The following is a 55,505-nucleotide window of genomic DNA, read 5'->3' on the forward strand; positions in this document are numbered from 1 at the left end:
GACCGCCGCCGCCGCTCTCGCGCTTGCCGAACAGGCGGTTCAGGCGGGCGTTGAAGTCGCGCCAGAGCTGGTCGAGGTCGGGCGGGCCTTCCTCGTCGTTCTTGTTGCCGGGGCGGCGCCCTTCCTGGGCCTTGCGGTTGTCTTCCAGGCGGTGGCCCCACCTGGGGTCGTTTACGGAAAGCGCCGCGCCGGCGCGACCGCCATCCTGCGTCCGCCTGGCGCCAACACGTTTGAGAAGTGAAACGAGCATAGGCCTCTAGTGATGTGGTCCGGTTGTTTGAATATTCTCAGCCGGTCCCGGTTGCACATCGGGCGCGAAACCGGATTCTTCCCCGTCCTGCTCGCCGTCCTGCTCGAAAGCGTGCGCCGGGGTGTGCGTCAGGACGGGCTCGGACCGGGCTGCCTCGACGATGGCTTCGCGCAGGAGGTCCAGGCCGGCGCCGCTGTGGGCGCTGATAAAGACGCGGCTGATTTTATCATATTCATCACGTTCCACTCCCGGCTCGAGGCCGGCCGCATCGATCTTGTTCCATACCAGGATCTGCGGAATGTGGTCTGCGCCGATCTCGCGCAGCACCTCGTTGACCTGCTCGATCTGCTCCATGCGCACCGGCGAGGAGCCGTCGACCACGTGCAGCAGCAGGTCGGCATGGATGGTCTCTTCCAGCGTGGCGCGGAAGGCGGCCACCAGCTGGTGCGGCAGTTCGCGCACGAAACCGACCGTGTCGGACATCACCACGTTGCCGGTTTCCTCGCCCAGGTACAGGCGGCGGCTGGTGGTGTCCAGGGTCGCGAACAGCTGGTTCGCGACGTACACCCCGGCCTTGGTCAGGGTGTTGAACAGCGTCGACTTGCCGGCGTTGGTATAGCCGACCAGCGACACCGAGAATGTCTTGTTGCGCCCGCGCGCACGGCGCTGGGTTTCGTGCTGCTTGCGCAGCTTGGATAAGCGTGCGCGCAGCATCTTGACGCGCTCGCCGATCAGCCGGCGGTCGGTCTCGAGCTGGGTTTCGCCGGGACCGCGCAGGCCGATACCGCCCTTCTGGCGTTCCAAGTGGGTCCAGCCGCGGATCAGGCGCGTGGCCAGGTGCTGCAGCTGGGCGAGTTCCACCTGCAGCTTGCCCTCGTGGCTCTGGGCGCGCTGGGCGAAGATGTCGAGGATCAGGCTGGTGCGGTCGACCACGCGCACCTCGAGGCGGCGCTCGAGGTTACGCTGCTGCGCCGGCGACAGTGCATGATTGAAGATGACGATCTCGATCTTGTCGGCCAGGCAGGCCTCGCGGATTTCGTCGGCCTTGCCGCTGCCGACGAAGTGCGCGGGATCGGGACTGCTGCGCTTTGCGGTGATCGTGGTGACCGGATCGGCTCCGGCCGAGCGCGCCAGCAGCGCCAGTTCTTCCAGGCTGGCCTTGAAATCGCCAGTGCCGAAGTCGATACCGACCAGTGCCGCGCGCATGGTGTTGCCGGAAACGTCAGCCATCGACCTCACTCAGCGTCTTGTTCAAGATTGAGGTTGACCGCGCGCGCCGGGACGACGGTGGAGATTGCATGCTTGTAGACCATCTGGGTGACGGTGTTGCGGAGCAGAACCACGTATTGGTCGAAGGATTCGATGTGTCCCTGAAGCTTGATCCCGTTGACCAGATAGATCGAGACAGGGACATGTTCCTTGCGCAAGGCGTTGAGGAATGGGTCTTGTAACAGTTGCCCTTTGTTGCTCATAACAGCTCCGTAATGTTGTTGTCGTTTGAAGGTTGAGGCGCGATTCCGCTTTTCAAGTGTACTTGGACGGCATTCTCAAAATAGGAATGGCGTCCCGAGGCCTACTGTAACCTGTTTTGCCATTTTTTGTCGTCCCGGTATGGTTAGACCTGGCTTAAACGGCATCCCCGCGGGCGCGGGGATCGAGGTTACTCCTGCCCTTTGGCGAACGGGTTCTTACCGCTGCGCAGTTCGATGCGCAGGGGGGTGCCGATCAGGTCGAAAGTGTCGCGGAAATGCTTCTCGAGGTAGCGCTTGTACGGATCGGTGATGCCTTCCAGCGCGTTGCCGTGGATGACGATGATCGGCGGGTTCTGGCCGCCCTGGTGGGCGTAGCGCATCTTCGGACGGGTGCTGCCCTTGCGCTTCGGCTCCTGTTTCTCGACCGCTTCCTGCAGCGCGCGCGTCAGCTTCGGAGTAGTCAGCTTGGCCGTGGCCGAGGCATAGGCCTTGTCGACCGCCTTCATCAGGTGCACGATGCCGCTGCCCTTGAGCGCGGAGATGAACTTCATTTCGGCAAAGCCGAGGAAGTCGAGCTTGCGGTCGATGTCGTTCTTGATCTGGTCGCGCTGGTCGCTCTGCAGGCCGTCCCACTTGTTGACCGCGACCACCAGCGCCCGGCCCGATTCCAGGATGAAGCCGGCGATGTGCGCGTCCTGCTCCGAGATGTCCTGCTGGGCATCGAGCATGAGCACGACCACGTTGGCTTCCGAGATCGATTGCAGGGTCTTGACCACCGAGAACTTCTCGATCGCCTCGAACACCTTGCCGCGGCGGCGGATACCGGCGGTGTCGATCAGGGTGTAGTGCTTGCCGCCCTTCTCGAACGGGACTTCGATCGAATCGCGGGTGGTGCCCGGCATGTCGAAGGCGATCACGCGCTGCTCGCCGACCAGGGTGTTGATCAGGGTCGACTTGCCGACGTTCGGACGGCCGACCAGCGCGATCTTGACGCCGTGGTCGGCCGGCTCGAGTTCTTCCTCTTCCTGCGGACGCTGCTGCATGGCCTGGTCGATGCCTTCGTTGACCAGGTCGAGCACGCCGTCGCCGTGGGCGGCCGAGATCACGTACGGGTCGCCCAGTCCGAGCTCATAGAATTCGGCGGTGACCGAGGTGTACTTCATGCCCTCGGACTTGTTCACCACCAGCATCACGGCGCGGCCGGACTTGCGCAGGAAGTCGGTAATCGTCTTGTCGTGCGGGGTCAGGCCCTGGCGGCCGTCGACGATGAACATCACCACGTCGGCCTCGGCCACCGCCTGGCGCGTCTGCAGCGCCATCTCGTGCATGATGCCTTCCTTGGCGACCGGCTCGAAACCGCCGGTGTCGATCACCAGGAACGGACGTTCGCCGACCCGGCCTTCGCCGTAGTGGCGGTCGCGCGTCAGGCCAGGGAGATCGGCCACCAGCGCGTCGCGCGAACGGGTCAGGCGGTTGAAAAGGGTCGACTTCCCGACGTTGGGACGTCCTACGAGTGCAATTACCGGCTTCATTTATTTTTATTCGACCGCGATGGCGGTCAGGGTTCCATTTTGTGTTTGAAAAATCAGGTTCGAGCCCGACACCAGCGGGTTCGAGGTGATCGCACTGCCGTCGGTCTGGGCGCGCGCCAGGAAACTGCCGTCCTCGCGCGACAGGAAATGCACATAGCCCTGGTAGTCGCCGACCGCCACTGCGCGGCCGTAGGACACCGGGGTCGACAGGCGGCGGTAGGCCAGCTTGTCGTTCTTCCAGGCGCTGGTGCCGGCGTCACGGCTGAAGGCGAACATCGAGCCCTTGTCGTCCGGGACGAAGACGAAACGCTGGTCGACCGCCACCCCGACTTCGGTCGAGATGTCGTGGGTCCAGCGGATGCTGCCGGAACTCATGTCGAAGCAGCCTACGCGCCCCTGGTAGGTCGCGGCGCACACCTCGTTGTCGGCGATGACAGGATAGCCGCCGATGTCGGTGACGCGCTCGAGTTCGGTCGCGCCGCGCGCCACGCCGACTTCGATGTCCAGGTGCGGCGCGCCGGTCGCCAGGATCAGCGACAGCAGGCGGCCGCCCGGCAGCGCGATCATGACTTCCTTGTCGTGCACCACCATGCCCGGCGCCATGCGCAGGGTCAGCGGCGGCACGGTGCGCTGCACGGTCCACTTCTTCTGGCCGGTCTTGGCGTCGAAGCCGACGATGCGGTTGTCGATGCTGCGCGCCACCACCACGCCCTCGCCGACCACCGGGGCCGACAGGATCTCGCTGGAGAGCTGGGCTTTCCACAGCGGCTTGCCGTCCATGTCGAAGGCCATCAGCATGCCCTTGGCGGCGCCGACCACGATCACGCTGCCGTCGCTGCCCGGACCGGTGGTCAGGTCGGCGCCGGCCTTGGCGCGCCAGATCTGGCGACCGTTCTCGGCCTCGGCGCGCACCATGGTGCCGTCGGCGCTCACTGCGATCACGGTATTGCCGGCCAGGACAGGGCTCAGCTCATAGCCTTGCGACTTGCCGACTTCCAGCTTCCAGGCGGTGCGCACGGCCATCGAGCCCTTCAGCTCGACCAGCGGCGCGGGCGGGTTGGCCTTGGATTTGGAAGCGAACGGATTGAGCGAATGCAGGGTCGAGCAACCGGTCATCAGGGCGAGGACACCGACACCGACAAGCTTGCTGGTAATACGCATGTTTTTTTACCTTGTTCTTGAATGAGCAGTCGTCCCGGCGCTGGCGGCGGCCATGCCTGGGCACGCGCGCGGCCTGCGCCGGGACGACGGTGACTGATTAAGCGGCTTTCGCACCCGCCGCGGCGCCGCCGATGGCATCCAGCTTGAGCTGGACCAGCTGGCGGCCAGGGTGGCTCTTGCTCATCTGGGCGAGCGCGGCCTCGTAGGCGGCGCGCGCTTCCGGCAGCTTGTTCTGCGCGGTCAGGATGTCGCCTTTGCGGTCGGCCACCTGGGCGGCGAACTGCGGCAGGAAATCGCCGTTCAGCAGCGCCAGCGCCTGATCGTAGGCTTTTTCGTCCAGCAGCACGCCGGCCAGGCGCAGGCGCGCCACCGACTTGTACTCGTCGTTGCCATGGTCGATCGCCCACTGCAGCTGGGCCTTGGCGGTCTTCAGGTCGTTGGCGTCGAAAGCGGCCTTGGCGGCGCTCAGGGCGGCCATCTGCGCATAGGCGGTGCCGCCGAACTTGCTTTCGATGTCGCCGGCGATGCGCTGCACCTTGGCGGCGTCGGCCGGGCTGCCCTGGACCGCATTGACCAGGCTGTCGTACAGCGCCGAGGCCTCGGCGGCCTGGTTGCGCTCGCGCGAGTTCCAGTAGTTATAGCCGGCGAAGCCGAGCAGCCCGATGATCAGCACCCACATGATCAGGTTGCCAAAGCGGTTCCAGAAAGCCTTGAAATTGGCTATCTGTTCCTGTTCTTCGAGATCGTATGCCATGGACGTCCTAGTTGTTATGGTTTATTGACTTGAATTGCGAAACTGCTCACGAATGATAGTGCACGTGATCGTGGTCATGACCGTGATCGTGGTCGTGGCCGCCGACGATCTGGTCGACGATCCAGTCCACCGCTTCGGTAAAGGGCACGCTGCTCTGCTGGCCACCCTCGGCCGCTTCGCGCAGCGACTTGACCGCCACCACGTCGTTCTTGACCTCGTCCTCGCCGATGATCACCGCGAATGCCGCGCCCGAGGCGTCGGCCTTCTTCATCTGGCTCTTGAAGCTGCCGGCGCCTTGTGCGGTCGCGCAGTGCAGCACCACGTCCAGGCCGGCGTCGCGGATGCGCTCGCCCAGGATGAAGGCTTTCATCTGCGCTTCCTCGCCCTGGTGCACCAGGTAGACGTCGCACTGGCTCGGCGCGGCCGGCTCGCCTTGCCCTTTCATCAGCTCGATCAGGCGCTCCATGCCCATCGCGAAACCGATGCCCGGGGTCGGCTTGCCGCCGATCATTTCGATCAGCGGGTCGTAGCGCCCGCCGGCGCAGACGGTGCCCTGCGCGCCCAGCTCGTCGGTGACCCACTCGAACACGGTGCGGTTGTAGTAATCGAGGCCGCGCACCAGGCGCGGGTTGACCGTGTACTGGACGTTGTTGGCGTCGAGGATCTTCTTCAGGCCGTTGAAGTGCGCCAGCGATTCCTCGCCCAGATAGCTCAACAGCTGCGGCGCCGCGTTGACCAGGTCCTGCATGGTCGGGTTCTTGGTGTCGAGGATGCGCAGCGGGTTGGCGTGCAGGCGGCGCTGGGCTTCGGCGTCCAGCTGGTCGAGATTGGCTTCGAAGTAGGCGATCAGGTCGGCGCGGTGGCGCTGGCGCTCTTCCGCGTTGCCGATCGAATTCAGTTCGAGGCGGATGTTGTCCAGGCCGAGGTCGTCCCACACGCGGCGGCACAGCATGATCAGTTCCGCATCGATGTCCGGGCCGGCAAAGCCGATCGCTTCGGCGCCGAACTGGAAGAACTGGCGGTAGCGGCCGCGCTGCGGGCGCTCGTGGCGGAACATCGGGCCCTTGTACCACAGGCGCTTCGGACCGTCGTAGGCCAGGTTGTGCTCGACCACGGCGCGTACCGCGCCGGCGGTGCCTTCCGGACGCAGTGTCAGCTGGTCGCCGTTCATCGAATCCTCGAACGAGTACATCTCTTTCTCGACGATGTCGGTGACGGCGCCGATCGCGCGCGCGAACAGGCCGGTTTCCTCTACGATCGGAGTGACCAGCTTCTGGTAGCCGTAGCTCTTGAGCACGGACTCGACGGTGTTCTCGAACAGTTCCCACAGCGGCGCGTCGGCCGGCAGGATGTCGTTCATGCCTTTGATGGCGACGATTTTCTCTTTTTTATCGGACATGTTTTACTTTCCAGCGCCGTCAAGCGACGCTTTCGACCTGCTTCGAATAATTCTTCTTCACATACTCCAGCACGATCTGCTGGAACTCATCCACGATGCGCTCGCCGCGCAGCGTCGCGAACTTCTGGCCGTCGACGAACACCGGCGCCGCCGGCGATTCGCCGGTGCCCGGCAACGAGATGCCGATGTTGGCGTGCTTCGATTCGCCCGGCCCGTTGACGATGCAGCCCATCACGGCCACGTTCATCGCTTCCACGCCCGGATAGGTCTTCTTCCATTCCGGCATCTGCTCGCGCAGGAAGGTCTGGATGTTGTCGGCCAGTTCCTGGAACACGGTCGAGGTGGTGCGTCCGCAGCCCGGGCAGGCGATCACCATCGGCGTGAACTTGCGCAGGCCCATGGTCTGCAGGATTTCCTGGCCGACCACGACTTCGCGGGTGCGGTCGCCGCCCGGTTCCGGCGTCAGCGAGATGCGGATGGTGTCGCCGATGCCTTCCTGCAGCAGCACCGACAGGGCCGCGGTCGAGGCGACGATGCCCTTGCTGCCCATGCCGGCCTCGGTCAGGCCCAGGTGCAGCGCGTAATCGCAGCGCTTGGCCAGCTCGCGGTAGACGGCGATCAGGTCCTGCACGCCCGACACCTTGCACGACAGGACGATCTTGTCGCGCCCCAGGCCGATTTCCTCGGCGCGCTGGGCGTTTTCGATGGCCGACGTGATCAGCGCTTCGTACATCACGGCCTGCGCCGACCACGGCTGGGCGCGCGCGGCGTTCTCGTCCATGATGCGCGCCAGCAGCGACTGGTCCAGGCTGCCCCAGTTCACGCCGATGCGCACCGGCTTGTCGTGGCGGATCGCGATCTCGATCATCTGGGCGAACTGGCTGTCGCGCTTGGCGCCCTGGCCGACGTTGCCCGGGTTGATGCGGTACTTCGACAGCGCGGCGGCGCAGTCGGGATAATCGCGCAGCAGCAGGTGGCCGTTGTAGTGGAAGTCGCCGACCAGGGGCACGTCCACGTCCATGCGGTCGAGCTGTTCGCGGATGTAGGGGACGGCAGCGGCGGCGGCCGGCGTGTCGACCGTGAGGCGCACGATTTCGGAGCCGGCGCGCGCCAGCTCCTTGATCTGGATCGCGGTGCCGATCGCGTCGGCGGTGTCGGTGTTGGTCATCGACTGCACCACGACCGGTGCGTTGCCGCCGACCCAGACCTTTTTGGCACCGTGCTGGACCAGCACGCCGCGGCTGGAACGGCGCGCCAGCGGACCCGACGGAATCGGGGAATTGGTAGTCGTCATGTTCTGGTTGGTGTCCATGCGCTTGGCCTTTATTGAAGGTTGACCCGCGACAGCGTCTTGCCCGGCACCGGCGGCAGCGCAACCGCGCTGCCGCGCAGGGTCGCGCTGACGCCGGACGGGTTGCCGACGATGACGCGCACCGGCTGCTCGACGTTCACGATTTCCGTGCTGCCGGCCTTGACCAGGCGCGAGAGCAGGGGCGCACCGCCCTTGGCCGGCGTGACTTGGATCCAGGAATCCTCGCGCACGTTCAATACCAATGCGTTGGCGCCGCTTGCGGCGGGTGCTGCAGCCGGCGTGACGGCCGGCGCTGCTGCCGGCACGGTCGCGGTGGCGGCCAGCTGGACCGGCGGCCTGGCGGCGGCGGACGGGGTCGCGGGTGCGGGCGACGGCGCGGCGGCAGCCGGCGCATTCGCGGCGCCGGCGGCCTGGGCGCCGGCGGCCGGTGCGGCGTTCGGACTCGGCACCGAGATCAGCGGGACGGCCGGGTTCTGCAGGGTTTCGACGGCGCTGCCGTTGGACGCGCTCGAAGCACCAGCGGCGCCTGCCGCGGCGTCCGGGGCCGAGGCGACGGCCGGCGCTACCGGCTGCGCCGTGTTGTCGGCGCTTTCGCTGCGATGCGGCACCAGGCCGAAATGCCAGGCCGCGGCGATCGCCACGATCGCGACCGCGCCGCCGGCGATCCAGCCGACCGGCAGGCTGGAGCGCTTGCCATGGCTCGGGAACTTGGAGGCCGAGAACGACGCCGGGCTGGCGCGGCGCGTCACGGCGGCGCTGTTGTCCGGTGTCGGCGGGGTGTCCATCGCGATCTGCGCCACCAGCGGCGCCGGATCCAGCTTCATCAGCTTGGCGTAGGCGCGCACGAAGCCGCGCGTCACGGCGGGGCTCGGCAAATGCCCGTAATCGCCGGCCTCCAGCGCCACCACCTGGCGCACCGCCAGTTTCAACTGATCGGCCACCTGCTCCACCGACCAGCCCATCGCTTCGCGCTGGGCGGCAAGGGTCTTGCCCGGGATGTCGCTCGGATTGTCGGGCGCCGCCGGCTGTTCTGCACGCTCGGAACTCATTGTCGTCTCACTCATTAAAGGCACCGCGCTCGAACGCTGCGTACTCCGGCGAACCGGGGAAGCGTTTGCGCAGCTGGGCCGCCAGCGACGCTTCCATGTCCCGGTTGCCGAGGTTGTGCTCGACGCGCAGGGCCAGCCACAGCGTGTCGGCCGGCAGCGCGTCGAGTTTCGCTGCCTCGGTCAGGCGGCTGATGAAAAACCCGGCGCGCTGGTAGTCGCGCCGCTCGAAATAAACGCGCGCCAGGCCAATGCTCACGGCCGGCAGCGCAGGTTCGTAACGCAGCGCATCGAGCAGGTAGCGCTCGGCGGCGTCGATATTCTTCATCTTCAGGCTGCAATTGCCGGCGTTGACCATGGCCTTGGCCGGCGACGCGTAGTGCGGATCCTTCAGCGCGGTCTCGAAGTAGCCCATCGCCTCGCGCGGCTTGCCGCCGGCGTCGCACAGGAACAGCCCGTAGTTGTTGGACAAGTCCGGATTGCGCGGCGCGAGGCGCAGCGCGTGCCGGTAGTTGTCGTCGGCGAGAAGCGTCTCGCCCATCGCCGTGTAGATCAGGGCGCGCACGCCGTAGGCCTGGGCCGAGTCGGGATCGGCCGCGATCGCCTTCTTGACCTCGTCGAGCGCGACGTCGTACTTGCCGGCCTGGTAGTAGTCGACCGCCAGCAGCAGGCGGATCTGCGAGCGCTTTTCGGCGGCGGTCTGGTCGGACGCGGTCTTGAGTTCCTGGGCGGAGCCGGCCATGCCGCCGCCGCTGCCGGCGCAGGCCGACAGGGAAGCGATCACGGCAGATTGCATGATCACCAGCGTCATCACGCGGACACGGCGTCCGGCCAGGGCGCGCATCAGGAGCTGATCTCCACGATCTTGCCGAAGTTGGGGCCGAACTTCTGCTGGTATTCGGCCATCTTGCTCATCCGTTCGTTGACGCGGGTGCGGTCCTTGACTTCGCCGGCCAGCTGGCCGCAGGCGGCGTCGATGTCGTCGCCGCGCGTCTTGCGCACGGTGGTGACCAGGCCGGCATCCATCAGGATCTGGGCGAACGCCTTGATGCGCGGGTTCTTGGAGCGGACCAGGCCCGACTCTGGGAAAGGGTTGAACGGAATCAGGTTGAACTTGCACGAGACGCCCACCACCGGGTCGTTGACCAGGGCGATCAGCTCGCGCGCGTGCTGGTCGGTGTCGTTGACGCCGTCGAGCATGCAGTATTCGAAAGTGATGAAGTCGCGCGGCGCGAATTCCAGGTAGCGCTTGCAGGCGGCCATCAGTTCGCGCAGCGGGTACTTCTTGTTGAGCGGCACCAGCATGTCGCGCAGCGGGTCGTTCGAGCCGTGCAGCGACACGGCCAGGGCCACCGGGCATTCCTGGCTCAGCTTGTCCATGTTCGGCACCACGCCCGAGGTCGAGACGGTCACGCGGCGGCGCGACAGGCCGTAGGCGTTATCGTCGAGCATCAGCTTGAGCGCGGTGACGGTCGGATCGAAGTTCAGCAGCGGCTCGCCCATGCCCATCATGACCACGTTGGTGATCTGGCGCTCGCCCTTCGGGCCCGGCTCGATGCCCTTGGTGCGGCGCAGTTCGAACTCGGCCATCCACAGCTGGCCGATGATCTCGGCCACGGTCAGGTTGCGGTTGAAGCCCTGCTTGCCGGTCGAGCAGAAGCGGCAGTTGACGGCGCAGCCGGCCTGGGTGCTGATGCACAGCGTGCCGCGCGTCTCTTCCGGGATGAACACGGTCTCGACCGCGTTGCCGTTGCCGACGTCGACCAGCCATTTGCGCGTGCCGTCCGAGGACGTGTGGTCGCTGATGATGGCCGGCGCGGTGACGGTGGCGCGGGTTTTCAGTTTTTCGCGCAGCGACTTGGCCAGGTCGGTCATGTCGTCGAAGTCCGCCACGCCGAACTGGTGGATCCAGCGCTGCAGCTGTTTGGCGCGGAACGGCTTCTCCCCCAACTCGGCGCAGTAAGCGACGAGCTGCGCGGGATCGAAGTCCAGCAAGTTGGTGAGAGTTGCCATGATTGAATCCTGTGTCTTCAAATAAGTCCCGCCCGCCGGGGCCTGCCGGACGAGGCAGGCGGGCACGAGCGAGCGGGGATACTGCGATGTTAAGTCAGCCTTGGCCGACCTACCAAAAAAAATTAACGCGAGTAGACGTTCAGCGCCGGGAAGTAGTAGGCGATTTCCACAGCAGCGGTCTCGGCAGCGTCCGAACCGTGCACGGCGTTGGCGTCGATCGAGTCGGCGAAGTCGGCGCGGATGGTGCCCTTGTCGGCCTTCTTCGGGTCGGTGGCGCCCATCAGTTCGCGGTTCTTGGCAATCGCGCCTTCGCCTTCCAGCACCTGGATCATGACCGGACCCGAGATCATGAAGTTGACCAGGTCCTTGAAGAACGGACGTGCCGAGTGCACAGCGTAGAAGCCTTCGGCTTCGGCTTGCGACAGCTGGGCCATGCGCGCAGCGACGATCTTCAGGCCAGCGCCTTCGAAACGGCTATAGATTTGACCGATGACGTTTTTTGCGACTGCGTCAGGTTTGATGATCGACAGGGTGCGTTCGATTGCCATGTAAAAACTCCAATGAAAAGAAAGGTTTAAATCGAGATTTGGGAACTCAATCAACCTTCTATTTTATCATACATCGGCGCCCTGGCCGATATTGCGAAGCTCGACCCAGGGCCCAGGCGGCGCTCGCTTAGACAAAGCTTAAGATTTTTCGGAACCGGGCTTTTATGCGTGCGTAACAGCCCAATATCGGTCATCATCTGTAGTGACAAGTTCATTTTTTCAACCGGAGGCATTCATGATTCCTAGCATCCAACGTCCTTACGACGCGTCGGCCGTCCGCAGCTCGCGGCACCGCGTCCTGCGCAACACCTATTGGCTGCTGGCCCTGTCGATGATCCCGACCGTGCTCGGCGCCGTCGTCGGCGTGCAATTCGCCCTCCCCGTCCTGCGCGGCGGCATCGGCCTGGTGCTGTTCCTGGCGATCGCATTCGGCTTCATGTTCGCGATCGAAAAGACCAAGAACTCGGCCGCCGGCGTGCCGGTGCTGCTCGGCTTCACCTTCTTCATGGGCCTGATGCTCACGCCCGTGCTGCGCCTGACCCTCGGCTACGCCAACGGCCCGGCCCTGATCATGGGCGCCTTCGGGGGCACCGCCGTCGTGTTCGCAGCGATGGCGACCATCGCCACCGTCTCCAAGCGCGATTTCTCGGGCATGGGCAGCTGGCTGTTCGCGGGCACCATCGTGCTCCTGCTGGCATCGGTCGTCAACATCTGGCTGGCGTTGCCGGCGCTGTACCTGGCCACGCTGGTGCTGTGCGTGGGCATCTTCACGGCCTGGCTGCTGTTCGACGTGCAGCGCATCGTCAACGGCGGCGAGACCAACTACATCACGGCCACGCTGTCGGTCTACCTCGACGTCTACAATATCTTCACGGCCCTGCTGCAACTGCTGGGCATCGGCTTCGGCCAGCGCGACTGAGCGTCACCCGCGCCGCCTCGAACACCCCGGCCCCGCCGGGGTTTTTTTTCGCCGGTGTCCGCTATCGTGCGCCGCCGGCCGGCGCGGCGTTGTACAGTTGTCATCATCGTTTGTCATCAAAGCATTTCATTGCGGATTGTTGCACGGCCCTGCGAACCCAAGTTTCCCAGGCGCCAACTTTCGTGCGCGCCCGGCAAATGAAAATTTTCTTGACGATGCCGCCGGCTTATCCATTTGCGCATAAAATGAAGGCTTTCGGAACTCGAGAGCGATCGCCATGCAGGCTGCAGTGCACGACGTGCAACTCCTCGCTAGCGCCGGCGCCGTGCGCGCGGGCTACCACGTCCATGACTGGTCGGGCTCCTCCGTCGGCCCACCCGAAGCCTGGCCGGCGGCGCTTCGCCATGCAGCCAGCCTGATCCTCGAATCCGAATTCCCCATGTACCTGGCCTGGGGACCGCAGCTCACTTTCCTCTACAACGCCGCATTCGCCCCGCTGCTCGACGGCCGCGCCCCGAGCGCGCTCGGCATGCCGCTGGCCGAGGTCTGGCCCGCGCTGTGGGCCGGCATGAAGCCGCTGGTCGAACGCGCCATGTCCGGCCACGCGATCTACGGCGAAGACGTACCGAGCCCGGTCTACCGCCACGGCAAGACCTCCCCCGGCTGGTTCACGCTGGCCTACTCGCCGGTGCGCGACGACGACGGCGCGGTGCGCGGCGTACTGTGCGTGACCAGCGAAACCACGCCGCGCGTGCAGCTCGAGCGGCGCCACGCGGTGCAGCTGCAGGTGGTCGACAGCCTGCGCCGCCTGCACCACCCGTCCGACATCATCGAATGCGCCTGCACGGTGCTCGGCAAGCACCTCGAGCTCGAGCACGCCTGCTACGTCGAGACCGACGAGCCCGAAGCCGGCTTCACGGTCAAGTACGACTGGGCGCGCGACCAGCGCGTCACCCCGCTGGCCGGCAAGGTCGCGCGCCTGGACGACTTCGGTCCGCAGGCGCTGGCCCTGCTGCGCACCGGCACCCCGCTGGCGGTGCAGGACGTGATGCTCGACCCGCGCCTGCCCAAGCGCGGCGAACGCTATGCGGCGGCCGGCGCACGCGCGATCCTGGTGGTACCGCGCGTGCGCCGCGGCCAGCTGCAGGCGGCGCTGGTCGGCTATGCGCGCCTGCCGCGCGACTGGGACGAGGAAAGCCAGCGCCTGGCGGCCGACATCGCCGAGCGCAGCTGGGAAGCGCTCGACCGGGTGCGCGCCGAGCAGGCGCTGCGCGACGCAGTGGCGCGCCAGACCACGCTGCTCGACATGAACGAATTCCGTCTCGAGCTGGCCGACCTGCTGCGCCGCCTGGACGAGCCGGGCCAGATCTTCCTGCAGACCGGCGCCATGCTGGGCCGCTTCCTGCAGGCCAGCCGCGTGCTGTACGGCGACTACGACGCCGACAAGCACATCGTCACCTTCCACTCGAACTACACGGACGGCATGACGTCCGAGCTGACCGGCACCTTCCCGACCGCGCTGTTCGGCAGCGCCAACTTCGCCGCGCTGGCGCAGGGTACGCTGGTGGTCAACGACATGCAGCAGGATGCGCGCACCGGCGGTCCGGACACCTGGCCCAATTACGCGGCGCTGCAGATCCGCTCGTCGGTGGTGGTGCCGCTGAACCGCAACGGCGCCCTGACCTCCTGCCTGTTCATCAACGACAACCTGCCGCGCATCTGGAACCCGGACATCGTGCGCCTGATCGAGGACGTCGCCGAGCGTGTCTGGACCGCGGTCGAGCGCGTGCGCGCCGAGGACGCGCTGCGCCTGGCCGACCGCCGCAAGGACGAGTTCCTGGCGATGCTGGCGCACGAGCTGCGCAATCCCCTGGCGCCGATTTCCGCCGCGGCCCAGCTGCTCAACATGGGCGTGCCGGACGGCGCGCGGGTGGCGCGCACCAGCGCCATCATCGCGCGCCAGGTGACCCATATGACCGGGCTGATCGACGACCTGCTGGACGTCTCGCGCGTCACGCGCGGGCTGGTGGTGCTGGCGCGCGACGAAGTCGACCTGCGCCGCATCATCAACGACGCCGTCGAGCAGGTGCGCCCGCTGATCGAAGCGCGTCGCCACCAGCTGACGGTTCACCTGTCGGCCGCGCCGATGTTCGTCCAGGGCGACACCAAGCGACTGGTGCAGGTCGTGGCCAACCTGCTCAACAACGCCGCCAAGTACACGCCGGAAGGCGGCCGGCTGGCGGTCTGGCTGGGCGCCACCGCGGAGCAGGTGCTGATCAGCGTCTCCGACAGCGGGATCGGCATCGCCGCCGACCTGCTGCCGACCGTGTTCGACCTGTTCTCGCAGGCCGAGCGCACGCCCGACCGCGCGCAGGGCGGCCTCGGCCTGGGCCTGGCGCTGGTCAAGAGCCTGGTCGAGCTGCACGGCGGCATGGTGACCGCGGCCAGCGAAGGGCGCAACATGGGCAGCGAATTCACGGTGCGCCTGCCGCGCCTGCAGGCTCACACGCACGTGCAGGCGCCCGCAGCGCCCGGCAACGGCGCGGCGCCGAGCCAGGCGCGCGGATTGAACCTGATGCTGGTGGACGACAACGTCGATGCGGCGCAGACCCTGGGCCTGCTGCTCGAATCCGGCGGGCATACGGTGACGGTGACGCACAACCCCTTCGACGCGCTGGCACGCGCCGGGCAGCAGGCGTTCGACGTCTATCTGCTCGACATCGGCCTGCCGGGCATGAACGGTTACGAACTGGCGCGCCGCCTGCGCAAGCTGCCGGGCGGCGACAAGGCGACACTGGTCGCGATCACCGGCTATGGCCAGCAATCGGACCAGGCGCATGCGATGGACGCCGGCTTCGACCGCTACTTCGTCAAGCCGGTCGAGCCGGCGAGCCTGTTCGAGCTGCTGGCGCGGGTGGCGGAGCGGTAATAACTGAGCAGCAATTACTACTCAGTAATTACGCTTCCGGCTGGGAATCGGACTGGACTGCGGCCTGGGTCTGCGGCGTGGCGAACTCGCGCGGTACGAAATCCTCGAGCAGGTCGAACACGCCGATCGATTCCACGTGCGAGGTGTGGGGGAACATGTTGGCGATGCCGGCCTTGCTCATCTTGTAGCCGGCCCGGTGGGTCAGGATGCCGGCGTCGCGCGCCAGCGTCGACGGGCTGCACGACACGTAGACGATGCGCTTGGGCAGCAGTTCCGGATGGCTCAGGCGCAGCTCGGCCAGCGCCACGGCCAGCGCGACGGCGCCGTCGCGCGGCGGGTCGACCAGCAGGCGGTCGAACTTGCCAAGCTGGATCAGGTCGTCCTTCGTCACCTCGAACAGGTTGCGCGTGTAGAACGTGGTCTTGCCGTCCAGGCCGTTGGCGCGGGCGTTTTCCAGCGCGCGCGTGGTGAGTGCGGTGCTGCCTTCGATGCCCACGACCTCGCGCGCCTGCGTCGCCAGCGGCAGCGTGAAGTTGCCCAGGCCGCAGAACAGGTCGGCCACGCGATCGGTTTTCTCGACCTCGAGCAGGCGCAGCGCCTTGGCCACCAGCAGGCGGTTGATCTGGTGGTTGACCTGGGTAAAATCGGTCGGCTTGAACGGCATCCTGATGCCGAACTCGGGCAGCGTGTAGTACAGCTCTTTGCGTTTCGGATAGTACGGGTAAGCGCTGTCCGGGCCTTTCGGCTGCAGCCACCATTCGACGTTCCACTGGTCGGCAAACGCCTTGACCAGCGTCTCGTCGGCCGCGCTCAGCGGGGCCATGATGCGCAGCACCAGCACGGTGCTCTCTTCGCCCACCGCCAGCTCGATCTGCGGCATCTGCTGGTAGATCGACAGGCTGGCGACCAGTTCGCGCAGCGGCACCAGCATCTTGGCCACGTGCGGCGGCACGATGTAGCAGTTGGTCATGTCGGCCACGTAGCTGGAATGGCGCTCGTGGAAGCCGACCAGCATGCCGCCCTTCTTGGCCACGTGGCGCACCGACAGGCGCGCGCGGTAGCGGTAGCCCCAGGTCGGGCCGTACATCGGGCGCATGATGTTTTCGGCGCGGGTCTTGCCGATGTGCCAGAGATTATCTTCCAGCACGCGCTGCTTCATCGCCACCTGGGCCGACGGTTCGAGGTGCTGCATCGAGCAGCCGCCGCAGTGCCAGAAGTGTTCGCACTTCGGCTCGACGCGCATGCTGGACGCCTTTTGCAGCGTGACCATGCGGCCAGATTCCCAGTTCTTTTTCTTGCGCAGGGTTTCGAAGCTGACGCGTTCGCCCGGCAGTGCGCCTTCGACGAAGATCACTTTACCAGGGCTGCCGTCCTCGTTCTCGAGGTGGCCGACGCCGCGCGCGTCCATGTCGAGGGATTTGATGTTGATGAAGGTCTCTTGCATAGCCCGCGATCATAGCAAGGAATCGCGCACGACGCCACGGGCGGCCATGGCCCGCTTCAGCTTGACCAGGGCTTCCTGCTGGATCTGGCGCACGCGCTCTCGCGTCACCCCCATCTCCTCGGCCAGGGTTTCCAGCGTGGCCGGGTCGTCGTTGTCCAGGCCGAAGCGGCGCATGACGACCACGCGCTGTTTGTCCGGCAGCTTTTGCAGCCAGTCGCGCACCAGCACGCTCAGCTCGTGCTGCTCGGCATGCGCGTCCGGGCTGACGTCGCCGTCGTCGGGCAGCATGTCCATCAGGCTGGTCTGGGGATCGTTGTCGAGCGGCGCGTCGAGCGAGGTGGCGTGCTCGGACAGCGCCAGGATGTCCTGCACTTCCTCGACCGGGCGCCCGACCAGGCTGGCGATGTCCTCGGCGCTGGCTTCCTTGCCGTCGTGGTGCTGGGCTTCGAGGTGGTATTTGGCGCGCAGCACCCCGTTCAACTCGCGCACCATGTGCACCGGCAGGCGCACGGTGCGCGCCTGGTTCATGATCGCCCGTTCGATGCTCTGGCGGATCCACCAGGTCGCATAGGTCGAAAAGCGGAAACCGCGCTCCGGCTCGAACTTGTCGATCGCGCGCATCAGGCCGATGTTGCCTTCCTCGATCAGGTCGAGCAGCACCACGCCGCGGTTGATGTAATGTTTTGCAATGGAGACCACGAGCCGCAGATTGTGCTCGATCATCTTCTGGCGCGCGGAAAAATCGCCGGCCTTGGCCCGCGTCGCGTAATGCACTTCCTGCTCGGCCGACAGCAGCGGCTTGGCGCCGATGCGGTTCAGGTAGTGCTGGGTGGCGTCGGTCGAGAGTTCGGCCTGCAGTACGCTCTTGAGCTCTTCGACGCCCTCGGCAGGGGCGCCGTCGGGCAGTTCGGCCCGCTCGTCGCCGCCCTCGCCCGGCTCACCGCCGTCCAGCGCATCGTCAGGTTCATCCTGAGCTTCGTTGTCCAGCGGATCGGGCGGCAGCGTCATCGGGTTTCTCTAACGGCTGGGCAGGAACTTCGACGGATCGACCGGCTTGCCCTGCTGGCGTATTTCGAAATGCAGTTTGACCGTATCGGCATCGGAATCGCCCATTTCCGCAATCGCCTGGCCCTTGGTGACGGTCTGTCCTTCCTTGACCAGGATCGTGCGGTTGTGCGCGTATGCCGACAACAGGTTGTTGCTGTGCTTGACGATCACGAGATTACCATAACCACGGATGCCGCTACCGGCGTACATCACTTTCCCCGATCCGGCCGCCATCACCTGCTGGCCCATCTTGCCGGCGATGTCGATGCCCTTGTTCTTGCCTTCGTCGAAGGTGGCGACGATGCGACCGTCGGACGGCCACATCCAGCTCAGCTTCTCGTCGTCGCTGGCGGTGACTGCGCTGCCGACCGGCAGTGCGCCCGGCGGGGCCGCCTTGATGACGTCCACCGCTTTCGGATTCTCGCCCTTTTCCAGTTCGGCCAGGTTCGATTCGTTGTACGGCTTCTTGTCGCCGCGCGGGGCCGATTTGCGCGCCGGCGCGGCCGGCTTGTCGGCGCCCGGCATGCTGATCGGCGAGGTGACCACGGCGGCGCTGCCGGCGGCGTTGGCCGCATTGGCCACATTGCCATTGGCGGCGCCACGCTCGAGCGGCGCCACGCGCAGCACCTGGCCGACCTTGATGTCGTTCGGGTCGGACAGGTTGTTCCAGGCGATCAGGTCGCGGTAGTTCTGGCCATGGTCGAGGGCGATGCGCAGCAAGGTGTCGCCGCGGCGCACGGTGTAGGTGCCGCGCGCGTCGGGCTTGAGGTCGTCGGCAGCCGGGGTGCTTGGGGTGACCGGGCGGAAACGGGGCGCCGAAGCGGTGGGACGGTCGACGATGGGCGCCTGTCGGGTCTCGGTACTGCAGGCGGACAAGAGTCCGAGACAAAGGGTCAGCAGGGCTAGGCGGGGTGTTGGTTTCATTCTCTCTTATTTATTACGACAACTTGGCACCATCAAACGGTGCCTGGCCGCAGCGGTACGAAATGGCAGCTTTCCAGCGTTTCGCTGGTCCATTCCGAAGTGCCGGTGCGAATAATGCGCTGCAGGTGCTGGACCTGGGCGCCGACGGGCGCCACCAAACGGGCGCCAATGGCCATCTGCTCGAGCAGTGCGCGTGGCACCTCGAGCCCGGCCGCCGCAAGGATGATGCCGTCGAAGGGCGCGACTTGCGATAGGCCAAGCATACCATCTCCGTACTGCAAGCGCAGATTGGCGATGCGCAAGGGGCGCAAATTGGACTTGGCGAGCTCATGCAAAGGCTTGATGCGCTCGATCGAATACACCTCTTGCGCCACGCAGGACAGCACCGCCGCCTGGTAGCCGCAGCCGGTGCCGATCTCGAGCACGCGGCGCAGCGGGCCCCTGCCCTTGAGCAGTTCGATCATGCGGCCCACGATGTAGGGCTGGGAAATCGTCTGGTTGTGGCCGATCGGCAGCGACACGTCGGTGTACGCCTGGGCATACATCGCCTGCTCGATGAACAGGTGGCGCGGCACGGTCTCGAGCGCGGCCAGCACCTGGCCATCCTTGACGCCCTGGCGGGCGACGCGCGCAGCCATGGCGCGGCGCGGCGCTTCGGTGGCCATCTGGTCCGAGCGCGCCAGCGTCTGCTGCGGCTGCGGCTGGGCCGGCGCCTTGCCGGGACCGCCCGGCGCGGCGCCGACGTAGGCCGGACCGCGCGGCGCCGGCGGCTGGCTGTTGGAGCGCGCGTTCTGGGTCGCCGTCTGCGGCGTGGCGACCGGCGCCGGCGCAGCGGGCTTGCGGCCGGCCGGGCCCGTCACCGACGACAGCGGCAGGGGGAAAGTGCTGCGCTTTTCGCTCATTCCAGGCTGCTCCGAAGGGAGGACAATTGCTCGCGATGCGTCAGGTCGACCTGCAGCGGCGTGATCGACACCTCGCCGCGGGCGCTGGCGTGGAAATCGGTGCCCTCGCCGGCATCGCGGCAGGCGCCGGGCGCGCCGATCCAGAAGATCTCGCGCCCGCGCGGATCGTGGCCGCGCACCACCGGCTCGGACTGGTGGCGGCGTCCCAGGCGGGTCGGGGTCAACGGCCCCATCTGCTCGTAAGGCAGGTTCGGAATGTTGACGTTCAATAAAAACGGCGCGTCAAGCGCATCGAAACGGCGCAGCACGATGTCGCGCGCGACACGGGCCGCCGATTCGATTTCGGCCCAGCCGCCGTGCACTTGCGAAAAAGCGATCGCCGGAATGCCGAACAGGAAAGCCTCGGTCGCGGCCGCCACGGTGCCGGAATACAGCGTGTCGTCACCCATGTTCTGGCCATTGTTGATGCCGGAAACGACCAGGTCCGGCAAGGTGTCGAGCATGCCGGTCAGGGCAATGTGTACGCAATCGGTCGGCGTCCCGTTGACAAAATAGAAACCATTCGCCGCCTTCGACACCGAGAGCGGCCGGTCCAGCGACAGCGAATTGGAAGCGCCCGAACGATTGCCTTCGGGCGCGACGACCGTGATGTCAGCGACCGCCGCTAGCGCTTCGGCCAGGGCATTGATGCCGGGGGCGAGGTAGCCGTCGTCGTTACTGATAAGGATACGCATGCGTGCGATTTTACCTGAAGCAACGGCCAGTGCCACCAACCCGCCTGCACATTTATTGCTCACCAGTGCCAGTCAGACAAGCCGCCACTTGTCGCGCCGGCGCGGGCTGGACGCCCACGGACCGTCGGCCGAGGCCGGCCGCCCGCTCAGGTTGCCGTCGGGAAGACGCGGCGGCGCGGGCGTGACTGCGACGGACGGCCGTCGCGGCCGCGCCACACTCGGGCCCGGCGTCAGCGCAGCGCGCACGCATGCACGCAGTATGCGCTGCTGCGCTAGAGCCGCGACACCCGGTCGTCCCGGCCATCGCCGGCCGGCTCGCCGTGGCGCCGCAGCGGCTCCATCGCGTGCAGCCCGGCCTCGATCGCGATCAGGTGCTGTTCGATGCGGCGCGCGGCTTCGAGCTCGCCCTGCTGGCCGAGATAGGCCTGGCCGAGCCGGGCCAGCTCGCGCACCAGCCCCGGCGCATGCGGGTCGCCCGCGCGCGCGCGCAAGGCCTCGACCGCCTCGACCAGGCGCACCTCGGCCAGCGGACGCCAGGGGAAATGGCCCTGCTCCACCCATTCGAGAAGCGCCTCGATGCTGCGCACCGGGCCCAGCCGCTCGCGCTCGCCGGGATGGACGCGCCCGAGCGGCGGCGCCATGCCGACCAGGCCGACCTGGGGCAGCATCACCTCGTCGAGGTAGCTGTCGAGCGACACGCTGCACAGGCCATAGCATTCGCACAGCAGTTTTTCGAGCTGCGGCTGGTAGCCCGCATGGCCGCGCTGCGCATCGCCGAAGCGCCAGCGCAGCCGGGCGTCGGTGCAGGCGTCGACCGGCGCCGGCACCGGATAGACCAGCAGCGGACGCTGCTCGTCCTCGTGGCTGCAACGGTACTCGAGCGCGCGCGCGACCACGCCCTGCAAGCCCTCCAGGCTGCGCGGGTCGGGCGTGAACAGTCCGACCATCTTGTCAGGTAGCAATGCGGTGCAGATGCTGGTGGCGGCGGAGCGGCCGGCGCGGCAATCGATCAGCACGTGGCCGAAGCGCCGCGTCAGGTGCGAGGCGAAGGTGCGGAACAGCGCCGGGCAGGCGCAGAACAGCGCGTCCCAGTCGAGCCGCCCGGCGCGCTCGCCGTAGCTGTCGTCGAGGCGTCCGGCGCGCATCAGGAACAAGGGCCGGCTGTCGTCGATGCGCTCGATGTAGGCGTCCCAGTCGAGCCCGTCCAGGACACGGGCGGCCAGCGCCTCGGCGTCCTCGGCTTGCGGGCGGCTGCTGTCGCGCAGGCGGTCGCGGCAGGCTTCGAACAGCTCCAGCACGCCGGCGCGCGCGCGCCCCTCGTGCGTGCGCGGGAAGTGCTGGTGCAGGCCCGGCGCTTCGAGATCCCAGTCGATCATCAGCACGGGCGTCCTGGCGTCGCGTCCGGCCAGCAGGGCGGCGGCGATCGCCACGGCCAGGCTGCGCGGTCCCGCGCCGTCGAACGAATAGAACGTCGTCACCTGGCCGACCTGCGGCGCCGGCCCAGCGGTGATGCGGTTGGTGTCCATAAGGCTCCTCATTTTTTGGGGAAGATCGGATTCGGTAACTCGCGCCACGCCGGTGGGACATCGGGCAGGATGAATTGGTTGCAATCATGGTCCGGCGGCATGGTTTTCTTCTGGAGCTGGTAGTGCGTGACGATGCGCCTGACCATGCGGTCGATATCGGGCAGGAAGTCGGGGTTCGACTTGAGGTCGGCGGTGGCCATCGTGAAGCGCGAGAAATCGACGTAGAACGTGGATTCGATGATCTGCGGCGGCAGCCGGTCGGGGTGATGGGTCATGATGACCGGGATGATCAGGTGGCTGGGCAAGGCGTACCACTTGCTGCGCTCGGCCTCGATCGCGCGCATGGCCGCGTATTCGCGCCGCGTGTAGGCGTGCGCTTCGTATTTCGGGGTGTAGATCAGGATCATGCAGACGCTCTCGCACATCGCGCGCGCGATCTTGCGGTCGAGGTCGTCGCCACCGCCGAGCTGGTCGGTATCGACGAACAGCTCGTTCTCGTCGTCGAAATACGGTTCGAGATAGCAGCGCAGCGCATCCGCCAGCGTCGCCTTGAATCGCTGCATGAGCTCATGCCGGCCATGGGCATAGCTGAAGAAGCAGCCGTAACGAATCGCCATCGATCCTCCTTGTTTTCCGGCCACTGAGCACCAGCAGCCAAGACCTCAAGACTTTAGCAATTCATTCACCCTGCATTTTGTGGGAGCACAAGCGGCACGCCGACGCGCCCGCATCGCCATCGGCGCGGCAGTTTGCCGCATGATCGATCGGCAAACGTATCGACTTTGCGCAACGGGAGGGTACAAGATGACGAACGCGAACAGCATCGATCGCGAGACGGCGCAACAATTGATGGCGCTGGCAAGGCGCATGGGCGACGCGATGAACGAAGCTGATCCACTGATCCGACCGCTTCCGCAGCCCGTGCGCTCGGAACTGCTGCGTGCGCTCGGTACGCTGATGGGCCACTTGTGGGATTTGCAGCGTCCGGTCGTACGCTGCCATCCCGACCTCGACCCCGACGGCGACCGTTTCCGCAAGCCGCTCACCTAGGCCAGGCCGCGCCGATCAGTCGGCGGCGTTGCCGTCCTGCCCGGCGGCGCTGCCGCTTTTGAAGAACTCGATCACCTCGGCCTGCACGCGCGTGCGCTTGAACGGCGGCAGGCTCTGCCAGATGCGCCGGCCATAGGGCTTGCTGATTACGCGCGGGTCGCACAGCATCAGCACGCCGCGGTCGTCGACGTCGCGGATCAGGCGGCCGGCGCCCTGCTTCAGGTTGATGATCGCTTCCGGCAGCGTGTGGTGCATGAAGCCGTTCATGCCGCGCTTTTCCATCACTTCGATGCGCGCCGCCAGCACCGGGTCGTCCGGCGGGGCGAACGGCAGCTTGTCGATGATGACCAGCGACAGGGCCTCGCCGCGCACGTCGACGCCTTCCCAGAAGCTCTGGCTGCCGACCAGCACGGCGTTGCCGGCCTTGCGGAACGAATCGAGCAGCTCGGTGCGGCCGCGCTCGCCCTGCACGAACAGCGGAAATTCCAGGCCGCGCGCGGCGAATTCCTCGCGCAGGCGCTCGGCCACGCGGTTGACGGCGCGGATCGTCGTGCACAGGAAGAAGCAGCGCCCGCCGGCTGCCTCGATCACCGGCAGCGCCATGTCGACCACGGCGTCGGTGTAGCCCATGGTGTTCGGCTCGGGCAGGCCGGTCGGCACGTACAGGATGCCCTGCTCGCCGTAGTTGAACGGGCTCGGCCAGGTGCGCGCCGGCTCGCCGCTCATGCCCATCTGCGCGGTGAAATGCTTGAAGTCGTTCTTCACCGCCAGCGTGGCCGAGGTGAAGATCCAGCTGCGCGGGACGCCGGCGCGCTGGCCGGCGAAGATCGGCGCGATCGACAGCGGCGTCTTGTGCAGCTGCAGCGACGAGGCGAAGGCCTCGACCCACAGCACCGCGTCGGCGCCGCCGAATTCGCCGTAGTCGCCGTCCGCCTTGGCTTTTTCGCGCTGTTCCCTGGTCTTGGGCGGCTCCGGCTTCCAGGCCTTGAACATCTCCAGGATCTCGACCGCGCGCACGCGGCACTGCTCGAGCGTTTCGGCGCGCTCGGCGTTTTCCTCCAGCACGTCGACCAGGCCTTCGAGTTCTTCCTTCACCTTGTCCAGGGCCGCGAAGAACGGCGACGACGGCGGGATCTGCGGCAACGACATGCGCGTGCCGCCTTCCGGGAAGGTCAGGCGCAGGTCGCGCGTGGCCTTTTCGACCACCATCACGACCTTGGCCCAGTCCGGGCCGCCGCGCGCGTGCGCCAGGCCTTCGGCCAGCACGTCGCGGCACAGCTCCAGCACCTGGCCGGTCGAGACCGAGGTGCCGAAGAACAGGGTGGCCACTTCCGGCAGCTGGTGCGCCTCGTCGAACACGATGGTGTTGGCGGCCGGCAGCAGCTCGGCCATGCCGCCTTCTTTCAGCGCGACGTCGGCGAAGAACAGGTGGTGGTTGACCACGACCACGTCGGCCTGCTGGGCTTCGCGGCGCGCCTTCATCACGAAGCAATCCTGGTAGTACTGGCACTCCTGGCCGACGCAGGTCTCGCGCGTCGAGGTCACCAGGTTCCACACGGACGCGGTTTCGGGTACCTTGGTCAGCTCGGCCTTGTCGCCCGAGCTGGTCATTTTGAGGAAGCGCGAGATTTCGCGCAGGTGGCCGACGTCGTCGCGCGAGGTCAGGCGGCCGTTCTGCAGCGTGCGCTCGAGGTTGAAATGGCAGACGTAGTTGGCGCGGCCTTTCAGCAGCGCGACCGAGACCGGCGCGCGCAGCGCCTGGCGCACGTTCGGGATGTCGCGCAGGAACAGCTGGTCCTGCAAGTTCTTGGTGCCGGTCGAGATGATGGTCTTGCCGCCCCACAGCAGCGCCGGCACCAGGTAGGCGAAGGTCTTGCCGGTGCCGGTGCCGGCCTCGGCGATCAGGGTGCCCTGGGTGCTCATCGCGTGCGCGATCGCCTTGGCCATTTCGGTCTGCGAAGTGCGCGGCTTGAAGCTGCCGACCGCGGGCGCGAGCGGGCCGCCGGCGCCGAAGATGCGCTCGACTTCGTCGTCGTATTTACCGGGTGCGGGCGCGTTGGGGTCGGTAACGTCAGTCGCGGCCGCGTCGGTGGGAATAGGCTCGTCGGCGCGCACGCCGGGCACGGGGAGATGGTCGGTCAAAGCTTATGCAAATTGAAACTGCGAAAGAAACTGCAAAGAAACGCGCACATGGCAAAGCAGCGGCATCAAGCCGGCACGTCCGGCACCAGCTGCATCTTCAGCAGTGTGATGTGGTCTTTCAATTGCAGCTTGCGCTTCTTCAGACGGCGCAGCTGCAATTGGTCGGTGTGACCGTCACGGGTCAGCATGTCTATGACAGCGTCGAGGTCGCGGTGTTCCACGTCGAGTTCAATAATGCGGCGCTGGATCTCCTGGACGTCGATCATATTCGGTATTTGGGGTGAGAGAGGAAGGATGAGCTGTACGGCCTGCAACAGTTACGCCTTGCAAGTCCGGCATAAATCAGTGCATAGTTTAATCTACGCCGACGTTGCCGCCAACAAAGTTCGGCATGCGGGTATCGGAAAGCCACGTTTATGAGTTCATACAAGATTGAAGCGGGAACCGCGCAGCACATCGGCAACCGGCCCCAGCAGAACGACCGCGTCGCCCTGATGACGGGCGCGCGCGCGCCCGGCTACGTGCTGGCGGTGCTGTCCGACGGCGTCGCCGCGAGCGCCGGCGCCGAGCAGGTGCTGCACACTGCCAAGCAGGTGTTCGATGATTTCAAGCCGGGCGACCGGCCCACGCTGCAGCGGCTCGAGCAGGTGCTGCGCGACATCGTCCAGGAAACCCACCTGGTCATCAACATGAACGCCGTGACGACGGACAAGCAGGCCCTGGCCAGTTTCGTCGGCCTGATCCTCAGCCCGCACGGCGAGGCGGTCTGGGCCCACGTCGGCGATTCGCGCCTGTACCACTTCCACGCCGGCGAGTGCAAGGCGCGCACCGGTGACGCGGCCTACGTCGAGCACCTGGTCGCGAGCGACCGCCTGCCGCCGGACGCGGCGCGCAACCACCGCAAATCGAAGCTGCTGGTCAATCTGCTGGGCAATAGTCGCAAGGACCCGTTCGTCACCGTCGGCCACCAGAGCGGCCTGGCGGCCGGCGATGTCTTCCTGTTGTGTTCGGACGGCCTGTGGCATTTCTTCACCGACGCCGAACTCGGCGCCGCCACCTCGCGCGGGACGCCGCGCCAGGCCTCCGAGATGCTGATCAACAAGGCGGCCGAGCGCTCGCAGGGCAAGGGCGGCAACTGCAGCATGGCCGTGATCAAGCTGGCCAGGCCGGCCCAGGATGCGGGCGAGCCGGGCGCGGTCCGACGCATCATCTAGCGTCCGACCCGGCCGGCGGTTCGAACCGCGCGCGGCCGGCTTACTGCTGCGGCTTGGCCGCGGCGTCCTGCGCCGCCTTGGCCTTGTCGGCGGCGTCCTTCGCATCCTTGGCGGCCTTGTCGGCCTTGCGCTGGGCCACGCTGCGCTGGCGCTCGGCCGCATCGGCCTTGCGCGCTTCGAGATCGCGCACGTTCTGGGCGCGCTTGCCGGCGTCCGCCGCTTCCTGCTGTTGCTCGGCCTTCAGGCGCGCGTCGCGCTGGGCGATGCGCGCCGGTGCGATCGGCGTGCGCGCAGGCGGTTCCGGCTTGACGGTCGGCGGCGCCTTGGGCGGCTGGGCGGCGATCTTCGCCTCGTTTTCCCGGTAGCGCTGCTCGGCCTCGGCCATCTGGCGGTCGCGCTCCTCGACGGTGGCCTCGCGCTGGTAGTGCGCGGCCTGTACCTCGAGCGCGCGCTGGGCGGCGAGCGCGGTGCGGTGGTGTTCCTTGGCCTCATCCAGGCAATTGTTGACGAAGAACTTGGTGTAGCACACGCGCTGGCGCTCGACGAAGCGCGCTTCGATCGCCGCGCGCTCGCGCGCGACCTCGGCCAGCTGGCGCTCGGCCTGGGCGCTCGAGGTGATCGGCGGCAGCACCGGGTCCTTGGCCACGACCGGGGCGCTGCCGCAGGCCGCCAGCAGCGCCAGCGCGGCGACGGCGACGGCGCCGGACAGCAGGCGGCACGGAATGGGTTGATTTTTCATAAGGTCCTCTTGATGGGCTTTGCGGGTCGTGCGCATGACGCAAGCCATCAGGCCAGCGAATCGGCGGCGCCGCGGCGCTGGGCCAGCATGTATGCACGCGACTGCATCTCAATGATACGCGAGACGGTACGGTGGAACTCGTTCGACATCGCACCCTGGGTGTAGAGCTGCTCGGGCTCGACCTCGGCCGACATGATCAGCTTGACCTTGTGGTCGTAGAACACGTCGATCAGCCAGGTGAAGCGGCGCGCCTCGGACGACATCGACGCCGACATGCGCGGCACAGCGGACAGGATCACGGTGTGGAACTGGCTGGCCAGCTCGAGATAGTCGTTCTGCGAGCGCGGGCCGCCGCACAGCGTGGCGAAGTCGAACCAGATCACGCCGCCGGCGCGGCGCAGGGCGCGCAGCTCGCGGTGTTCGATGTTCACGCGCGGGTCTTCGTCGGCGGTGTCGGCGACTTTCGCGTAGGCGTCGCGCAGCTCGTGGTCGGCGGCGGCGTTCAGCGGCGTGTAGTAGGCCTGCACCTGCTCCAGCGCGCGGTGGCGGTAGTCGATGCCGGCGTCGACGTTCATGACGTCCAGCTTTTCCTTGATCAGCGCGATGGTCGGCAGCATGCGGTCGCGGTGCAGGCCGTCCGGGTACAGCTTGTCGGGATCGTAGTTCGAGGTCATCACGAACGATACGCCGTGCTCGAACAGGGCGCCCAGCAGGTTGTACATGATCATCGCGTCGGCCACGTCGTTGACGTGGAATTCGTCGAAGCAGATCAGGCGGTACTTCTTGGCGATGCGCTTGGCGACCTCGAGCAGCGGGTCTTCCATGTTTTTCAGCTCGTCGAGCTGGCGGTGCACCGCGCGCATGAATTCGTGGAAGTGCAGGCGCGTCTTGCGCACCACCGGCACCACCGAGTAGAAGCTGTCCATGAGGAAGGACTTGCCGCGCCCCACCCCGCCCCACATGTAGACGCCGCGCGGGACGTCGGGACGGTTGATCAGGCGCTTGAACGCGGACGAGCGCTGCGCCTTGTAGGTGACCCAGTCGTCGTAGGCTTGCTGCAGGCGGTCGACGGCGCGCTGCTGCGCCGCATCCGACTTGAAACCGCGCTCGGTCAGCGCGTGCTGGTAGTACTCTTGGACGTTCATGGCGTGTCTGGGATGTTAACGCAGGATGGGGTGAGCGATGCAAGGCATCGATCACCCCACCCGGCAGGCGCCGCAAGGCGCCTTCGTACTGCTTTTAGAAGTTCAGCGAACGCTTGTCGACGGCGAGCGCGGCTTCCTTGGTGGCTTCCGACAGGGTCGGGTGCGCGTGGCAGATGCGGGCGATGTCTTCGGCGGCGGCCTTGAACTCCATCGCGACCACGGCTTCCGAGATCAGCTCGGAGACGACCGGGCCGACCATGTGCACGCCGAGGATCTCGTCGGTGGTCGCATCGGCGATGACCTTGACCATGCCGGTGGTGTCGCCCAGCGCGCGCGCACGGCCGTTGGCCATGAACGGAAACGAGCCGGCCTTGTAGGCCACGCCCGCGGCTTTGAGCTGCTCTTCGGTCTTGCCGACCCAGGCGATTTCCGGCGAGGTGTAGATCACCCACGGGATGGTGTCGAAGTTGACGTGGCCGTGCTGGCCGGCGATGCGCTCGGCAACCGCGACGCCCTCTTCTTCCGCCTTGTGCGCCAGCATCGGGCCGCGCACCACGTCGCCGACCGCCCACACGCCCGGCAGGTTGGTGCGGCATTCGCCGTCGACGCCGATGAAGCCGCGCTCGTCGAGCTGCAGGCCGACGGTTTCGACGCCCAGGCCATTGGTGTTCGGCACGCGGCCGATCGAGACGATCAGGCGGTCGAACGTCACGGTCTGCGCCGCGCCGGTGGCATCGGCGTATTCGACGGTGACGTCGTTGGCGCCCTTGGTGATCGAACCGATCTTCACGCCCAGGTGGATCGCCAGGCCCTGCTTGACGAAGGCCTTGTGCGCTTCCTTGGCGATCTGCTGGTCGACCGCGCCCAGGAAGGTCGGCAGGCCTTCCAGCACGGTGACCTGCGCGCCCAGGCGGCGCCACACGGAACCCATCTCCAGGCCGATCACGCCGGCGCCGATCACGCCCAGGCGCGCCGGTACGCCGTCGATCGCCAGTGCGCCGGTGTTCGACAGGATCAGCTTCTCGTCGAATTCCGCGCCCGGCAGTTCGCGCGCGTTCGAGCCGGTGGCGACGATCACGTTCTTGGCGGTGATCGAGTCGGTGCTCGGGCCCGAGACGTTGATGGTGTAGCCGCCATCGCCCTCGGCCTTGCCGGCGAAGGTGCCGCGGCCGTGGAAGAAGGTGACCTTGTTCTTCTTGAACAGGTAGACGATGCCGTCGTTGTTGGCCTTGACCACGCCATCCTTACGCTTGAGCATCTGCGCCAGGTCGAGTTCGAGGCCCGACACGTTGATGCCGTGTTCCTTGAACGCGTGGCCGGCGTGCTCGAAGTGCTCGGACGACTGCAGCAGCGCCTTGGACGGGATGCAGCCGACGTTGGTGCAGGTGCCGCCCAGTGCCGGGCCGCCCTTGGTGTTCTGCCACTCGTCGATGCAGGCGGTCTTGAAGCCCAGTTGCGCCGCGCGGATGGCGGCCACGTAGCCGCCGGGACCGCCGCCGATCACGACGACGTCAAATTGTTTTTCGGTGCTCATTTATCGAATTCCTTTTTTTCCGCCGCCCCGGCGCGCGCCGGGGCGGCGGATTCTTATTAATTACAGGTCGAGCAGCAGGCGGGCCGGATCTTCCAGCGCATCCTTCATCGCGACCAGGCCCAGCACGGCTTCGCGGCCGTCGATGATGCGGTGGTCGTACGACATCGCCAGGTAGTTCATCGGGCGGATCACGATCTGGCCGTTCTCGACCACGGCGCGGTCCTTGGTGGCGTGCACGCCCAGGATCGCCGACTGCGGCGGGTTGATGATCGGGGTCGACAGCATCGAGCCGAAGGTGCCGCCGTTCGAGATCGAGAAGGTGCCGCCGGTCAGGTCTTCCAGGGTCAGCTTGCCGTCCTTGGCTTTCTGGCCGAATTCGCCGATCTTCTTCTCGATCTCGGCGATCGACATCTGGTCGGCGTTGCGCAGGATCGGCACCACCAGGCCGCGCGGCGAGCCGACGGCGATACCGATGTCGAAGTAGCCGTGGTAGACGATGTCGTTGCCGTCGACCGAGGCGTTCAGGATCGGGTACTTCTTCAGTGCGGCGACGGCGGCCTTGACGAAGAAGGACATGAAGCCCAGCTTGACGCCGTGCTCTTTCTCGAACTTGTCCTTGTACTTGGCGCGCATCTCCATGACCGGGGCCATGTTGACTTCGTTGAAGGTGGTCAGGATCGCGTTGGTCGACTGCGACTGCAGCAGGCGCTCGGCGATACGGGCGCGCAGGCGGCTCATCGGCACGCGCTCTTCCGGACGGTCACCCAGGTTGACGCTTGGCGCGGCGACTTGCGGCAGCGCGGCTTTCGGGGCTTGCTGCTGCAGCGGGGCCGGAGCGGCGGGCGTCGATGCGGTCGAACCCGGCGCGGCCGGGGCCGGCACGGCGCCCTTGTTGGCCACGGCGGCGATCGCGTCGCCCTTGGTCACGCGGCCGTCGCGGCCGCTGCCGGTGGCGTCCTGCGGCGTCATGTTGTTGTCGGCCAGGATCTTGGCGGCCGACGGCATGGCGATGTCGGCCTTGGCGCCGCCCGAACCCGCGGTCGGGGCTGCGGCGGTGGCCGGGGCGGCTTGCTGCACCGGCGCCGAGGTGATGGCGATCGGGCTGGTCTGGGCCGAGGCTTCGGTATCGATGATCGCGATGGTCTCACCCGAGACGACGGTGCTGCCGTCGTTCTTGATGATCTGGACGATCACGCCGGCCGACGGGGCCGGCAGTTCGAGGACCACCTTGTCGGTCTCGATGTCGATCATGTTTTCGTCGCGCGAGACGGCTTCGCCGACTTTCTTATGCCACGACAGCAGGGTCGCTTCGGCGACCGATTCCGACAACTGGGGGACCTTGACTTCGATTTGTGCCATTTTGAGATTAACTCCGTAATTTTTCTGTGCAAAGGACCCCGCGCGCGCGTTCGCACGCGGGGCCGTCATGGGACTGGTCCGTTACTTGGTCAGGACGAAACCCTTGAGCTTCGAGAACGCGGTATCCAGCAACTCCTTCTGCTGCGCCACGTGCTTGTCGGAGTAACCGACGGCCGGGGCGGCGGAAGCGGGACGGCCGGCGTACGCCAGGCGCTGGCCCGCTTCCATGCTTTCGAAGATGTTGTGCTGGATCTGGAACCACGGACCCTGGTTCTGCGGCTCGTCCTGCGCCCACACCACTTCGGTCGCGTTCGGGAACTTTTTCAGTTCGGCGCCGAAGGCCTTGTGCGGGAACGGATACAGCTGCTCGATACGGATGATGGCCGTGTCGGTCACGCCGCGGGTCTTGCGTGCGTTGACCAGGTCGTAGTAGACCTTGCCCGAGCAGGCGATCACGCGCTTGACCTTGTTGGCGTCGATCTTGTCGTCCAGTTCCGGGATCACGGTCTGGAAGCCGCCCTTGGCCAGGTCGTTCAGCGACGAGCCGGCGTCCTTGTTACGCAGCAGCGACTTCGGCGTGAAGATGATCAGCGGCTTGCGGAACTGGCGCACCATCTGGCGGCGCAGCAGGTGGAAGATCTGCGCGGCCGTGGTCGGCTGCACGACTTGCATGTTGTGGTCGGCCGACAGCTGCAGGAAGCGCTCGATGCGCGCCGACGAGTGCTCCGGACCCTGGCCTTCATAGCCGTGCGGCAGCATCATCACCAGGCCCGAAGCGCGGCCCCACTTGACTTCGCCCGAGGCGATGAACTGGTCGATCACGACCTGGGCGCCGTTGGCGAAGTCGCCGAACTGGCCTTCCCAGATGGTCAGGGTGTTCGGCTCGGCGGTCGAGTAGCCGTATTCGAAGCCCAGCACCGCCTCTTCCGACAGCACGGAGTCGATCACGGTGAAGTGCGCCTGGTTTTCCGACACGTTGGCCAGCGGCAGGTAGATGCCCTGGTCCCAGCGCTCGCGGTTCTGGTCGTGCAGCACGGCGTGGCGGTGCACGAAGGTGCCGCGGCCGGCGTCCTGGCCCGACAGGCGGATCGCATAGCCCGAGGCCAGCAGCGATGCGTAGGCCAAGTGTTCGCCCATGCCCCAGTCGAGGTTCAGCTCGCCCTGGCCCATCTTGGCGCGGTCGGCCAGCACTTTCTCGACCAGCGAGTGCAGCTTGAAGTTTTCCGGCACGGTCGTGATGCGCTGCGACAGGCGTTTCAGCTCGGTCAGCGGGACGGCGGTGTCGGCGGCGTCGGTCCACTTCTTGTTCAGGAACGGCGCCCAGTCGACGGCGTACTTGTTCTTGAAGTCGGTCAGGACCGGATCGGTCGTGGTCTTGCCCTCGTCCATCGCGGCGCGGTAGGCGGCCACCAGCGCGTCGCCGCCGTCGGCCGCGATCGTGCCCTGGGCGGACAGCTTGTCGGCGTACAGCTTGCGGGTGCCCGGGTGCTTGGCGATCTTCTTGTACATCAGCGGCTGGGTCAGGGCCGGGGTGTCCTGCTCGTTGTGGCCCAGCTTGCGGTAGCAGATGACGTCGACGACGATGTCCTTGTGGAACTCGGTGCGGTAGTCCATCGCCAGCTGCGAGGCCAGCACGACCGCTTCCGGATCGTCGGCGTTCACGTGCAGCACCGGCGCTTCGATCATCTTGACCACGTCGGTGCAATACAGCGTCGAACGGGCGTCGCGCGGGTCCGAGGTGGTGAAGCCGATCTGGTTGTTGATGACGATGTGGACGGTGCCGCCGGTGCCGTAGCCGCGCGTCTGGGCCAGGTTCAGGGTCTCCATGACCACGCCCTGGCCGATGAAGGCGGCGTCGCCGTGCACCAGGATCGGCAGCACTTCCTTGCCCTGGCGGTCGCCGCGGCGGTCCATGCGCGCCTTGACCGAGCCTTCGACGACCGGGTTGACGATCTCGAGGTGCGACGGGTTGAAGGCGAGCGACAGGTGCACCGGGCCGCCGGCGGTCGAGATGTCGCTCGAGAAGCCCTGGTGGTATTTCACGTCGCCCGACGGCAGGTCATCGGCGTGCTTGCCTTCGAATTCCTCGAACAGGTCGGCCGGCGACTTGCCCAGGGTGTTGACCAGCACGTTCAGGCGGCCGCGGTGGGCCATGCCGATCACGATTTCCTGCACGCCGTGCTCGCCGGCGCGCTGGATCACTTCGTCGATCGAGGCGATGAACGATTCGCCGCCTTCCAGCGAGAAGCGCTTGGCGCCGACGTACTTGGTATGGAGGTAGCGCTCCAGGCCTTCGGCCGCGGTCAGGCGCTCGAGGATGTGCTTTTTCTTTTCCGCGGTGAAGGTCGGGGTCGAGCGGATCGACTCGAGCTTCTCCTGCAGCCAGCGCTTCTCGGTCGGGTCGCTGACGTACATGAACTCAGCGCCGATCGAACGGCAGTAGGTATCGCGCAACATGTTCAGCAGGTCGCGCAGCGAAGCGGTCTCCTGGCCGAAGTAGGTGTTGCTGATGTTGAATTTGGTGTCCAGGTCGGCTTCGGTGAAGCCGTAGAAGGCCGGATCCAGCTCGGGGATCGGCGGACGCTCCTGGCGCTGCAGCGGGTCAAGGTTGGCCCAGCGCGAGCCGAGGTAGCGGTAGGCGGCGATCAGCTGGGTGACGGCGACGCGCTTGCGGCCGAGTTCGGCGTCCGGCGAGGCGACCACGGTGCGGATCGGGCCTTGCTTGGCGCGCTCGGCGAACGAGGCGATCACGGAATTGTGCGCGACGTCCGGGCGGGCCGAGCCGTCCACGGCCGGCATGTGCTGCATGGCGTCGAAATAGGCGCGCCAGTTGTCCGGGACCGAACCAGGATTGTTCAGGTAGGCTTCATACAACTCTTCCACGTACGGCGCGTTGCCGCCGAACAGATACGAGTTGCCTTCGTATTGCTGCATCATTCTTGCTCACCTTTCTCCGCGTTTCGCGAAATTGGGGCGGGTTAATCTAACCTTCCGCGACACGGCCTGACCGGTTAGCGGATCGCACTACTCTCAAGTTGTGGGGGAAGGACTTAAACAGCTTCATGAACCTACTGCGCGTTGCAGATTCGACCTGCGATGCTCGCTGTACTCGAGTACAGCTGCGCGTCTCGGTCAAATCTGCCGCCGCTCGCTACGGTTCCTGAAGCCGTTTGCAAACCAAGGTGTTCCGTTGCTTGGTTTTTGGCGCAACGTATTGTAACGCAACCCACATAAAGGGGCGGGCGCTACTGAGGCATTTTTGCACATTTCCCATCAGCATTTTTGTAACGAAAATTGTTGAAGCGCTTGCCACTCCGGTTGACCCGCTAAATGATAATGGTTATCATTTGCGAATGAATGCTCATCTGCCCACGGCCCGACCTGCCGCCAACGACGCCGCCACGCCCGTCCCCGCCCTGCCGGGCGCCCGGCGCGCGCTTTGGCTGCGCCAGCTGCACCAGTGGCACTGGATCAGCTCGGCCATGTGCCTGATGGCGATGCTGCTATTTAGTATTACCGGGTTCACGCTCAACCACGCCGCCCAGATCGAGGCCAGGCCGGCCGTCACCCGCCTCAAGGGGCAGCTGCCGGCCGGCCTGCAGCGCCAGCTGGCCGAATTCGCCGCCACGCACGCCGACGCCAACCTGCCGCTGCCGCCCGAGCTGGCCGACTGGGCCGAACACTGCTTCCCGGTCGAGGTGCGCGGCAAGCGCGCCGAATGGAGCGAGGAAGACGCCTACGTCGCCCTGCCGCGTCCGGGCGGCGACGCCTGGCTGCGCATCGGCGTGGACGGCAAGGCCGAATACGAAAAGACCGACCGTGGCTGGATCTCCTGGCTCAACGACATGCACAAGGGCCGCAACGCGGGGCCCGTGTGGAGCTGGTTCATCGACATCTTCGCCGGCGCCTGCCTGGTGTTTTGCATCACCGGTTTCCTGATCCTGAAATACCACGCCGCCAACCGGCGCTCGACCTGGCCGGTGATCGGCTTCGGCATCGTGCTGCCGATCGTGCTGGCCCTGCTGTTCGTGCACTGACCCTTCCGACCATCGACTACCGAAAGCCATCCATGAAACTGACCCACTCGCTTGCCCTGACCCTGCCGCTCGCATCGAGCTGGGCGATGGCCGCCGACCTGACCGTGAAGTTCGACCTGCCGCAGCTGAACGTCGCCGAGTACCACAAGCCCTACGTCGCGATCTGGATCGAGCGCCCGGACCAGAGCGTCGCGTCGACGCTGGCGGTGCTGTATGACGTCAAGAAGCGCGACAACGCCGGCGCCAAATGGGTCAAGGATCTGCGCACCTGGTGGCGCAAGGCCGGTCGCGACATGACCCTGCCGATGGATGGCGTGAGCGGGGCGACGCGCCCGGCCGGCATGCAGACCTTGAGCTTCCCGGCGGCGCGCAACGGCATCGACAAGCTGCCGGCCGGCGATTACAAGCTGGTGCTCGAGGTCGCGCGCGAGGCGGGCGGGCGCGAAGTCGTGCACGTGCCGTTCACGCTGCCGGCCAAGGGCAAGGTCGAGGCCAAGGCTGCGGGCAAGGAAGAAGTCGGCGCGGTGTCGCTGGCGATTCAGTAATTCATTGAATAGGAGACCGTCATGCAGACCAGGTTCATGAAGCAGTTCGCGATCGCCATCGCGCTGGCCGCGGCGGCCTGCGCCGCCCAGGCCCATCGCCAGTGGATGATCCCGAACACCAGCACGATCGAAAGCGAGAACGGGCGCGAAGCCTGGGTGACCATCGACGGTGCGATCTCGGAAAGCCTGTTCGAGGCCGACTTCATGCCGCTGCGCCTGGACGGCCTGACGGTGACCGACCCGGACGGCGCCACCGCGCCGGCCCCTGCCGCCACGCTCGGCAAGCACCGCTCGACGGTCGACATCCGCCTGCCCAAGGACGGCACCTACCGCATCAGCCTGGCCGCGACCAGCGTCATGGGCAGCTATAAATTGAACGGCGAGATGAAGCGCTTCCGCGCCACCGAGCAGACCGTGAAGAACGAGATCCCGGCCGGCGCCACCGAGGTGCGCAGCGTGACCACCATGCAGCGCCAGGACACCTTCGTGACCCTCAATCAGCCCAGCGCCGGCGCCCTGAAAGCCACCGGCACGGGCCTGGAGATGGTGCCCTTGACCAGCCCGACCGAGCTGCGCGCCGGCGAACAGGCGCGGGTGCGCTTCCTGCTCAACGGCCAGCCGCTGCCGAACTTCCCGTTTTCCATGATCCCGGGCGGCGTCAAGTACCGCGGCACGCTGGGCGAAGTGCGCTTCGCCACCGACGCCAAGGGCGAAGCCAGCATCGCCCTGCCACCGGCCAACCAGTACTGGCTGAGCGCCGCCTATCCGGTGCCGACCGCCGACACCCCGCACGGCCCGCCGGAAGGCAAGCGCTACGCCTATTCGGCGACGCTGGAAGTGCTGCCGCAGTAAGCCGGCCGCCGCTACTCGATCGCATGCGCGCCGTCCTCGTCCCGCTCGACATCGACCCCGGCCTGGCGCCCGCCGGCAGCCGCCAGGCCCAGCTGGGCGGGAGCACGATGGGCACCCGCTGGTCGGCGCGCCTCATGCTGCCGCCCGGCGTGGATGCGGACCTGGACGCCGCATTGCAGGCCGAGCTGGACGAAATCAATGCCCAGATGAGCCACTGGGCGCCGGACTCGCTGCTCTCGCGCTACAACACGGCGCCGGCCGGCAGCTGGCATGCGCTGCCGCCGCAGTTCCATGAAGTGATCGATTACGCGCTGCAGGTCGCACGCGACAGCGGCGGCGCCTACGATCCGGCGGCCGGCGACCTCGTCGACCTGTGGGGCTTCGGCCCGGGCGCAGGCGCCAACAAACGGTATGACCAGGCCGGTTTCTATGCGCCCTCGGCGGCCTCGGTCGCCGCCCTGCTCGCGCGCCGCGCCCGCACGCGCGCATGCGCGCACGCCCTGCTCGACGGCGCCAACCGGCGCCTGCTGCAGCCGGGCGGCGTGACGCTCGATTTGTCCGCGGTGGCGAAAGGCTATGCGGTCGACCGCCTGGCGCTGTGCCTGGAACGCCACGGCGTGCGCCACTACCTGGTCGAGATCGGCGGCGAACTGCGCGGCGCCGGCGTCAAGGGCGACGGCCAGCCGTGGTGGGTCGAGGTCGAAGGCGTGCCGGACGCCGACGGCGCTGCCGGCGAGCAGCCGGTGGTGGCCCTGCACGGCCTGGCGATCGCCACCTCGGGCGACTACCGCCGCTACTTCCAGCAAGCCCGGCGGCGCGTGCCGCACACGCTCGACCCGCGCACCGGCCAGCCGGTCGCCCATGGCCTGGCCTCGGTCACGGTGCTGGCCAGCACCTGCATGCAGGCCGATGCGCTGTCCACGGCGATCACCGTGCTCGGCCCCCAAGCCGGCATGGCCTTCGCCGAGCGGCGCGCCGTGGCGGCGCGCTTCCTGCTGCGCCGGCCGGACGGCGGCCTGCTCGAATCGGCCTCGCCGGCCTGGCGCGCGATGCTGCAATGAGGATGCAATGATCCTCACCCTGGACCCGTTGCGCCTGGGCGGCGCCGCGCTGCTGAGCGCCGGCTGGCTGGCCCTGTGCCTGGACGCCTGGCGCCGCCGTCTGCGCGCCGAGATCATCGACAGCATGCCGGCCGACTGGCTGGTCGTGCACGCCAGCCAGACCGGCAACGCCGAATTCCTGGCCGAGCGTACCGCCGCCCTGCTCGCCACCGGCGGCCTGCGCGCGCGCGCCGTCGGCATGTCCACGTTCGATGCCGCCGCCCTCGAGCACGCGACGCGCATACTGTTCGTCGTCTCGACCTACGGCGAAGGCGACGCGCCCGACGCCGCGGCGCGCTTTGCCGGCACCTTGATGACGGGCGGCGCCGATCCACGAAAACTGAGCCATCTGCACTACGCCGTGCTGGCGCTGGGCGACCGCAGCTATGCCAACTTTTGCGGCTTCGGGCGTGCGCTCGACGCCTGGCTGGCGCAGCATGGCGCGACAAGCCTGTTCGAACGCATCGACGTCGACCGCGGCGACCCCGCGGCGCTGGCCGCATGGCAGCAGTACGCCGCGCGCCTGGCCGGCACCTTCGATTCTCCCGACTGGGAAGCGCCCGGCTACGGCGAATGGCGCATCCTCGAGCGCACGCTGCTCAATCCCGGCAGCGCCGGCGCGCCCTTGTTTCGTATCGCGCTGGCCCCGCTCGACGGCGCCCTGCCCGCCTGGGAGGCCGGCGACCTGGCCCAGGTCAGCGCGCCGGGCGACCCCGAGCACCCGCGCGAATACTCGGTCGCCTCCACGCCGATGGAAGGCCGGCTCGAGCTGCTGGTGCGCCTGCAGCGGCACGCCGACGGCACGCCCGGCGCCGCTTCCGGCTGGCTGTGCGCAGGCGCCGACGCGCACGCGCGCGTACGCCTGCGCCTGCGCGCGCACGGGCGCTTCCGCCTGGGCGAGAATGCCGAGCGGCCGCTGATCGCGATCGGCAACGGCAGCGGCCTGGCCGGCCTGCGCGGCCTGATCCGCGCGCGCATCGAACGCGGCGTGATCGAGAACTGGCTGCTGTTCGGCGAGCGCAACGCCGCCCACGACTTCCTGCTGCGCGACGAACTCGAAGGCTGGCGCGCCCAAGGCAGCCTGCAGCGCCTGGACCTGGCGTTCTCGCGCGACGGCGCGGCGCCCGACGAACGGCGCTACGTCCAGCACCTGCTGCGCGAACAGGCCGCCACCCTGCGCGACTGGATCGAGCGCGGGGCCGCCATCTACGTCTGCGGCAGCCTGCAGGGCATGGCCGGCGGCGTGCACGCGGCGCTCGTGGACATCCTCGGTCACGAGCGGCTCGACGCACTGGACGCGCAAGGCCGCTACCGCCGCGACGTGTACTGAGGCCGTCGACCGCCAGCGCGTCCAGCTTGCCTGTCCCGCGCACGCGCGCCTGCCTTCCCCGACAGCGCCGTCCACGCAGTCCATCGCGCACCGGGCGACTACCCGGCGGGCAAGCAGGGCGACGTGCTGGCGGTGACGTTTACCGTCGCCGGCATTGCCTGCATCGGCATGAACGGCGGCCCGGCCTGCCGCCACAGCGATGCGTTTTCCTCCCAGATCGCGACCGACGACCAGGAAGAAACCGATCGCCTGTGGCACGCCATCGTCGACAACGGCGGCCAGGAAAGCGCCTGCGGCTGGTGCAAGGACCGCTGGGGCCTGTCCTGGCAGATCACCCCACGCGCGCTGATCGCGGCCATTTCCGACCCCGATCCGGCCGCTGCCAAACGGGCTTTCGAAGCCATGATGGAAATGGCGAAAATCGACATCGCGGCCATTGAAGCAGCCCGTCGCGGCGCGTTCGAACGTTAACCCGCGTAGGATCATACCTACACAATCCATCACTTCCGTTAAATTCTGCACTTTGCAAATTGGGAATTCGACTACCGAGCTTCACTGTTTTGGCGCCCCCTTGGCGCGGAGTTCTGCCGCAGCGCCGTGCCTTGGTATTGAATAATCATCCGACTGGAGCGGGTTTCCAGAGCAGGCACGTCAGTTCACATTGACTGTCAACTGCGTTGTAATTACATAATTTGTTCTGTAGGAGCACGCTTACACAAGAAAAAATTCTCCATATCCCTAGCCGACATACTTTGCTCACCCGGCGGGTGCTCTGTGTCTCAATCCTGGAAGCCAAGCCTGCGCCCCAATGCGTCGCATCCCCGCCACGGATTCGTCGGAATTGATGAAATCGGTGACCGCGATACAAAAATACAATATGATTTCCTATTGGAAATTTTATAAAATGGTCTCTTCGCTGAGATGACAAACAGCCAATACTTGTTAACCTATCCAAACCGAATGCTCACTTCCGCCTCCGCCCCGCTTTCGCCGACGATCGATATCCGCGTTGACCTCGCGCGCGCCGCACTCGACGCCATCCACCGCACCCAGGCGGTGGTCGAATTCGACATGGATGGCCACGTCCTGCACGCCAACCAGAACTTCCTGGACGCGATGGGCTATGCGCTGCCCGAGGTGGTCGGCAAGCATCACCGCATGTTCTGCACCGATGCTTTCACGCATTCCTACGCCTACACCGAATTCTGGGAAGCGCTGACCAGCGGCCATCCGAGCACCGGCGAATACATGCGCCTGTCGAGCAAGGGCACGCCGGTGTGGCTGCAGGCGTCCTACAACCCGGTGTTCGACGGCGAGGGCAAGCCGGTCAAGGTGATCAAGTTCGCGACCGACATCACGGTCTCCAAGCAGATGCAGGCCGAGAACGCGGCCAAGATCGACGCCATCCAGCGCGTCCAGGCCGTGATCGAATTCGACCTCGAGGGCCACGTCATCCACGCCAACGAGCACTTCCTCGAGACGCTCGGCTACACGCTGGAGGAAATCCGCGGCCGCCATCACCGCATGTTCTGCGACGCCGCCTACGCGGCGAGCATGGAATACATCACCTTCTGGGAGCACCTGGCCGGCGGCCAGGTCCACGCAGGCCAGTTCAAGCGGCGCCACAAGAGCGGACGCGAAGTCTGGATCCACGCTTCGTACAACCCGGTGCTGGGCCCGGACGGCAAGCCGGTCAAGGTGATCAAGTACGCCACCGACGTCACCGCGCAAACCCAGCGCAACGCCGACTTCGAAGGCAAGATGGCCGCCATCGACCGCTCGCAGGCGGTGATCGAGTTCGACCTGCACGGGCGTGTACTGCAGGCGAACGCCAACTTCCTCGACGCCATGGGCTACTCGCTCGACGACATCCGCGGCCAGCACCACCGCCTGTTCTGCGATCCGTCGCTGGCCGGTTCGCCGGAGTACCTGGCGTTCTGGGAGCGCCTCGGGCGCGGCGAATTCAACGCCGGCGAATACCGCCGCGTGACCAAGTCGGGCAAAGAGATCTGGCTGCTGGCCTCGTACAACCCGATCTTCGACGTCGAGGGCAAGCCGGTCAAGATCGTCAAGTTCGCCACCGACATTACCCAGCGCAAGCGCCAGGATGCCGAGATCAAGGGCAAGCTCGATTCGATCGGGCGCTCGCAAGCCGTGATCGAATTCGACCTGCGCGGCAATGTGCTTACCGCGAACGACAACTTCCTGCGCACCATGGGCTACACGCTGGACGAGCTCGAAGGCCAGCACCACAGCATGTTCTGCGAGAGCGAGCTGGTGAAAAGCGCGGCCTACCGCCACTTCTGGGCCAACCTGGCGCAGGGCCAGTTCCAGACCGGCCGCTTCAAGCGCCGCGGCAAGCACGACGCCGACATCTGGATCCTGGCGACCTACAATCCGATCCTCGACGTCGACGGCAAGCCGTACAAGGTCGTGAAATTCGCGATGGACGTGACCGAGCAGGTGCACCGCGAAGAGCTGGTCAGCGCCAAGGTCAGCGCGATTTCCGGCGTGCTGGCCGAACTGACCGAGTCGATCGCCATGATCGCCCAGAGTTCGCAGCAGTCGGCCGGCCTGGCCGGCCAGACCCAGGCCGACGCCGCCGCCGGCAGCAAGCTGCTGGGCCGCTCGCGCCAGTCGATCGAAGCGATCCAGCAAGCCTCGAGCAGTGTGCACGACATCATCGACACCATCAGCGAGATCGCCGGCCAGACCCACCTGCTGGCCTTCAACGCGGCGATCGAGGCGGCGCGCGCCGGCGAACACGGCAAGGGTTTCTCGGTGGTCGCCAACGAAGTGCGCAAGCTGGCCGAGAAGTCGGCGCTGGCGGCGCGCGAGATCGACAAGCTGATCAGCGAGACCGTCAACCGCGTCGGCGAAGGCACGCGCCTGGCCGGCGAAGTCGAGGAAGCGTTCGGGCGCATCGTCGGCTCGGTCGGCAAGTCCGGCGAATCGATCGAACAGATCCACGCCTCGACCACGGCCCAGGCCAGCGCCACGCGCAACGCCTCGGCGCTGCTGACCGAGCTGGAAAGAATCGCCAGGGAGTCCTGAGCGATGGCGGTATCGAATGCCTTGTGCCTGGCCGAATTCGGCATCGGCGCGCTGCGCCTGGGCGTGCCGGTCGAAGCGGTGGTCGAAGCCATCCCCTTGCCGGCGGCGCCCGATCGATTGCCGCGCCGGCGCGGCGCGCTGGCCGGCGTCGTCGAGCATCACGGCCGGCTGGTGCCGGTGGTCGACCTGGCGCGCTGGGTCGACGTGGGAGCGGTCGAGCACACCGGCGCCGGCGCGGGCATCCGCGCGGGCGCGCGCGTGCTGGTGCTGCACGAGGCGGGGCGCACGGTCGGCCTGAAGGTCGACGCCATCAACGGCCTGATCGACCTGCAGCCGGAGGACGTGACGCGCCTGCACCACGACGACGATCCCGAGGAAGTCTTCCACAGCGCCGCGCGCACGCCCGAGGGCGGCCAGGTCCTGAGCCTGCTCGACACCGCCCGCCTGGCGCGCCTGGCGGCGGCGTGGAGCGACGACGCGGCCGCCGGCGCTGCCCACGCCGCTTCGAACGAGGCCGCGGGTGCACACGCAGATGCCGCCACGCGCCTGTACGCGCTGCTGCAAGTGGGCGCGCAGCAGCTGGCGGTGCCGGCCGAAGCCTTGACCGAAGTGATTCCGATGCCGGCTTTGGCCCGCTTCGGCGGCGGCATCGACAGCGCCTGGTGCAGCTGGCGCGGCCGCCATCTTGCGATCCTGCCGCCTGGCGCGCTGCTGGCGCAAGCCATCGACGAAACCCGCGACGAAGCCGCGCCGCTGCTGGCGGTCATCGAGCGCGACGGCCTGGCCCTGGGCCTGCCGGTGCGCGCGGCGCTGCGCCTGGACAGCTTCGCCGACGCCGGCCTGTCGGCCGCCGGCAGCGTGGTCGCGAGCACCTACGACCGCGACGGCGTGCCGGTCCAGCTGCTCGACGACGCCGCCCTGTTCGCGCGCTTTCCCGAAGCCGCGATCAGCGGCGACGGTGCGCCAGAGCGCGCGCACGGCGCCGGCCACGGCGCGCGGGGCGATTCTGCGGCGCACGGCGCCGGCAACGCCTGCGCCTACATCGTCTACGAGGCCGATGGCCTGGCCGCGGTCGCGATCGACGCGGTCGAGCGCATTCTCGGGCCGCACGAAGCGGCGGCCGCGCTGAAGGACGCGGACGGCGCAGCCTGCATGAACTGGGAAGGCCGGGCGATCCCGCTGCGCGAGCTGCGCGCGCCGGCGCAGGCGCAGCAGCCGGCGCCTCACCTGCTGCTGGTGCGTGGCGCGGACGGCCTGCATGCCTGCGCGGTGGCGCGCGTGCACATCCTGATCCCGCCGGGAGGCGGGCAGGTGTACCGGATCGGCAAGAACATCGAGTTCATCACCGCCAATGAAGGCGCGGCGCAGGCCAGCTACCGCATCGCCGACCTGGCCGCGCCGTCAGCAGCCGGGTGACCGGCGCCGCGCGCTGGTCTAGAATGGGCCGGGTCCGCGCACAGCGTCACCCATCCGCCACGCCTTGAAAATCTCGATCGGCCACCGCCTGTTCGCCTCCGTCCTGCTCGCCATCCTCGCGGTGGCGGCCGGCGCCGTGTTCCTGCTGCGCCAGAACGTGCTGGCCAGCTTCGGCGAGTACGCGGTCGGCATCGAGCTGGACCGCCTGGACGAGCTCTCGTCCGACCTGCTGCGCCGCTACCGCAGCCGCGGCGGCTGGGACTTCATCCAGTCCAATGCGCGCGGCGACTGGATCGCACGCGAGCTGGACGAACTGCAGCAGGCGCGCGCGCAGCGCGCCGGCCTGGCGGCCCCGCATGCGCCAGGCGGCGCCGCGCCGCCGGCGCCGCCCGTCCCTCCCGCCTTGCCCGCGCCGCCGGCCCACCGGCCCCGCTCGCGCCGCCGCTCGCAGCGCATGCCGGCGCCGCTCCGGTTCCGCCGCCCCCCATCGGTATCGGCGCGCCCGCACTCGAACTGCCGCTCGAGCAGCGCATCACCCTGTTCGACGGCGCCGGCCGCTACCTGGCCGGACGCGACCCGCGCGGCCAGGCGCTGGCGCGCCGCGCGCTGACGCTGGACGGGCGCACGGTCGGCTGGCTGGGCGTGGCGCGCGGCAGCCGCCCGAGCGACGCCATGGCCTACGCCTTCCTCGAACAGCTGCGCAGCAGCCTGTGGCTGATCGCCCTCGGCGCGGTGGCGCTGAGCGCGCTCGCGGCGACGCTGCTGGCGCGCCACTTCCGGCGTCCGATCCTGGCGCTCGAACAGGGCGCGCGCCAGCTCTCCTCCGGCGACTTCGAGGTGCAGCTGGCGGCCGCGCGCAGCGACGAGCTGGGCGACCTGGCGCGCCACTTCAACACGCTGGCGCGGCATCTGGCCGGCGCAGAAGCTACCCGGCGCCAGTGGGTGGCCGACACCTCGCACGAGCTGCGCACCCCGCTGGCGGTGCTGCGCGCCCAGCTGGAAGCGGTGCAGGACGGCGTGCGCGGCGCGACGCCGGACACGCTCGACGCGATGCTGGCCCAGGTGCTGGCGCTGAACAAGCTGATCGACGAGCTGTACGCGCTGGCGCGCGCCGACGTCGGCGCCCTCGACTGCAAACTGCTCGAGCTCGACCTGTGGGCGCTGGCGCGCGCCCAGTCGGACGGGTTCGAAGCGCGCCTGCAAGCGGCCGGGCTCACGCTCGAACTCGGGCTGGCGCCGCCGGCGTCCGTTGTGAAAGCCGACGCCGACCGCATGCGCCAGGTGCTCGACAACCTGCTCGAGAACAGCCTGCGCTACACGCACGCTGGCGGGCGCGTACGCCTGCAGGCGCGCGTGCAAGGCCACGACCTCGAGCTGCGCATCGAGGACAGCGCGCCCGGCATGCCCGACGCCGCACTGGCGCGCCTGGGCGAACGCTTTTACCGCGTCGACCCCTCGCGCAGCCGGGCGCACGGCGGGGCCGGACTCGGGCTGGCGCTGTGCCGGCGCCTGCTCGAAGCGCAAGACGCGACGCTGGCTTTCGAACCTTCGGCGCTGGGCGGCCTGGCCGCCATCGTGCGCATGCCTTTGACGGAGAACGCATGAACCTGGACAGCACCCCGATCGAGATCGCCATCGTCGAGGACGAGCCCGAGCTGGCGGCGCTGGTCGCCGACTACGCGCGCGCGGCCGGCTACGCACCGGCCGTTCATCACGACGGCGCGCGCGCCCTGGCCGCCCTGCGCGCGCGCCTGCCTGACCTGGTGGTGCTCGACCTGATGCTCCCTGGCCTGGACGGCCTGGCGCTGTGCCGCGCGCTGCGCGCCGACCCCGCCAGTGCCGACGTGCCGGTGGTGATGGTGACCGCGCGTGTGGAGGAGATCGACCGCCTGCTCGGCCTGGAAGCCGGCGCCGACGATTACCTGTGCAAGCCCTTCAGCCCACGCGAGCTGATGGCGCGCATCAAGGCGATCCTGCGCCGCAGCGCGCGCGGGCGCAAGCAGGAGCCCGCAGCGCCGGCGCTGGCGATCGACGCGGCCGCGCGCCGCATCGCCATCCATGGCCGCCCGCTCGAGCTGACGCCGACCGAGTACGGCATCCTGGCCGCGCTGGCGCGCCGTCCCGGCCAGGTGTTTTCGCGCGCCCAGCTGCTCGACCTGGCGCGCGAGGGCAGCGCCGGCCTGGACGTCACCGACCGCGCCATCGACAGCCACGTCAAGAACCTGCGGCGCAAGCTGGACGCCGCGATGCCCGGCGTCGAGGCGATCCATTCGATCTACGGGCTCGGGTACCGCTTCGACCTGTAGCGGCCGCTGCGCCGGCGCGCATCTACATGTTCTCTCCACATTCGCCGCGCAGGATGCGAAGCATGTCTGCCGCACCGCGCGCGCAAACACCGAGGAGAATGCCCATGAAACCGATGTCCCTGCTGCCGGCCGCGCTGCTGGCCCTGTGCAGCGCCTTGCCCGGCCAGGCCGGCGCCGACGAGCACGTCAGCATCCATTGCAAGACCGACCGCGGCGGCCAGTGCGAAGCGCCGCCGCCGGCGCCGCCATCGATCGGCGCGCCGCGGGCACTGCCGGCACTGCCGGCAGTGCCCGCGCCACCGCACGCGCCCGCGCCGCCTGCCCCACCCGCCCCGCCGGCGCCGCCCCGGCGCCCGGACTGCCGGATGACGCAGCGATGCCGCCAGCACCGGTTCCGCCCGTCGCGCCCGCGCCGTCGGACGGATCGATACCGCCCGCTCCTCCGCTGGCCGCGGCGGGGGCGCCGCGCTTGCCGCCGCCCCCGCCGCCGGCGCCGAGGCTGCCCGCGGTCCCGTCCGAGGCCCACGCCGCCTGCGCGTCGAAAGCACCCGGCAGCCCCCTGACCTGGACGCTGCGCAGGCATGAAACCATGAGCGGCCTGTGCGAGCGCCAGGACGGCCGCATGCGCTTCGTCATGCAGCGCTACGATCTGGACGATTGAGGCCCGGGCGGGTATGCTGGCCCGCATGTCCGCCGCTGTCCCATCCCCTTCGCCCTCGTCCACGCTGGAGGACGACCCGCGCCCGCTGGCGCCGAAAGAACCGGCGCTCGAGGATTGCTGCGGCACCGGCTGCACGATCTGCGTATTCGACACCTACCAGATGGCGCTCGGGAACCACGAGCGCGCGCTGGCGGCGTGGGAGGCGCGCCATCCCGCACCGTCCACGCCCGTCCCGCCCGCCGCTGCCTGATCCCTTGCCGTTCACGGTACCGCCGCACGGGCGGCTGGCCTTGCCATCGGACCGATATTTCGATTATATTTGAAATGTCGAAATATCCAGGATGCCGAACGCCATGGACAGCCCAGCCGCCATCTCCGCCCTCGCGGCCCTTGCGCAGGAATCGCGCCTGGCCGCCTTCCGCCTGCTGGTGCAGGCCGGCCCCGCCGGACTGGCCGCCAGCAAGATCGCCGAGGCGCTCGGCCTGGCGCCGTCGTCGCTGTCCTTCCACCTGAAGGAGCTGACCCACGCCGGGCTGGTCGTGCCGCGCCAGGAGGGCCGCTTCGTGATCTACGCGGCCAAGTTCGACACCATCGACGCGCTGCTCGGCTTCCTGACCGAAAACTGCTGCGGCGGCGCGCCCTGCACCGGCGTGACGGCCTGCGCACCCGGCGCCGTTTGCGCAGCCGCGCCGCACACCGGGACCTGACATGCACATCCTGTTCCTTTGCACCGGCAATTCCTGCCGCTCGCTGATCGCCGAGGCGCTCTTCAACCACCTGGTCCAGACCAGCGCGCACCGGCACTGGCGCGCGCTGAGCGCCGGCAGCCAGCCCGCCGGCAAGCTGAACGAACGCGCGCTCGCCCTGCTGGCGCGCGAAGGCATCGCCACCGATGGCTACTTCAGCAAATCCTGGAACGCGCTGCCGGTCACGCCCGACGTCGTGATCACGGTGTGCGCCAGCGCCGCCGGCGAAACCTGCCCGGCCTACCTCGGCCCGGTGCTGCGCGGCCACTGGGGTGTCGACGACCCCAGCCACGTAACCGGCAGCGAGACCGAGATCGAGCACGCCTTCGCGCGCGCCTATGCGATCCTGCACGCGCGCATCGAAGCCTTCCTCGCGCTGCCGCTGGATGCGCTGGCGCAGGAGCGCGCGCGCTTGCAGGCCGAGCTGGAGCGCATCGGCCGCATCGATCCGAGCGGCGCAGCGTGCTGACCGCGTCGCTGATCTTCCTGGCCACGCTGGCGCTGGTGATCTGGCAGCCGCGCGGCCTGGGCATCGGCTGGAGCGCGGCCGGCGGCGCCGTCGCGGCCCTGCTGGCCGGCGCCATCCACGTGAGCGACATCCCGGCGGTCTGGCACATCGTCTGGAATGCGACCGGCGCCTTCATCGCGGTGATCGTCATCAGCCTGCTGTTAGAGGGCGCCGGCTTCTTCGAATGGGCGGCGCTGCACGTGGCGCGCTGGGGCGGCGGCTCGGGGCGGCGCCTGTTCGTGCTGCTGGTGCTGCTGGGCGCGGCGGTGTCGGCGCTGTTCGCCAACGACGGCGCGGCGCTGATCCTGACGCCGATCGTCATCGCCATGCTGGCCGCGCTGCGCTTCCCGCCGCGCGCCACGCTGGCCTTCGCGATGGCGGCCGGCTTCATCGCCGACACCGCCAGCCTGCCGCTGGTGGTGTCGAACCTGGTCAACATCGTCTCCAGCGATTATTTCGGCATCGGTTTCGCACGCCATGCCGCGGTGATGCTGCCGGTCGACGCGGCGGCGGTGGCGGCCACGCTGGCGGCGCTGCTGCTGTTCTTCGGGCGCGACATCCCGGCGGCCTACGACCTGGCCCAGCTCAAGCCGGCGCGCGAGGCGATCCGCGACCGCGCCACCTTCACGGCCGGCTGGTGGGTGCTGGCCCTGCTGCTGGCGGGCTTTTTCTGGCTCGACGATGCCGGCGTGCCGATCAGCGCCGTGGCTGCCGCCGGCGCCTGCGTCCTGCTGGCGGTCGCGGCGCGCGGCCACGTGATTTCGACGCGCGCCGTGCTCGCGGGCGCGCCATGGCAGGTGGTGGCGTTCTCGCTCGGCATGTACCTGGTGGTCTACGGGCTGCGCAACGCCGGCCTCACCGATCACCTGAGCGCCCTGCTGGCGCGTTTCGCCGAACACGGCGTGTGGGGCGCCGCGCTGGGCACCGGCTTCGCGAGCGCCTTGCTGTCCTCGCTCATGAACAACATGCCGACCGTGCTGGTGGGCGCGCTGTCGATCGACGCCACCCAGGCGGCGCACGGCGGCGGCGCGCTGCGCGATGCCATGGTTTACGCCAACGTGATCGGCTGCGACCTCGGTCCCAAGATCACGCCGATCGGCAGCCTTGCCACGCTGCTCTGGCTGCACGTCCTGGACGGCAAGGGCATCCGCATTGCGTGGAGCGCCTACTTCCGTACCGGGGTCGTGCTCACCCTGCCAATCCTGCTCGTCACGCTGGCCGCGCTGGCGCTGCGCCTTTCCTGATCAAGCCATGAACAAGCTCCCCGACCTCCCCAACATCGACCCGGCCCGGCTCGACCTGCCGAGCGCCGGCAAGCTCGAACCGGCCGCCGGTTTCGACCATCCGCCGCGCATCCTGCTGCTCTACGGCTCGCTGCGCGAGCGCTCGTTCAGCCGCTTCCTGACGTACGAGGCGGCGCGCATCCTCGAGCACTTCGGCGCCGAGGTGAAGATCTTCGACCCGATGGAACTGCCGATGGCCGGCAGCGTGCCCGAGACCCACCCGAAAGTGGTCGAGCTGCGCGAACTGTGCCTGTGGTCGGAAGGCCAGGTGTGGTGCAGTCCCGAGCGCCATGGCGCGGTGACGGCCGTGATGAAGAACCAGATCGACTGGATCCCGCTCGAACAGGGCGCGATCCGGCCGAGCCAGGGCCGCGCGCTGGCGGTGATGCAGGTGTGCGGCGGCTCGCAATCCTTCAACGTGGTCAACACGCTGCGCCTGCTGGGCCGCTGGATGCGCATGTTCACGATCCCGAACCAATCCTCGGTGCCGATGGCCTACAAGGAGTTCGACGACGACGGCCGCATGCGCCCCTCCGCCTACTACGACCGCGTGGTCGACGTGATGGAAGAATTGTTCAAGTTCACCTTGCTTTTGCGTGGCCGCAGCGACTACCTGAACGACCGCTACAGCGAACGCAGCGAACGCGCGCGCCAGGCCATCGACCGCCAGATCGGCAAACTGTAGGACACCCGCCGCGGCCTAGAACGCCAGCCCGGCGCCGAGCAGGAACACGTCCGAGTCGCGCTCGTAGCTGGTGATCACGCGGCTCCAGCTGATCTGGGTGCGCACGGTGTCGGTCAGGCGCCAGCGCATGCCGATCGAGGCGATCGGCGCCACGTGGTTCTCGCGCCGGCCGTTGGGATCGTCGCGATCGAGCTGGTCGCGCATGGCGTAGGCGCCCAGGCCCAGCTCCAGCATGCTGCGTTCGGTGAACGGGCGCAGCAGCCAGAACTGGCTCGACACGCCCTTGCGCGCGGCCACGCCGACCCGGCCCTCGTTCATCAGGATCACGCTCCACTCCAGGTTCGGGGTGACGGTGCGGCGGTATTCCAGGCCATACGAGGTCGCCTCTTCCGACTTGAAGCTGTTGACGATCGAGCGCCCGATCAGCGGCATGATCAGGTTGTCGCCCGGCCCGGCGTTCTCGAGCCGCGCCGCGCGCCCGACCGGGCCCAGTTCGACGCCGGCGCCGACCAGCAGCATCGTGCTGTCGTGCGCCGTGATGCCGTGCGTGTGCGACAGGCGCGCTTCGAGGTAGGCGCGCGAATGCAGGTGGTAGACCGCATTCACGCTCATCAGCTGGCCCCAGCCGTGGTCGTTGCGGTAGTCGACCAGCGAGCCGTTGCCGGTGGTGGTGTCGAAATAATAATAGGGCCCGAACGCGGCGCCGGCCGACCAGCCCTGCTCCGGCACCGGTGTGTGCAGCCACACCTGCGCGCCCAGGCCGTCGCGGTGGTGCAACGGCGGATGGCCTTCGTTGACGTAGTCGGCGCTGACGGCGAGGTAGCGGTTGATGCGGTGGGTGTAGCCGACGTCGACGGCGAAGGTGGTCTCGTTGGCGCCCTTGTCGACCCGCAGCGCGCCGCCCAGCAGCGATACGTCCTGCGCTCGGGCGGCCGCGCAGACAGCGCACAGCAAGAGGGCTGAAGGAAGGATGCGCATGGTCGGATTGTTAATGAAAACACCGCGATTATTCCAAGTTTTCTGGACATCAGTCGCCCGCGAGCATTATCTCAGCCGTACGGTGTGCGCGTGTCGCAAACGCTGGTGCTACGTTCATGAAGCACCCCAGGACGGGGTGTATTGCAGAGTCATGTTCAAAAGGAGCTATCCATGAAACAAGTTCTGTCCGTCCTCGCGCTGGCGTCAGCCTCGTGCCTGACCGTACCGGCGCTGGCGCAGACTACCGGTGGAGGAAGCAGCGCGCCCGGGGCTTATACCTCGGGCGCCGGCAACTTCTTCACCGCCAACGCCAGCGGCGCGCTGGAATTGCCGCCCAACGCTTCGCCAGGGAGGAGCCTGACCAAGCTCGACGTCGGTAACACGTCGATGTCGGTGGACGTCGCGTTCCAAAACCTGATCAGTCCGAGCGCCGCCGCCCACATCCACTGCTGCACCACCAGCGCCTTCAGCGGCACCGCACCGGTCGCCGTGCCATTCGACGCCTTCCCGACCGGCGCGACCTACGGCAACTACGTCAACACCTTCGCCCTCGACGACCCCTTGACCTACGATCCAGGCTTCATTGCTACCAACGGCGGCACGCCGCAAAGCGCGACCACCGCCCTGCTGAACGCGATCGCGGCCAACCAGGCCTACGTCAACATCCACTCGACCGACTTCCCGAACGGCGAAATCCGCGGCTGGCTGGTGGCGGCCCCGGTGCCGGAGCCGGCCGAGTGGGCGATGCTGGGACTGGGCCTCGGCGGCCTGCTGTGGATGGGAAGGAGGCGGCGACTGGAACTGTAATCCGGCTGGAACGACATGCTTGAAGCGCTTGAAGCAAGGGACGGCTGCTCGACCGGGCGGCCGTCTTTTTACGTGTTCCGGTCCGCGCCCGCGCGCGCCTCGAGCAGGCGCGACCAGGCCGGTACCGCCGCCGCATAAAACCCGGCGAGCGAATCGGCCGCGCCCACCTCGAGGCCGAGAAACCCGGCCGCCGCGCGCAGCGCCGCCACCGCCCCACCCTCGTCCCCTGGCCGCACCGCCAGCGCGCCGGTCTGCTTGGACAGCTTTTCGCCGAGCGCATTGCGCACCACCGGCACGTGCAGGTAGCGCGGCTGCGGCACGCCGAGCACGCGCTGCAGGTAGATCTGGCGCGGGGTCGAATCGAGCAGGTCGGCGCCGCGCACGACGTCGGTCACGCCCTGCGCGGCATCGTCGACCACCACCGCCAGCTGATAGGCCCAGTAGCCGTCGGCGCGCTTGAGCACGAAGTCGCCCGACTCGCTGGCCAGCTTCTGGCTGACCGTGCCGGCAAAGCGATCCTCGAAAGTGATCACGTCCCGGCCCGGATCGGGGACGCGCAGGCGCAGGCTGCGCGCGCTGCGGCCCGGCGCCAAGCCATGGCGGCAGGTGCCGGGGTAGAGCGCGGCGCCGTCGGGCGCGAAGCCGAGGCGCGAATCGGCGATCTCGCGCCGGTTGCAGCCGCAGCCGTAAGCGTGGCCGGCCAGGCTGTCGTAGGCGGCCTGGTACAGGTGCTTGCGGCGGCTCTGCCACACGACCTCGCGATCGGAATGCATGCCGAGCCAGGCCAGCTGCGCCAGGATCTCCGCGTCGACGCCGGCCACGCTGCGGCCTTCGTCGATGTCTTCGATCCGTACCAGCCATTGGCCGCCATGGGCACGCGCGTCGAGGTAGCTGGCCAGCGCCGCCACCAGCGACCCGGCGTGCAGGGCGCCAGTCGGGGATGGGGCGAAGCGGCCCACGTAGCTGGGGGTTGCGGGGACGGTTACGGCAGCAGCATCAGCAGCAGATAGGGGCGCGGTCTCGGTGAAGCTCACGGCGGTTGGATGACGTGTAGGGAAAGCGCCACATTAGCACAAGCGCCTGCCCGCCAACCTGTCAGCTTACCTGTAACAAAGTACTACAAACGTAAAGCCGATCTTTACATCGGGCTCGGGTATGTTCGGTGTTTTTTGAATTTCGTTAAGGAAATCATGAAACCGAAGCTTCCGTTCGCCGCCGCCTCCGCCCTCGGCCTCGCCGTCCTGCTCAGCCTGTCCGCATGCGGCGGCGGTGGCGGTGGCGGTTCCTCAGCCTCCGGCAGCGTCGCCGTGGCCAGCCCGTCCCAGCTGAGCTACACCGACAACACGGTCGGCACCGGCGCCCAGGCGGTGAGCGGCAAGACCGTCGGCGTCACCTACACGCTCTGGCTGTACAGCGATACCGCCGCCGACCACAAGGGCACGCAGCTCGAGAGCGGTCCGTTCTCGTTCGCGATCGGATCGAACCAGGCGATCGGCGGCTTCGACCAGGGCGTGACCGGGATGCTGGTGGGCGGCACGCGCACCGTGCTGGTCCCGGCCAGCCTGGGGTATGGCGCGAGCGGCCAGGGTTCGGTGCCGCCGAACTCCGGACTGGTGTTCCAGATCACGCTGAACTCGGTGCAGTAAGGTCAGCGGGCGACGTCCGCCTTGGGCGCGCCCTCGGCCTCGGCCTTCGATTCCGCCGCGCGCGCCAGGTCGACGACTTGCGGCTCGACCTCGTTCGGCACCGCCACCGACAGCTGGTAGTGCTCGACCAGCAAGCCCGCCGGCGTCCGCGCCAGCACGCCGCTGGCCATGAAGTGAGCGCCTTTGTCGCCGTCGAGCAGCTCGTCGAACCAGACGGTCTTGCCGTCCTTCGATGCGTAGACGTTGCGCCGCGTCGCGTGGTATTCCCAGGCTTTGCTGCGGCCCTCGAAATACTTGCGGCCCCAGGCCAGGAAGGCGTCGCGCCGCCACAGTTCGCTGCGGTCGGTGCCGATGAAGACGCCGTCGGGCGCGATCTTGTCGAAGTAACGCATGCGCGCGTGCGCGGCATCGTCGTGCCAGCCGTCCACGAAGGCGTTGACCTCGCGCGCCAGCGCGGCGTCGGCCGGGGCCGCGCTGGCCGTTGCGGCGCCGACAATGGATGTCACGAACAAGCTCAAGAACAGGCAGCAGGCCGGCAGCAGCGATTTCATGGCAGTCCTCGTCGATAAAAAAATATTGTACTTTTGAAATGTAACGAGTTGTCCAGTTTCCGTGCAAGCTGGCGGTTTGGTGTACATTCATTAACAGGACTGTCAACGCCACCGCTCGCCGACGCCATGAAACGCATTGCCCTGCTGCTCGCGATTCCCGCCACGTTCGCCTTCGACGCCAGTGCCGAGGACGCCAGCAACGTCAAGAGCAAGACCGTCTACGAGCTGTTGCGGCACGACGCCACGGTCGAAAAGGCGGTGCGCCAGACGCTGGCCGAAAAACCGGCCGATCCACTCCAGCGCGACACATCGTTGCTGCGCGGCGACAGCTACACGTCGTTCCGGCGCCAGGTCGACGACGCCACGGTCCCGGACTGCCTGCACTCGGAAGGCTTGAAGCGCCAGCCGACTTTCTTCCTGAGCGGCTGGCTTGCCCTTCCCTTCGTCGCCGTCGCCAAGGTGCGCGGCAAATGCCAATGACTGCCCGGGATATGCCTTCGATGACAAGCTCTGCACCGGCGCTGCCACTGCTGTGCCTGCTGACCGTACTGACCTTCAGCGCCGGCGCGCAAGACCTGCTCGAGTCGAGGCAAAAGACCGAAGGCGGCAGGAGCGCGGTGCAGCCCGAGCTGCTCATGCTCGATCCTGCCGTCAGGAAGGCCGTGCGCGACACCCTCGCCGACAGCAAGCCGATGCCGCTCAAGGGCGAGGATGGCGCTGCCCTGCGCGGCGACGCCTACGGCAAGTTCACGCGCCAGGTCGACGATGCCCGGGTGCCCTCGTGCTGGCGCCCGGACGCCATGAAACACGCCCCGCCCGCGATCGGGCCGGTCAACCTGGGCGGCCTGCTGGCGCTGCCGTTCTGGGGCTGGGCGATCGTCAGCGGCAAGTGCAACCGGTGACTGGACTATCGCCAGCCTGAGCCGGGTCGATCAGCCGATCGCGCCCAGCAGTTCCTCGGTGCTGCGCACGCGGCCCATCATCGGGAAGATCTGGGTAATGGCGAACTCGTGCCAGTCCGCCCGCATGGTGGTCATCGCGTCTTCGGCGAACACCAGGTCGTAACCCTGGTCGAATGCCGAGCGCGCGGTCGATTCCACGCCCATATTGGTCGCGATGCCGGCCATGATCACGGTCTTGACGCCGCGGCGGCGCAGGATCTGCTCGAGTTCCGTGGCATAAAACGCGCCCCACTGGCGCTTGGTGACCAGCGCGTCGCCCGGCTGCATGCCGGCTTCCGGCACGATCTCGGAGGCGATCGCCGGGACGTTGCCGCCGTGCGCGCGGCCGCGGTCGGTCGTGTGGGTGTGCATGTTGTTCAGGTCGACGCGCACGTAGACGATGGTGGCGCCCTTGGCGCGGTAGGCGTCGGCGAGGCGAGCGCAATTGGCCACGACCTGGCTGGGCGCGTGCGGCGCCAGGTCCAGGCCGGTGATGCCGTGCTGCAGGTCGATGAATACCAAAGCGGTGGTGCTGGGGTCGAGGGCGATCGTCATGGCGGCTCCTGGTGAGGTTGAATTGTTGGCGAGATATGCGAGGATATCCTCGCAAATATAGTAGAGAGTATCCTCGCATAAGTCAATCGACGGGTCGGCGCGGCAATGCAAATGGCTATAATGCAGTGGCTACTTATTGGCCACTTATCGACCTCGATGCCATGACCGACTCGCCTTCTCCGACTGCCCTGCGTGGCGCGGCGCCCAAGCGCCAGCGCGGCCACGACCGCGTTGCCGCCATCCTGCAGGCCAGCACGGCGCTGTTCCTCGACAAGGGCTATGAAGCCGTGACGATGACCGAGATCGCGGCCGCTTCGCACACGGCGATCGGCTCGCTGTACCGCTTCTTCCCGGCCAAGGAAGCGGTGGCCGACGCGCTGCTGCGCCAATATACCGAAAGCCTGGGCGC

General features: G+C 67.5%; 55 protein-coding genes and 1 pseudogene (2 of these 56 running past the window's edge). 26 read left to right on the forward strand and 30 right to left on the reverse strand.

The window, feature by feature from the left end:
• The 12 genes from hflK to ndk form a co-directional block, all read right to left on the reverse strand.
• On the reverse strand, positions 1–250 hold the beginning of the coding sequence (gene hflK / locus FA90_RS11460; RefSeq protein WP_036168819.1) for an FtsH protease activity modulator HflK. The gene continues 1,205 nt to the left of window position 1, outside the view; the window shows 250 of its 1,455 coding nt (coding positions 1–250); the start codon lies at positions 248–250; its stop codon lies beyond the left edge, outside the window.
• A gap of 6 nt (positions 251–256) precedes the next feature.
• The gene (gene hflX, locus FA90_RS11465) at positions 257–1,456 is read right to left on the reverse strand and encodes a GTPase HflX (protein WP_051972166.1); all 1,200 of its coding nucleotides are present in this window, start codon (positions 1,454–1,456) and stop codon (positions 257–259) included.
• Positions 1,457–1,485: 29 nt separating this feature from the next.
• A complete protein-coding gene (hfq, locus tag FA90_RS11470) occupies positions 1,486–1,722 on the reverse strand; it encodes an RNA chaperone Hfq (protein ID WP_036168820.1) in 237 nt (78 codons plus the stop codon).
• Positions 1,723–1,910: 188 nt separating this feature from the next.
• Positions 1,911–3,254 carry a ribosome biogenesis GTPase Der gene (gene der / locus FA90_RS11475; RefSeq protein ID WP_036168821.1) on the reverse strand — a complete coding sequence of 448 codons (1,344 nt, stop codon included), beginning with the start codon at positions 3,252–3,254 and terminating at the stop codon, positions 1,911–1,913.
• 6 nt (positions 3,255–3,260) lie between these two features.
• A complete protein-coding gene (gene bamB / locus FA90_RS11480) occupies positions 3,261–4,415 on the reverse strand; it encodes an outer membrane protein assembly factor BamB (protein WP_036168822.1) in 1,155 nt (384 codons plus the stop codon).
• Positions 4,416–4,512: 97 nt separating this feature from the next.
• A complete protein-coding gene (locus tag FA90_RS11485) occupies positions 4,513–5,169 on the reverse strand; it encodes a tetratricopeptide repeat protein (RefSeq protein WP_036168824.1) in 657 nt (218 codons plus the stop codon).
• 46 nt (positions 5,170–5,215) lie between these two features.
• Complete coding sequence (hisS, locus tag FA90_RS11490) at positions 5,216–6,568, reverse strand: histidine--tRNA ligase (RefSeq protein ID WP_036168826.1); 1,353 nt, start codon at positions 6,566–6,568, stop codon at positions 5,216–5,218.
• A 19-nt stretch (positions 6,569–6,587) separates the two neighbouring features.
• Entirely contained in the window at positions 6,588–7,880 is a 1,293-nt protein-coding gene (ispG, locus tag FA90_RS11495; RefSeq protein ID WP_373994607.1) for a flavodoxin-dependent (E)-4-hydroxy-3-methylbut-2-enyl-diphosphate synthase, read from the reverse strand.
• 11 nt (positions 7,881–7,891) lie between these two features.
• Positions 7,892–8,944, reverse strand: a complete 1,053-nt coding sequence (locus tag FA90_RS11500; protein WP_239700686.1) for a helix-turn-helix domain-containing protein — start codon at positions 8,942–8,944, stop codon at positions 7,892–7,894.
• Complete coding sequence (gene pilW / locus FA90_RS11505) at positions 8,937–9,770, reverse strand: type IV pilus biogenesis/stability protein PilW (protein WP_036168829.1); 834 nt, start codon at positions 9,768–9,770, stop codon at positions 8,937–8,939. Before pilW ends, FA90_RS11500 begins: the two co-directional genes overlap by 8 nt.
• Positions 9,770–10,942 carry a 23S rRNA (adenine(2503)-C(2))-methyltransferase RlmN gene (rlmN, locus tag FA90_RS11510; RefSeq protein ID WP_156116876.1) on the reverse strand — a complete coding sequence of 391 codons (1,173 nt, stop codon included), beginning with the start codon at positions 10,940–10,942 and terminating at the stop codon, positions 9,770–9,772. The genes pilW and rlmN overlap by 1 nt, the downstream gene beginning before the upstream one ends.
• Positions 10,943–11,061: 119 nt before the next feature.
• Positions 11,062–11,487, reverse strand: coding sequence for a nucleoside-diphosphate kinase (gene ndk / locus FA90_RS11515; RefSeq protein ID WP_036168833.1), 426 nt, complete (start codon positions 11,485–11,487; stop codon positions 11,062–11,064).
• 235 nt (positions 11,488–11,722) lie between these two features.
• Between ndk and FA90_RS11520 the strand changes: the two genes are divergently transcribed.
• Together FA90_RS11520 and FA90_RS25000 are read left to right on the forward strand one after the other, a co-directional pair.
• On the forward strand, positions 11,723–12,406 hold the full coding sequence (locus tag FA90_RS11520) for a Bax inhibitor-1/YccA family protein (protein ID WP_036168835.1): 684 nt from the start codon (positions 11,723–11,725) through the stop codon (positions 12,404–12,406).
• A 298-nt stretch (positions 12,407–12,704) separates the two neighbouring features.
• Positions 12,705–15,335, forward strand: coding sequence for an ATP-binding protein (locus FA90_RS25000; RefSeq protein WP_197065288.1), 2,631 nt, complete (start codon positions 12,705–12,707; stop codon positions 15,333–15,335).
• A 28-nt stretch (positions 15,336–15,363) separates the two neighbouring features.
• On the opposite strand, the gene rlmD is transcribed toward FA90_RS25000, so the two are convergent.
• The 7 genes from rlmD to FA90_RS11560 all read right to left on the reverse strand — a co-directional run bounded on the left by rlmD (position 15,364) and on the right by FA90_RS11560 (position 22,529).
• Entirely contained in the window at positions 15,364–16,779 is a 1,416-nt protein-coding gene (gene rlmD / locus FA90_RS11530; RefSeq protein WP_081933798.1) for a 23S rRNA (uracil(1939)-C(5))-methyltransferase RlmD, read from the reverse strand.
• A 9-nt stretch (positions 16,780–16,788) separates the two neighbouring features.
• Entirely contained in the window at positions 16,789–17,787 is a 999-nt protein-coding gene (rpoS, locus tag FA90_RS11535; protein WP_051971720.1) for an RNA polymerase sigma factor RpoS, read from the reverse strand.
• Positions 17,788–17,796: 9 nt separating this feature from the next.
• A complete protein-coding gene (locus FA90_RS11540; protein ID WP_036168837.1) occupies positions 17,797–18,750 on the reverse strand; it encodes a peptidoglycan DD-metalloendopeptidase family protein in 954 nt (317 codons plus the stop codon).
• Between the two features lie 32 nt (positions 18,751–18,782).
• Positions 18,783–19,652: a protein-L-isoaspartate(D-aspartate) O-methyltransferase gene (locus tag FA90_RS11545; RefSeq protein ID WP_036168839.1), complete on the reverse strand. Its 870-nt coding sequence runs from the start codon at positions 19,650–19,652 to the stop codon at positions 18,783–18,785.
• Positions 19,649–20,386, reverse strand: coding sequence for a 5'/3'-nucleotidase SurE (gene surE, locus FA90_RS11550; RefSeq protein ID WP_036168841.1), 738 nt, complete (start codon positions 20,384–20,386; stop codon positions 19,649–19,651). The genes FA90_RS11545 and surE overlap by 4 nt, the downstream gene beginning before the upstream one ends.
• 272 nt (positions 20,387–20,658) lie before the next feature.
• Positions 20,659–21,912, reverse strand: coding sequence for a hypothetical protein (locus FA90_RS11555; RefSeq protein WP_051971721.1), 1,254 nt, complete (start codon positions 21,910–21,912; stop codon positions 20,659–20,661).
• Positions 21,913–21,920: 8 nt separating this feature from the next.
• Complete coding sequence (locus FA90_RS11560; protein ID WP_036168843.1) at positions 21,921–22,529, reverse strand: toll/interleukin-1 receptor domain-containing protein; 609 nt, start codon at positions 22,527–22,529, stop codon at positions 21,921–21,923.
• 187 nt (positions 22,530–22,716) lie between these two features.
• On the opposite strand from FA90_RS11560, the gene FA90_RS11565 reads away from it, so the two are divergent.
• Complete coding sequence (locus FA90_RS11565) at positions 22,717–22,962, forward strand: hypothetical protein (protein ID WP_036168845.1); 246 nt, start codon at positions 22,717–22,719, stop codon at positions 22,960–22,962.
• Positions 22,963–22,977: 15 nt separating this feature from the next.
• On the opposite strand, the gene FA90_RS11570 is transcribed toward FA90_RS11565, so the two are convergent.
• Entirely contained in the window at positions 22,978–25,104 is a 2,127-nt protein-coding gene (locus FA90_RS11570; RefSeq protein ID WP_036168847.1) for an ATP-dependent DNA helicase, read from the reverse strand.
• Between the two features lie 65 nt (positions 25,105–25,169).
• Positions 25,170–25,370: a YdcH family protein gene (locus FA90_RS11575; protein ID WP_036168848.1), complete on the reverse strand. Its 201-nt coding sequence runs from the start codon at positions 25,368–25,370 to the stop codon at positions 25,170–25,172.
• Positions 25,371–25,520: 150 nt separating this feature from the next.
• Between FA90_RS11575 and FA90_RS11580 the strand changes: the two genes are divergently transcribed.
• The gene (locus FA90_RS11580; RefSeq protein ID WP_036168851.1) at positions 25,521–26,318 is read left to right on the forward strand and encodes a PP2C family serine/threonine-protein phosphatase; all 798 of its coding nucleotides are present in this window, start codon (positions 25,521–25,523) and stop codon (positions 26,316–26,318) included.
• A gap of 40 nt (positions 26,319–26,358) precedes the next feature.
• On the opposite strand, the gene FA90_RS11585 is transcribed toward FA90_RS11580, so the two are convergent.
• The 5 genes from FA90_RS11585 to FA90_RS11605 all read right to left on the reverse strand — a co-directional run bounded on the left by FA90_RS11585 (position 26,359) and on the right by FA90_RS11605 (position 34,032).
• On the reverse strand, positions 26,359–27,057 hold the full coding sequence (locus FA90_RS11585) for a hypothetical protein (protein ID WP_036168853.1): 699 nt from the start codon (positions 27,055–27,057) through the stop codon (positions 26,359–26,361).
• A 47-nt stretch (positions 27,058–27,104) separates the two neighbouring features.
• Positions 27,105–28,202 carry a cell division protein ZapE gene (gene zapE, locus FA90_RS11590; protein WP_036168854.1) on the reverse strand — a complete coding sequence of 366 codons (1,098 nt, stop codon included), beginning with the start codon at positions 28,200–28,202 and terminating at the stop codon, positions 27,105–27,107.
• A 94-nt stretch (positions 28,203–28,296) separates the two neighbouring features.
• Complete coding sequence (gene lpdA, locus FA90_RS11595) at positions 28,297–29,736, reverse strand: dihydrolipoyl dehydrogenase (protein ID WP_036168856.1); 1,440 nt, start codon at positions 29,734–29,736, stop codon at positions 28,297–28,299.
• 60 nt (positions 29,737–29,796) lie between these two features.
• Complete coding sequence (gene odhB, locus FA90_RS11600; protein WP_036168858.1) at positions 29,797–31,095, reverse strand: 2-oxoglutarate dehydrogenase complex dihydrolipoyllysine-residue succinyltransferase; 1,299 nt, start codon at positions 31,093–31,095, stop codon at positions 29,797–29,799.
• A gap of 81 nt (positions 31,096–31,176) precedes the next feature.
• On the reverse strand, positions 31,177–34,032 hold the full coding sequence (locus tag FA90_RS11605; protein ID WP_036168861.1) for a 2-oxoglutarate dehydrogenase E1 component: 2,856 nt from the start codon (positions 34,030–34,032) through the stop codon (positions 31,177–31,179).
• Between the two features lie 416 nt (positions 34,033–34,448).
• On the opposite strand from FA90_RS11605, the gene FA90_RS11610 reads away from it, so the two are divergent.
• The 17 genes and pseudogenes from FA90_RS11610 to arsH all read left to right on the forward strand — a co-directional run bounded on the left by FA90_RS11610 (position 34,449) and on the right by arsH (position 49,618).
• Entirely contained in the window at positions 34,449–35,132 is a 684-nt protein-coding gene (locus FA90_RS11610) for a PepSY-associated TM helix domain-containing protein (RefSeq protein WP_081933799.1), read from the forward strand.
• Positions 35,133–35,164: 32 nt separating this feature from the next.
• Positions 35,165–35,677: a DUF2271 domain-containing protein gene (locus tag FA90_RS11615; RefSeq protein WP_036168863.1), complete on the forward strand. Its 513-nt coding sequence runs from the start codon at positions 35,165–35,167 to the stop codon at positions 35,675–35,677.
• 21 nt (positions 35,678–35,698) lie between these two features.
• On the forward strand, positions 35,699–36,529 hold the full coding sequence (locus tag FA90_RS11620; RefSeq protein WP_239700688.1) for a DUF4198 domain-containing protein: 831 nt from the start codon (positions 35,699–35,701) through the stop codon (positions 36,527–36,529).
• Between the two features lie 23 nt (positions 36,530–36,552).
• Complete coding sequence (locus FA90_RS11625) at positions 36,553–37,590, forward strand: FAD:protein FMN transferase (RefSeq protein ID WP_036168865.1); 1,038 nt, start codon at positions 36,553–36,555, stop codon at positions 37,588–37,590.
• Between the two features lie 7 nt (positions 37,591–37,597).
• Positions 37,598–38,959, forward strand: a complete 1,362-nt coding sequence (locus tag FA90_RS11630; RefSeq protein WP_036168867.1) for a sulfite reductase subunit alpha — start codon at positions 37,598–37,600, stop codon at positions 38,957–38,959.
• A gap of 45 nt (positions 38,960–39,004) precedes the next feature.
• Positions 39,005–39,430: pseudogene (locus tag FA90_RS11635) on the forward strand (VOC family protein); the annotation flags it as partial.
• A 489-nt stretch (positions 39,431–39,919) separates the two neighbouring features.
• Positions 39,920–42,013 (forward strand): PAS domain-containing methyl-accepting chemotaxis protein, encoded by a 2,094-nt coding sequence (locus FA90_RS11640; protein WP_051971723.1) that lies wholly within the window; start codon positions 39,920–39,922, stop codon positions 42,011–42,013.
• A gap of 3 nt (positions 42,014–42,016) precedes the next feature.
• Positions 42,017–43,429, forward strand: a complete 1,413-nt coding sequence (locus FA90_RS11645; protein ID WP_036168869.1) for a chemotaxis protein CheW — start codon at positions 42,017–42,019, stop codon at positions 43,427–43,429.
• Between the two features lie 64 nt (positions 43,430–43,493).
• A complete protein-coding gene (locus FA90_RS11650) occupies positions 43,494–44,039 on the forward strand; it encodes a hypothetical protein (protein WP_036168870.1) in 546 nt (181 codons plus the stop codon).
• A 62-nt stretch (positions 44,040–44,101) separates the two neighbouring features.
• Positions 44,102–45,034, forward strand: a complete 933-nt coding sequence (locus FA90_RS11655) for an ATP-binding protein (protein WP_156116675.1) — start codon at positions 44,102–44,104, stop codon at positions 45,032–45,034.
• A complete protein-coding gene (locus FA90_RS11660; RefSeq protein WP_036168872.1) occupies positions 45,031–45,735 on the forward strand; it encodes a response regulator in 705 nt (234 codons plus the stop codon). Before FA90_RS11655 ends, FA90_RS11660 begins: the two co-directional genes overlap by 4 nt.
• A 469-nt stretch (positions 45,736–46,204) precedes the next feature.
• On the forward strand, positions 46,205–46,396 hold the full coding sequence (locus tag FA90_RS26410) for a hypothetical protein (RefSeq protein WP_156116676.1): 192 nt from the start codon (positions 46,205–46,207) through the stop codon (positions 46,394–46,396).
• 25 nt (positions 46,397–46,421) lie between these two features.
• Complete coding sequence (locus FA90_RS11670) at positions 46,422–46,646, forward strand: oxidoreductase-like domain-containing protein (RefSeq protein WP_036175362.1); 225 nt, start codon at positions 46,422–46,424, stop codon at positions 46,644–46,646.
• Positions 46,647–46,749: 103 nt separating this feature from the next.
• Positions 46,750–47,103: a helix-turn-helix transcriptional regulator gene (locus tag FA90_RS11675; protein ID WP_036175365.1), complete on the forward strand. Its 354-nt coding sequence runs from the start codon at positions 46,750–46,752 to the stop codon at positions 47,101–47,103.
• 1 nt (position 47,104) lies between these two features.
• Entirely contained in the window at positions 47,105–47,611 is a 507-nt protein-coding gene (locus FA90_RS11680) for an arsenate reductase ArsC (protein ID WP_036168877.1), read from the forward strand.
• Positions 47,605–48,894: an arsenic transporter gene (locus tag FA90_RS11685; protein WP_036168879.1), complete on the forward strand. Its 1,290-nt coding sequence runs from the start codon at positions 47,605–47,607 to the stop codon at positions 48,892–48,894. Before FA90_RS11680 ends, FA90_RS11685 begins: the two co-directional genes overlap by 7 nt.
• A gap of 7 nt (positions 48,895–48,901) precedes the next feature.
• Positions 48,902–49,618, forward strand: a complete 717-nt coding sequence (gene arsH, locus FA90_RS11690; RefSeq protein ID WP_036168881.1) for an arsenical resistance protein ArsH — start codon at positions 48,902–48,904, stop codon at positions 49,616–49,618.
• Between the two features lie 15 nt (positions 49,619–49,633).
• Here arsH and FA90_RS11695 read toward each other — a convergent pair whose 3' ends face one another.
• Positions 49,634–50,596 carry a hypothetical protein gene (locus FA90_RS11695; RefSeq protein ID WP_036168882.1) on the reverse strand — a complete coding sequence of 321 codons (963 nt, stop codon included), beginning with the start codon at positions 50,594–50,596 and terminating at the stop codon, positions 49,634–49,636.
• A gap of 171 nt (positions 50,597–50,767) precedes the next feature.
• Here FA90_RS11695 and FA90_RS11700 point away from each other — a divergent pair, with 171 nt between their 5' ends.
• Positions 50,768–51,403, forward strand: a complete 636-nt coding sequence (locus FA90_RS11700) for a CHRD domain-containing protein (protein ID WP_051971726.1) — start codon at positions 50,768–50,770, stop codon at positions 51,401–51,403.
• 68 nt (positions 51,404–51,471) lie between these two features.
• Here the strand turns inward: FA90_RS11700 and gluQRS are convergent, their stop codons facing one another.
• Entirely contained in the window at positions 51,472–52,362 is an 891-nt protein-coding gene (gluQRS, locus tag FA90_RS11705; protein WP_036168884.1) for a tRNA glutamyl-Q(34) synthetase GluQRS, read from the reverse strand.
• Between the two features lie 231 nt (positions 52,363–52,593).
• Between gluQRS and FA90_RS11710 the strand changes: the two genes are divergently transcribed.
• A complete protein-coding gene (locus FA90_RS11710; RefSeq protein ID WP_036168886.1) occupies positions 52,594–53,049 on the forward strand; it encodes an FKBP-type peptidyl-prolyl cis-trans isomerase in 456 nt (151 codons plus the stop codon).
• Positions 53,050–53,051: 2 nt separating this feature from the next.
• Here FA90_RS11710 and FA90_RS25005 read toward each other — a convergent pair whose 3' ends face one another.
• Positions 53,052–53,600, reverse strand: coding sequence for a nuclear transport factor 2 family protein (locus FA90_RS25005; protein ID WP_051971727.1), 549 nt, complete (start codon positions 53,598–53,600; stop codon positions 53,052–53,054).
• A gap of 126 nt (positions 53,601–53,726) precedes the next feature.
• Between FA90_RS25005 and FA90_RS11720 the strand changes: the two genes are divergently transcribed.
• Together FA90_RS11720 and FA90_RS11725 are read left to right on the forward strand one after the other, a co-directional pair.
• Positions 53,727–54,080, forward strand: coding sequence for a hypothetical protein (locus FA90_RS11720; RefSeq protein WP_036168896.1), 354 nt, complete (start codon positions 53,727–53,729; stop codon positions 54,078–54,080).
• A gap of 20 nt (positions 54,081–54,100) precedes the next feature.
• A complete protein-coding gene (locus FA90_RS11725; protein ID WP_156116677.1) occupies positions 54,101–54,502 on the forward strand; it encodes a hypothetical protein in 402 nt (133 codons plus the stop codon).
• A gap of 30 nt (positions 54,503–54,532) precedes the next feature.
• Here FA90_RS11725 and FA90_RS11730 read toward each other — a convergent pair whose 3' ends face one another.
• Positions 54,533–55,096 carry an isochorismatase family protein gene (locus FA90_RS11730; protein ID WP_036168899.1) on the reverse strand — a complete coding sequence of 188 codons (564 nt, stop codon included), beginning with the start codon at positions 55,094–55,096 and terminating at the stop codon, positions 54,533–54,535.
• 161 nt (positions 55,097–55,257) lie between these two features.
• Here FA90_RS11730 and FA90_RS11735 point away from each other — a divergent pair, with 161 nt between their 5' ends.
• Positions 55,258–55,505, forward strand: partial view of a TetR/AcrR family transcriptional regulator gene (locus FA90_RS11735; RefSeq protein WP_051971728.1) — the start only. It continues 412 nt past the right edge of the window; only the first 248 of its 660 coding nucleotides appear in the window; the start codon lies at positions 55,258–55,260; its stop codon lies beyond the right edge, outside the window.

The sequence above is a fragment of the Massilia sp. 9096 genome (genome assembly GCF_000745265.1).
Classification (GTDB): domain Bacteria; phylum Pseudomonadota; class Gammaproteobacteria; order Burkholderiales; family Burkholderiaceae_D; genus Telluria.

Coding starts and splice junctions, on each gene's coding strand:
- hflX (WP_051972166.1), bottom strand. CDS start 1,456: ATGCGCGCGGCACTGGTCGGTATCGACTTCGGCACTGGCGATTTCAAG.
- hfq (WP_036168820.1), bottom strand. CDS start 1,722: ATGAGCAACAAAGGGCAACTGTTACAAGACCCATTCCTCAACGCCTTG.
- der (WP_036168821.1), bottom strand. CDS start 3,254: ATGAAGCCGGTAATTGCACTCGTAGGACGTCCCAACGTCGGGAAGTCG.
- bamB (WP_036168822.1), bottom strand. CDS start 4,415: ATGCGTATTACCAGCAAGCTTGTCGGTGTCGGTGTCCTCGCCCTGATG.
- FA90_RS11485 (WP_036168824.1), bottom strand. CDS start 5,169: ATGGCATACGATCTCGAAGAACAGGAACAGATAGCCAATTTCAAGGCT.
- hisS (WP_036168826.1), bottom strand. CDS start 6,568: ATGTCCGATAAAAAAGAGAAAATCGTCGCCATCAAAGGCATGAACGAC.
- ispG (WP_373994607.1), bottom strand. CDS start 7,880: ATGGACACCAACCAGAACATGACGACTACCAATTCCCCGATTCCGTCG.
- FA90_RS11500 (WP_239700686.1), bottom strand. CDS start 8,944: ATGAGTGAGACGACAATGAGTTCCGAGCGTGCAGAACAGCCGGCGGCG.
- pilW (WP_036168829.1), bottom strand. CDS start 9,770: ATGCGCGCCCTGGCCGGACGCCGTGTCCGCGTGATGACGCTGGTGATC.
- ndk (WP_036168833.1), bottom strand. CDS start 11,487: ATGGCAATCGAACGCACCCTGTCGATCATCAAACCTGACGCAGTCGCA.
- FA90_RS11520 (WP_036168835.1), top strand. CDS start 11,723: ATGATTCCTAGCATCCAACGTCCTTACGACGCGTCGGCCGTCCGCAGC.
- rlmD (WP_081933798.1), bottom strand. CDS start 16,779: ATGCAAGAGACCTTCATCAACATCAAATCCCTCGACATGGACGCGCGC.
- rpoS (WP_051971720.1), bottom strand. CDS start 17,787: ATGACGCTGCCGCCCGATCCGCTGGACAACGAAGCTCAGGATGAACCT.
- FA90_RS11540 (WP_036168837.1), bottom strand. CDS start 18,750: ATGAAACCAACACCCCGCCTAGCCCTGCTGACCCTTTGTCTCGGACTC.
- FA90_RS11545 (WP_036168839.1), bottom strand. CDS start 19,652: ATGAGCGAAAAGCGCAGCACTTTCCCCCTGCCGCTGTCGTCGGTGACG.
- surE (WP_036168841.1), bottom strand. CDS start 20,386: ATGCGTATCCTTATCAGTAACGACGACGGCTACCTCGCCCCCGGCATC.
- FA90_RS11555 (WP_051971721.1), bottom strand. CDS start 21,912: ATGGACACCAACCGCATCACCGCTGGGCCGGCGCCGCAGGTCGGCCAG.
- FA90_RS11560 (WP_036168843.1), bottom strand. CDS start 22,529: ATGGCGATTCGTTACGGCTGCTTCTTCAGCTATGCCCATGGCCGGCAT.
- FA90_RS11565 (WP_036168845.1), top strand. CDS start 22,717: ATGACGAACGCGAACAGCATCGATCGCGAGACGGCGCAACAATTGATG.
- FA90_RS11575 (WP_036168848.1), bottom strand. CDS start 25,370: ATGATCGACGTCCAGGAGATCCAGCGCCGCATTATTGAACTCGACGTG.
- FA90_RS11580 (WP_036168851.1), top strand. CDS start 25,521: ATGAGTTCATACAAGATTGAAGCGGGAACCGCGCAGCACATCGGCAAC.
- FA90_RS11585 (WP_036168853.1), bottom strand. CDS start 27,057: ATGAAAAATCAACCCATTCCGTGCCGCCTGCTGTCCGGCGCCGTCGCC.
- zapE (WP_036168854.1), bottom strand. CDS start 28,202: ATGAACGTCCAAGAGTACTACCAGCACGCGCTGACCGAGCGCGGTTTC.
- lpdA (WP_036168856.1), bottom strand. CDS start 29,736: ATGAGCACCGAAAAACAATTTGACGTCGTCGTGATCGGCGGCGGTCCC.
- odhB (WP_036168858.1), bottom strand. CDS start 31,095: ATGGCACAAATCGAAGTCAAGGTCCCCCAGTTGTCGGAATCGGTCGCC.
- FA90_RS11605 (WP_036168861.1), bottom strand. CDS start 34,032: ATGATGCAGCAATACGAAGGCAACTCGTATCTGTTCGGCGGCAACGCG.
- FA90_RS11610 (WP_081933799.1), top strand. CDS start 34,449: ATGAATGCTCATCTGCCCACGGCCCGACCTGCCGCCAACGACGCCGCC.
- FA90_RS11615 (WP_036168863.1), top strand. CDS start 35,165: ATGAAACTGACCCACTCGCTTGCCCTGACCCTGCCGCTCGCATCGAGC.
- FA90_RS11620 (WP_239700688.1), top strand. CDS start 35,699: ATGCAGACCAGGTTCATGAAGCAGTTCGCGATCGCCATCGCGCTGGCC.
- FA90_RS11625 (WP_036168865.1), top strand. CDS start 36,553: ATGCGCGCCGTCCTCGTCCCGCTCGACATCGACCCCGGCCTGGCGCCC.
- FA90_RS11630 (WP_036168867.1), top strand. CDS start 37,598: ATGATCCTCACCCTGGACCCGTTGCGCCTGGGCGGCGCCGCGCTGCTG.
- FA90_RS11640 (WP_051971723.1), top strand. CDS start 39,920: ATGCTCACTTCCGCCTCCGCCCCGCTTTCGCCGACGATCGATATCCGC.
- FA90_RS11645 (WP_036168869.1), top strand. CDS start 42,017: ATGGCGGTATCGAATGCCTTGTGCCTGGCCGAATTCGGCATCGGCGCG.
- FA90_RS11655 (WP_156116675.1), top strand. CDS start 44,102: ATGGCCTACGCCTTCCTCGAACAGCTGCGCAGCAGCCTGTGGCTGATC.
- FA90_RS11660 (WP_036168872.1), top strand. CDS start 45,031: ATGAACCTGGACAGCACCCCGATCGAGATCGCCATCGTCGAGGACGAG.
- FA90_RS11670 (WP_036175362.1), top strand. CDS start 46,422: ATGTCCGCCGCTGTCCCATCCCCTTCGCCCTCGTCCACGCTGGAGGAC.
- FA90_RS11675 (WP_036175365.1), top strand. CDS start 46,750: ATGGACAGCCCAGCCGCCATCTCCGCCCTCGCGGCCCTTGCGCAGGAA.
- FA90_RS11680 (WP_036168877.1), top strand. CDS start 47,105: ATGCACATCCTGTTCCTTTGCACCGGCAATTCCTGCCGCTCGCTGATC.
- arsH (WP_036168881.1), top strand. CDS start 48,902: ATGAACAAGCTCCCCGACCTCCCCAACATCGACCCGGCCCGGCTCGAC.
- FA90_RS11695 (WP_036168882.1), bottom strand. CDS start 50,596: ATGCGCATCCTTCCTTCAGCCCTCTTGCTGTGCGCTGTCTGCGCGGCC.
- FA90_RS11700 (WP_051971726.1), top strand. CDS start 50,768: ATGAAACAAGTTCTGTCCGTCCTCGCGCTGGCGTCAGCCTCGTGCCTG.
- FA90_RS11710 (WP_036168886.1), top strand. CDS start 52,594: ATGAAACCGAAGCTTCCGTTCGCCGCCGCCTCCGCCCTCGGCCTCGCC.
- FA90_RS25005 (WP_051971727.1), bottom strand. CDS start 53,600: ATGAAATCGCTGCTGCCGGCCTGCTGCCTGTTCTTGAGCTTGTTCGTG.
- FA90_RS11720 (WP_036168896.1), top strand. CDS start 53,727: ATGAAACGCATTGCCCTGCTGCTCGCGATTCCCGCCACGTTCGCCTTC.
- FA90_RS11725 (WP_156116677.1), top strand. CDS start 54,101: ATGACAAGCTCTGCACCGGCGCTGCCACTGCTGTGCCTGCTGACCGTA.
- FA90_RS11730 (WP_036168899.1), bottom strand. CDS start 55,096: ATGACGATCGCCCTCGACCCCAGCACCACCGCTTTGGTATTCATCGAC.